Source organism: Caballeronia grimmiae (assembly GCF_000698555.1).
Taxonomy (GTDB): Bacteria; Pseudomonadota; Gammaproteobacteria; order Burkholderiales; family Burkholderiaceae; genus Caballeronia; species Caballeronia grimmiae.
In genome coordinates this window covers 114,928-172,061 of sequence record NZ_JFHE01000010.1, presented here as the reverse complement: position 1 = coordinate 172,061, position 57,134 = coordinate 114,928, and the positions used below count along the sequence as shown (strand labels likewise).

The 57,134-nt window shown below is 64.9% G+C and carries 53 protein-coding genes (2 of these 53 only partly in view); 32 read left to right on the top strand and 21 right to left on the bottom strand.

Annotated elements, in window-relative coordinates:
* The 6 genes from BG57_RS13700 to BG57_RS13675 all read left to right on the top strand — a co-directional run.
* Window positions 1-1,648, top strand: partial view of an FAD-dependent oxidoreductase gene (locus BG57_RS13700; RefSeq protein WP_035963878.1) — the 3' portion only. 122 nt of this gene lie to the left of the window's left edge; only the last 1,648 of its 1,770 coding nucleotides appear in the window; its start codon lies beyond the left edge, outside the window; it ends in the stop codon at window positions 1,646-1,648.
* Window positions 1,645-3,399: an FAD-dependent oxidoreductase gene (locus tag BG57_RS13695; protein WP_035963875.1), complete on the top strand. Its 1,755-nt coding sequence runs from the start codon at window positions 1,645-1,647 to the stop codon at window positions 3,397-3,399. The genes BG57_RS13700 and BG57_RS13695 overlap by 4 nt, the downstream gene beginning before the upstream one ends.
* Window positions 3,396-4,007, top strand: a complete 612-nt coding sequence (locus BG57_RS13690; protein ID WP_035963873.1) for an NIPSNAP family protein — start codon at window positions 3,396-3,398, stop codon at window positions 4,005-4,007. The genes BG57_RS13695 and BG57_RS13690 overlap by 4 nt, the downstream gene beginning before the upstream one ends.
* Window positions 4,008-4,017: 10 nt before the next feature.
* Window positions 4,018-4,842: a sugar phosphate isomerase/epimerase family protein gene (locus tag BG57_RS13685; RefSeq protein WP_035963872.1), complete on the top strand. Its 825-nt coding sequence runs from the start codon at window positions 4,018-4,020 to the stop codon at window positions 4,840-4,842.
* A gap of 57 nt (window positions 4,843-4,899) precedes the next feature.
* Window positions 4,900-5,748 carry an IclR family transcriptional regulator gene (locus BG57_RS13680; protein ID WP_035963871.1) on the top strand — a complete coding sequence of 283 codons (849 nt, stop codon included), beginning with the start codon at window positions 4,900-4,902 and terminating at the stop codon, window positions 5,746-5,748.
* Window positions 5,749-5,885: 137 nt separating this feature from the next.
* Window positions 5,886-6,743 (top strand): phytanoyl-CoA dioxygenase family protein, encoded by an 858-nt coding sequence (locus tag BG57_RS13675; RefSeq protein ID WP_035963870.1) that lies wholly within the window; start codon window positions 5,886-5,888, stop codon window positions 6,741-6,743.
* Here the strand turns inward: BG57_RS13675 and BG57_RS13670 are convergent.
* Complete coding sequence (locus BG57_RS13670) at window positions 6,737-7,351, bottom strand: helix-turn-helix domain-containing protein (RefSeq protein WP_035963869.1); 615 nt, start codon at window positions 7,349-7,351, stop codon at window positions 6,737-6,739. The genes BG57_RS13675 and BG57_RS13670 overlap by 7 nt on opposite strands.
* Before the next feature lie 187 nt (window positions 7,352-7,538).
* On the opposite strand from BG57_RS13670, the gene amaB reads away from it, so the two are divergent.
* The 4 genes from amaB (at window position 7,539) to BG57_RS13655 (ending at window position 11,318) form a co-directional block, all read left to right on the top strand.
* Window positions 7,539-9,038, top strand: coding sequence for an L-piperidine-6-carboxylate dehydrogenase (amaB, locus tag BG57_RS13665; protein ID WP_035963867.1), 1,500 nt, complete (start codon window positions 7,539-7,541; stop codon window positions 9,036-9,038).
* A 25-nt stretch (window positions 9,039-9,063) separates the two neighbouring features.
* Window positions 9,064-10,236 (top strand): NAD(P)/FAD-dependent oxidoreductase, encoded by a 1,173-nt coding sequence (locus BG57_RS13660; RefSeq protein ID WP_035963865.1) that lies wholly within the window; start codon window positions 9,064-9,066, stop codon window positions 10,234-10,236.
* Between the two features lie 228 nt (window positions 10,237-10,464).
* Window positions 10,465-10,671: a hypothetical protein gene (locus BG57_RS31590; RefSeq protein ID WP_075583136.1), complete on the top strand. Its 207-nt coding sequence runs from the start codon at window positions 10,465-10,467 to the stop codon at window positions 10,669-10,671.
* Between the two features lie 260 nt (window positions 10,672-10,931).
* Window positions 10,932-11,318 carry a PaaI family thioesterase gene (locus BG57_RS13655; RefSeq protein WP_035963863.1) on the top strand — a complete coding sequence of 129 codons (387 nt, stop codon included), beginning with the start codon at window positions 10,932-10,934 and terminating at the stop codon, window positions 11,316-11,318.
* A 67-nt stretch (window positions 11,319-11,385) separates the two neighbouring features.
* Here the strand turns inward: BG57_RS13655 and BG57_RS13650 are convergent, their stop codons facing one another.
* The 3 genes from BG57_RS13650 to BG57_RS13640 all read right to left on the bottom strand — a co-directional run bounded on the left by BG57_RS13650 (window position 11,386) and on the right by BG57_RS13640 (window position 16,327).
* Window positions 11,386-12,492: an acetate/propionate family kinase gene (locus tag BG57_RS13650; RefSeq protein WP_035963861.1), complete on the bottom strand. Its 1,107-nt coding sequence runs from the start codon at window positions 12,490-12,492 to the stop codon at window positions 11,386-11,388.
* Between the two features lie 4 nt (window positions 12,493-12,496).
* Entirely contained in the window at window positions 12,497-14,896 is a 2,400-nt protein-coding gene (locus BG57_RS13645) for a phosphoketolase family protein (protein WP_035964075.1), read from the bottom strand.
* Between the two features lie 132 nt (window positions 14,897-15,028).
* A complete protein-coding gene (locus BG57_RS13640; RefSeq protein ID WP_035963860.1) occupies window positions 15,029-16,327 on the bottom strand; it encodes a glycosyltransferase family protein in 1,299 nt (432 codons plus the stop codon).
* 142 nt (window positions 16,328-16,469) lie between these two features.
* On the opposite strand from BG57_RS13640, the gene BG57_RS13635 reads away from it, so the two are divergent.
* Window positions 16,470-20,879 (top strand): DEAD/DEAH box helicase, encoded by a 4,410-nt coding sequence (locus BG57_RS13635; RefSeq protein ID WP_035963859.1) that lies wholly within the window; start codon window positions 16,470-16,472, stop codon window positions 20,877-20,879.
* Between the two features lie 4 nt (window positions 20,880-20,883).
* Here the strand turns inward: BG57_RS13635 and BG57_RS13630 are convergent, their stop codons facing one another.
* From BG57_RS13630 to BG57_RS13620, 3 genes are all read right to left on the bottom strand, one after another.
* The gene (locus BG57_RS13630; protein WP_035964066.1) at window positions 20,884-21,099 is read right to left on the bottom strand and encodes a hypothetical protein; all 216 of its coding nucleotides are present in this window, start codon (window positions 21,097-21,099) and stop codon (window positions 20,884-20,886) included.
* Between the two features lie 194 nt (window positions 21,100-21,293).
* A complete protein-coding gene (locus tag BG57_RS13625; protein ID WP_035963858.1) occupies window positions 21,294-21,554 on the bottom strand; it encodes a hypothetical protein in 261 nt (86 codons plus the stop codon).
* 36 nt (window positions 21,555-21,590) lie between these two features.
* Window positions 21,591-21,875 carry a hypothetical protein gene (locus BG57_RS13620; protein WP_035963857.1) on the bottom strand — a complete coding sequence of 95 codons (285 nt, stop codon included), beginning with the start codon at window positions 21,873-21,875 and terminating at the stop codon, window positions 21,591-21,593.
* 369 nt (window positions 21,876-22,244) lie between these two features.
* On the opposite strand from BG57_RS13620, the gene BG57_RS13610 reads away from it, so the two are divergent.
* Complete coding sequence (locus BG57_RS13610) at window positions 22,245-24,398, top strand: serine/threonine protein kinase (protein WP_035963853.1); 2,154 nt, start codon at window positions 22,245-22,247, stop codon at window positions 24,396-24,398.
* A 1-nt stretch (window position 24,399) separates the two neighbouring features.
* Here the strand turns inward: BG57_RS13610 and BG57_RS13605 are convergent, their stop codons facing one another.
* On the bottom strand, window positions 24,400-24,825 hold the full coding sequence (locus BG57_RS13605; RefSeq protein ID WP_035963851.1) for a phasin family protein: 426 nt from the start codon (window positions 24,823-24,825) through the stop codon (window positions 24,400-24,402).
* 252 nt (window positions 24,826-25,077) lie between these two features.
* On the opposite strand from BG57_RS13605, the gene BG57_RS13600 reads away from it, so the two are divergent.
* A complete protein-coding gene (locus tag BG57_RS13600) occupies window positions 25,078-25,269 on the top strand; it encodes a DUF2964 family protein (protein ID WP_035963848.1) in 192 nt (63 codons plus the stop codon).
* A gap of 27 nt (window positions 25,270-25,296) precedes the next feature.
* Here BG57_RS13600 and BG57_RS13595 read toward each other — a convergent pair whose 3' ends face one another.
* From BG57_RS13595 to BG57_RS13575, 5 genes are all read right to left on the bottom strand, one after another.
* Window positions 25,297-25,680 carry a DUF3564 family protein gene (locus BG57_RS13595; RefSeq protein ID WP_035964058.1) on the bottom strand — a complete coding sequence of 128 codons (384 nt, stop codon included), beginning with the start codon at window positions 25,678-25,680 and terminating at the stop codon, window positions 25,297-25,299.
* Window positions 25,681-26,160: 480 nt separating this feature from the next.
* Complete coding sequence (locus BG57_RS13590) at window positions 26,161-26,862, bottom strand: helix-turn-helix domain-containing protein (RefSeq protein ID WP_035964054.1); 702 nt, start codon at window positions 26,860-26,862, stop codon at window positions 26,161-26,163.
* A 70-nt stretch (window positions 26,863-26,932) separates the two neighbouring features.
* Window positions 26,933-28,288, bottom strand: a complete 1,356-nt coding sequence (locus tag BG57_RS13585) for an ATP-binding protein (protein WP_035963846.1) — start codon at window positions 28,286-28,288, stop codon at window positions 26,933-26,935.
* A complete protein-coding gene (locus tag BG57_RS13580) occupies window positions 28,285-28,998 on the bottom strand; it encodes a response regulator (RefSeq protein ID WP_035963845.1) in 714 nt (237 codons plus the stop codon). The genes BG57_RS13585 and BG57_RS13580 overlap by 4 nt, the downstream gene beginning before the upstream one ends.
* A 20-nt stretch (window positions 28,999-29,018) precedes the next feature.
* Window positions 29,019-29,327: an EF-hand domain-containing protein gene (locus tag BG57_RS13575; RefSeq protein ID WP_035963844.1), complete on the bottom strand. Its 309-nt coding sequence runs from the start codon at window positions 29,325-29,327 to the stop codon at window positions 29,019-29,021.
* A 224-nt stretch (window positions 29,328-29,551) separates the two neighbouring features.
* On the opposite strand from BG57_RS13575, the gene BG57_RS13570 reads away from it, so the two are divergent.
* The 10 genes from BG57_RS13570 (at window position 29,552) to BG57_RS13525 (ending at window position 38,392) form a co-directional block, all read left to right on the top strand.
* Window positions 29,552-29,890 carry a hypothetical protein gene (locus tag BG57_RS13570; RefSeq protein WP_229753869.1) on the top strand — a complete coding sequence of 113 codons (339 nt, stop codon included), beginning with the start codon at window positions 29,552-29,554 and terminating at the stop codon, window positions 29,888-29,890.
* 147 nt (window positions 29,891-30,037) lie between these two features.
* Window positions 30,038-30,316, top strand: coding sequence for a DUF3303 domain-containing protein (locus BG57_RS13565; protein ID WP_035963843.1), 279 nt, complete (start codon window positions 30,038-30,040; stop codon window positions 30,314-30,316).
* Between the two features lie 42 nt (window positions 30,317-30,358).
* Window positions 30,359-31,195, top strand: coding sequence for a 3-oxoadipate:acetyl-CoA acetyltransferase (locus tag BG57_RS13560; RefSeq protein ID WP_035963842.1), 837 nt, complete (start codon window positions 30,359-30,361; stop codon window positions 31,193-31,195).
* Window positions 31,196-31,314: 119 nt separating this feature from the next.
* Entirely contained in the window at window positions 31,315-32,007 is a 693-nt protein-coding gene (locus tag BG57_RS13555) for a FadR/GntR family transcriptional regulator (RefSeq protein WP_035963840.1), read from the top strand.
* A 115-nt stretch (window positions 32,008-32,122) separates the two neighbouring features.
* Window positions 32,123-33,046, top strand: coding sequence for a dihydrodipicolinate synthase family protein (locus BG57_RS13550; protein ID WP_035963838.1), 924 nt, complete (start codon window positions 32,123-32,125; stop codon window positions 33,044-33,046).
* A gap of 305 nt (window positions 33,047-33,351) precedes the next feature.
* Window positions 33,352-34,524, top strand: coding sequence for an ABC transporter substrate-binding protein (locus tag BG57_RS13545; protein WP_035963836.1), 1,173 nt, complete (start codon window positions 33,352-33,354; stop codon window positions 34,522-34,524).
* A gap of 91 nt (window positions 34,525-34,615) precedes the next feature.
* Window positions 34,616-35,692, top strand: coding sequence for an ABC transporter ATP-binding protein (locus BG57_RS13540; protein ID WP_035963834.1), 1,077 nt, complete (start codon window positions 34,616-34,618; stop codon window positions 35,690-35,692).
* Window positions 35,689-36,555, top strand: a complete 867-nt coding sequence (locus BG57_RS13535; protein WP_035963832.1) for an ABC transporter permease — start codon at window positions 35,689-35,691, stop codon at window positions 36,553-36,555. Before BG57_RS13540 ends, BG57_RS13535 begins: the two co-directional genes overlap by 4 nt.
* Window positions 36,555-37,460 (top strand): ABC transporter permease, encoded by a 906-nt coding sequence (locus BG57_RS13530; protein ID WP_035963830.1) that lies wholly within the window; start codon window positions 36,555-36,557, stop codon window positions 37,458-37,460. The genes BG57_RS13535 and BG57_RS13530 overlap by 1 nt, the downstream gene beginning before the upstream one ends.
* Entirely contained in the window at window positions 37,460-38,392 is a 933-nt protein-coding gene (locus BG57_RS13525) for an aldose epimerase family protein (RefSeq protein WP_229753868.1), read from the top strand. Before BG57_RS13530 ends, BG57_RS13525 begins: the two co-directional genes overlap by 1 nt.
* A 45-nt stretch (window positions 38,393-38,437) precedes the next feature.
* Here the strand turns inward: BG57_RS13525 and BG57_RS13520 are convergent, their stop codons facing one another.
* The gene (locus tag BG57_RS13520; RefSeq protein ID WP_035964033.1) at window positions 38,438-38,890 is read right to left on the bottom strand and encodes a response regulator; all 453 of its coding nucleotides are present in this window, start codon (window positions 38,888-38,890) and stop codon (window positions 38,438-38,440) included.
* A gap of 175 nt (window positions 38,891-39,065) precedes the next feature.
* On the opposite strand from BG57_RS13520, the gene BG57_RS13515 reads away from it, so the two are divergent.
* The gene (locus BG57_RS13515) at window positions 39,066-39,761 is read left to right on the top strand and encodes a response regulator (RefSeq protein WP_035963828.1); all 696 of its coding nucleotides are present in this window, start codon (window positions 39,066-39,068) and stop codon (window positions 39,759-39,761) included.
* A 112-nt stretch (window positions 39,762-39,873) separates the two neighbouring features.
* Complete coding sequence (locus BG57_RS13510; RefSeq protein WP_052005798.1) at window positions 39,874-40,431, top strand: hypothetical protein; 558 nt, start codon at window positions 39,874-39,876, stop codon at window positions 40,429-40,431.
* 10 nt (window positions 40,432-40,441) lie between these two features.
* On the opposite strand, the gene BG57_RS13505 is transcribed toward BG57_RS13510, so the two are convergent.
* Window positions 40,442-40,789 carry a hypothetical protein gene (locus tag BG57_RS13505; protein ID WP_035963824.1) on the bottom strand — a complete coding sequence of 116 codons (348 nt, stop codon included), beginning with the start codon at window positions 40,787-40,789 and terminating at the stop codon, window positions 40,442-40,444.
* Window positions 40,790-41,091: 302 nt separating this feature from the next.
* Here BG57_RS13505 and mprF point away from each other — a divergent pair, with 302 nt between their 5' ends.
* Both mprF and BG57_RS13495 read left to right on the top strand, forming a co-directional pair.
* Entirely contained in the window at window positions 41,092-43,689 is a 2,598-nt protein-coding gene (gene mprF / locus BG57_RS13500; protein ID WP_035963823.1) for a bifunctional lysylphosphatidylglycerol flippase/synthetase MprF, read from the top strand.
* Window positions 43,686-44,966, top strand: coding sequence for a virulence factor family protein (locus BG57_RS13495; protein WP_035963822.1), 1,281 nt, complete (start codon window positions 43,686-43,688; stop codon window positions 44,964-44,966). The genes mprF and BG57_RS13495 overlap by 4 nt, the downstream gene beginning before the upstream one ends.
* Window positions 44,967-45,053: 87 nt before the next feature.
* Here BG57_RS13495 and BG57_RS13490 read toward each other — a convergent pair whose 3' ends face one another.
* A complete protein-coding gene (locus BG57_RS13490) occupies window positions 45,054-45,563 on the bottom strand; it encodes a DUF1993 domain-containing protein (RefSeq protein WP_035963821.1) in 510 nt (169 codons plus the stop codon).
* 98 nt (window positions 45,564-45,661) lie between these two features.
* Window positions 45,662-45,847 (bottom strand): oxidoreductase-like domain-containing protein, encoded by a 186-nt coding sequence (locus tag BG57_RS13485; RefSeq protein ID WP_035963814.1) that lies wholly within the window; start codon window positions 45,845-45,847, stop codon window positions 45,662-45,664.
* A 201-nt stretch (window positions 45,848-46,048) separates the two neighbouring features.
* On the opposite strand from BG57_RS13485, the gene BG57_RS13480 reads away from it, so the two are divergent.
* The 3 genes from BG57_RS13480 to BG57_RS13470 all read left to right on the top strand — a co-directional run bounded on the left by BG57_RS13480 (window position 46,049) and on the right by BG57_RS13470 (window position 51,384).
* Window positions 46,049-48,550, top strand: coding sequence for a penicillin acylase family protein (locus BG57_RS13480; protein ID WP_035963812.1), 2,502 nt, complete (start codon window positions 46,049-46,051; stop codon window positions 48,548-48,550).
* Window positions 48,551-48,640: 90 nt separating this feature from the next.
* Window positions 48,641-50,110, top strand: a complete 1,470-nt coding sequence (locus BG57_RS13475) for a M20 family metallopeptidase (RefSeq protein ID WP_035963810.1) — start codon at window positions 48,641-48,643, stop codon at window positions 50,108-50,110.
* A 179-nt stretch (window positions 50,111-50,289) separates the two neighbouring features.
* Window positions 50,290-51,384: a malate/lactate/ureidoglycolate dehydrogenase gene (locus tag BG57_RS13470; protein WP_035963808.1), complete on the top strand. Its 1,095-nt coding sequence runs from the start codon at window positions 50,290-50,292 to the stop codon at window positions 51,382-51,384.
* A 67-nt stretch (window positions 51,385-51,451) separates the two neighbouring features.
* Here BG57_RS13470 and BG57_RS13465 read toward each other — a convergent pair whose 3' ends face one another.
* Window positions 51,452-52,348, bottom strand: a complete 897-nt coding sequence (locus BG57_RS13465) for an NAD-dependent epimerase/dehydratase family protein (RefSeq protein WP_035963807.1) — start codon at window positions 52,346-52,348, stop codon at window positions 51,452-51,454.
* A 116-nt stretch (window positions 52,349-52,464) separates the two neighbouring features.
* Between BG57_RS13465 and BG57_RS13460 the strand changes: the two genes are divergently transcribed.
* Together BG57_RS13460 and BG57_RS13455 are read left to right on the top strand one after the other, a co-directional pair.
* Entirely contained in the window at window positions 52,465-53,352 is an 888-nt protein-coding gene (locus BG57_RS13460) for a LysR family transcriptional regulator (protein WP_035963805.1), read from the top strand.
* A 28-nt stretch (window positions 53,353-53,380) separates the two neighbouring features.
* Window positions 53,381-53,773 (top strand): RidA family protein, encoded by a 393-nt coding sequence (locus BG57_RS13455; protein ID WP_035963804.1) that lies wholly within the window; start codon window positions 53,381-53,383, stop codon window positions 53,771-53,773.
* Here the strand turns inward: BG57_RS13455 and BG57_RS13450 are convergent.
* From BG57_RS13450 to BG57_RS13440, 3 genes are all read right to left on the bottom strand, one after another.
* Window positions 53,770-55,452 (bottom strand): acid phosphatase, encoded by a 1,683-nt coding sequence (locus tag BG57_RS13450; protein ID WP_035963801.1) that lies wholly within the window; start codon window positions 55,450-55,452, stop codon window positions 53,770-53,772. The genes BG57_RS13455 and BG57_RS13450 overlap by 4 nt on opposite strands.
* A 276-nt stretch (window positions 55,453-55,728) precedes the next feature.
* Window positions 55,729-56,523: a sulfite exporter TauE/SafE family protein gene (locus BG57_RS13445; protein WP_035963799.1), complete on the bottom strand. Its 795-nt coding sequence runs from the start codon at window positions 56,521-56,523 to the stop codon at window positions 55,729-55,731.
* Between the two features lie 177 nt (window positions 56,524-56,700).
* On the bottom strand, window positions 56,701-57,134 hold the 3' end of the coding sequence (locus tag BG57_RS13440; protein WP_035963797.1) for a 4-hydroxybenzoate 3-monooxygenase. 748 nt of this gene lie beyond the right edge of the window; only the last 434 of its 1,182 coding nucleotides appear in the window; the start codon falls outside the window, past its right edge; its stop codon occupies window positions 56,701-56,703.

Here is a 57,134-nt window from a genome sequence, read left to right as displayed (position 1 = left end):
CGTCGAAAGCACGGAATACGTCGGCGGAACGACTGCTTATTCGGCGGGCACGACGTGGATTCCCGCGTCGATGCACATGGCGAGCGTCAATCGCGACGATTCGCAGGCCACGGCGGAAGCCTTTCTGAACCGCGCCGTCGGCGCACGCAGCAGCGCCGCGATGCGCCGTGCGTTTCTGGACGCCGGGCCGAAGGCGGTCGCGCATATCGAAGCAAACTCCGATGTGAAATACCGGGCGCGCCCGTTCCATCCCGACTACCTTTCGGAACTCGAAGGCTCGACGCTCTGCGGCCGGGCGCTGGAGCCGCTGCCTTTTGACGACCGCAAGCTGGGCCGCGCATTTGCGCTGATTCGTGCACCGATTCCCGAGTTCACCGTGCTGGGCGGGATGATGATCGACCGCGACGACATCGGGCATCTGCTCAACATGACGAAATCGCTCGCGTCGTTCAAACATGCGGCGAAACTGCTGGCGCGGCACGCGCGCGACCGGATCGGATCGCCACGCGGCACGCGGCTCGTGATGGGCAACGCGTTGATCGGCCGTCTGCTTTATTCGCTGATGCAGCGCGGCGTCACGGTGCTAACGCGCACGACGGTCGAAGCGCTGCATACGGGCAAGCGGGGCGTCGAAGGCTTAACGCTCGCTCAGGGCGGCGAGCGGCGGCGCGTTTCGGTGACGGGCGGCGTGATTCTCGCGAGCGGCGGCTTCAATCGTCATGCCGCGCGACGCGCCGACATGCTGCCCGGCGCCGATGCCGCATGGTGCCCGGGCGCGCCGGGCCATACCGGCAACGCGCAGGATCTCGCGCTTGCCGCAGGCGCGCGTTTTGGCGAGGGCGCGTTGTCGCACGCGTTCTGGGCGCCGGTCTCCGTGCGCAAGCGAGCCGACGGCACAACCGCCGTGTTCCCGCACTTTCTGATGGATCGCGGCAAGCCGGGCATGATCGTCGTCGATGCCAGCGGCAGACGCTTCCTGAACGAGAACACGTCGTATCACCTGTTCGGCATCGCGATGCAGGAAGCGCATCGTACGAGGGCGTCGGTTCCGGCGTACCTCGTTACGGATTCCGAAGGAATTCGCAAGTATGGGCTTGGCATGGTGCGTCCCGGGGGCAAAGGACTGCAACCCTTCATCGACGATGGCTATCTCACGCAGGCCAGCACGCTCGACGAACTCGCAGCGAAGCTCGGCATCGACAAGACAGGGCTCGCGGATAGCGTCGCGCGCATGAATCGTTATGCGGAAACGGGCGTCGATCCGGACTTTCAGCGCGGCACGACCGACTATCAGCGCGCGAACGGCGACGCCAACTGGACAGGCCCGAATCCTTGTCTTGGCCCGATTGCGCAGGCGCCGTTCTACGCGGTGCGGCTTTATCCCGGCGATATCGGCGCGGCGACGGGGCTCGTCACCGACACGAACGCCCGCGTGCTGAATCGCGACGATCAGCCGATCGGCGGCCTGTACGCCTGCGGCAACGACATGCAGTCGGTGATGGGCGGCGTCTATCCGGGGCCGGGCATCACGCTCGGGCCGGGGCTGGCTTTTGCGTATCTGGCAGGCCGGCATGCGGCGGCGAGGGCGGCATCGCCGGAAGCCGGTCATGCGGATGCGCGCGAGGAAACGCGAGCGCAGACATCATGAGCGCGCTGCAATGCGACGTCCTCGTGCTCGGATCGGGCGCAGGCGGCCTCTCGACCGCGGTCACTGCAGCTACGCTGGGTTTATCAGTCATCCTATGCGAAAAGGAAGACGTGTTCGGCGGCACGACCGCGTGGTCAGGCGGCTGGATGTGGCTTCCATGTAATCCGCTCGCGAGGCGCGCCGGTATCGTCGAAAATGCCGATGCCCCGCGCACCTATCTGCGCAACGAACTCGGCAAGCACTACGACGCCGGGAAAGTCGATGCGCTGATCGAGCACGGCCCGCGCATGATCGAGTTCTTCGAGCGGAACACGTCGATGCGTTTCATCGACGGCAATCGCATTCCGGACTTTCACACGACGCAAGGCGCGGGCAGCGGAGGCCGCTCCGTATGCGCGATGCCGTTCGATGGCCGCGCGCTCGGCCCGCTTATCGACACGCTTCGTCCGCCGCTCACGGACATGACGATCAGCGGCATGGCGATCGCATCGGGGCAAGATCTCGCGCACTTCTTCAACGCGACGCGCTCGGCGCGCTCCGCGTGGCACGTGACGAAGCGCTTCGCCGCCTTCGCGTTGCACAAGCTGCGCCATGGCCGCTCGATGCATCTCGTGAACGGCAACGCGTTGGTCGCGCGTCTGTTGAAGTCTGCCGCCGATCTCGGCGTGCGGCTGGAAACGCGTGCGAAGGCTGTCGATCTGATACGCGATGGCGCGCGCGTCATCGGCGCGTGCATCGAGATGAATGGCGTGCCGCGCGATGTGATCGCGCGGCGAGGCGTCGTGCTGGCGTGCGGCGGCTATCCGCACGACCGCGCCCGGCGCGCGCGCACCTTCGCGTACACGCCATCGGGCGATGAACACTGGTCCGCTGCGCCGCGCAGCAATACGGGCGACGGCGTGCGCATCGGCGAAGCGGCCGGCGCGCATTTCGACGCATCGCTGAAGGCGCCGGCGGCGTGGGCGCCCGTATCGCTGGTGCCGAAGCGCGAAGGCGATGCCGTCGCGTTCGCGCATCTCGTCGAGCGGGCAAAGCCGGGCGTGATCGCGGTGACGCGGGCGGGGCGGCGCTTCGTGAACGAGGCGTCGTCGTATTACGACTTCGTCTCGGCGATGATCGACGCCACGCCGCCTGGCGAGGAAGCATGCGCGTGGCTCGTCTGCGATCACCGGTTTCAACGGCGCTACGGGCTGGGCGCGGCGAAGCCGTTCCCGTTTCCGCTGCATCGCCATGAGCGCACCGGCTATCTGAAAACCGCGCCGACGATCGAGGCGCTCGCCCGCCAATGCGGCATCGACGCCCGCGCATTGAGCGAAACCATCGCGGCCTACAACGCGCATGCGAAAGACGGCGCCGATCCGCACTTCCACAAAGGCTCGACGCCCTACAACCGGATACAGGGCGATGCGTCGCACGAGCCGAATCCGTGCGTCGCGCCGATCGTCGATGGCCCGTTTCATGCGGTCAAGGTGCTGCCCGGCAGTCTGGGGACCTTCGCGGGCCTCGCCACCGATTCGCGCGCCCGCGTTCTCGATGCGACCCGCACGCCGATTCCCGGTCTCTACGCCGTGGGCAACGACGCGGCCAGCATGATGGGCGGCCACTATCCGGCGGGCGGCATCACGCTTGGACCGGCGATGACGTTCGGCTATCTCGCGGGCCACGACCTCGCTCGTCCCGCCGATACCGACGCCGATACCAATACTGATAACGCACTCTCTCTATCCAGTCACGCAAGGACGATCCCATGAATCTGTACGACACAGTCACGCTCACCGTGAAGATCGGCGCCAACGCGCAGGTGTTCGAGCACATTCAGGCAAGCGCCGCGCAGCCCGGTTCGACGCTGCTCGGCTGCTGGTATTCCGATATCGGCGCGCTCGGCAAGGTGATGGTGCTGCGCGGCTTCGAATCGGAAGCGGCCCTGATCGGCGAACGCAGACGGCTTCTTCTCGAAGGCAATCCGTTCGGCTGCGGCGAGTTCGTCACCGATGTCGAAGTGAACAGCTACGCGATGTTCCCGTTTCTCCCGCCGATCCAGCCGGCCGTGCACGGCGGCATCTACGAGATGCGCGTCTATGGCACGAAGCTCGCGAGCCTGCAGCACACCATCGACGCGTGGGAAAAGGCCGTCCCCGAGCGCACGAAGCGCTCGCCGCTGATCGGCGCGATGTTCGCACTCGACGGCGCGGTGCCGCGCTTCCTCAACATCTGGCCGTACAAGTCGGTGGACGAACGCTCGCGCATTCGCGCGGAGGCGGTGAAAGACGGCATCTGGCCGCCGAAGGGCGGGCCGGCGCATCTCACGACGATGGAATCGACCATCTACGTGCCCGCGCCGTTTTCGCCGCTGCGCTGAGGCCCGCGAAATGACGACGCCAACACGCAAGCTGTCGCTTTCCGCACTCACGGTGCTCGAACTGACGCCGCCGCAGATGGTCGAGTGCGCGGCGCGGGCGGGTTACGATTTCGTCGGCCTGCGGCTCTTGCCCGCGACGGACACGGAGGTTCGGCACGAGATCATCGGCGCGACGCGGCTCAAGCGCGAAACGCTCGCGGCGCTGCGCGACACCGGCATCCGCGTGCTCGATGCCGAAATTCTGCGGCTCCGGCCCGATACCGATGTGACCGCGTACGAGCCGATGCTCGAAACCGCCGCCGAACTGGGCGCGCACTTCGTGCTGGTCGCGGGCAACGATCGCGATGAGGCGCGCACCGTCGACCGGCTTGCGCAACTGTGCGATATCGCCAGGACCTACGGTCTCGCGCCGAGCCTGGAGCCGATGCCCTGGACCGACGTGAAGGACATCGAGCAAGGCGCACGCATCGTGAAAGCGACGGGGCGCGCAAACACCGGGCTGATCGTCGATCCGATCCACTTCGACCGCGCGGAGTCGTCCGTCGATGCGTTGCGTGCGCTGCCGCGTGAGTATTTCGGCTATCTCCAGTTCTGCGACGCGCCCGCCGAGCGCCCGGCCGATCTCGCGACGCTGCTGCATCAGGCTCGCTGCGCGCGGATGATTCCGGGCGAAGGCGCCATCGACCTTGCTGGCATTCTTCGCGCGCTGCCGGACGATTTGCCAATTTCCATCGAAGCGCCGATGGACGAATGGGCCAAGACCACGACGGCGCTCGAACGCGCAAAGCGTCTGCGCGAAGCGACGATAACGGTGCTCGACGCGACGTACGGTTGAATTCCGTGGTGGAATCGTGTTCTCATTCCGAACAGGACATTTCGAACGAGAAACTAAATGGCAGGAAACCTCGAGCGCGCGTTGTCGATCATCGAATTGCTCGCGAAGAACGGCGGGCGCATGCCGCTCGCGACCATCGCGGATACGCTCAACATTCCGCGCAGCGGCACGCATCGGCTGCTCGCGATGCTGATCGACGAAGGCTACGTGCGTCAGGACAAAGATCACGGCGAGTACATGCTCGCGCTGAAGCTCGTGTCGCTGGCGCTCATCTATCTGTCGACGGGCGGCGTGCTCGATGTCTCGCAGCCGGTGCTGGACCGTCTCGCGGCGGCATCGGGGGAACTGGCGCGGCTCGGCGTCGTCGAGGACGATCAGATTACGTTTGTCGGCAAGGCGCAGGGCGCGAAGTCCGGCCTGCGCTACGACCCCGACATGGGCAGCCAGCCGCCGTTGCATTGCACCGCGAGCGGGCAGGCGTGGCTTTCGTCGTTGTCGGATGAAGAGGCGCTCGCGCTCGTGTCGAAGCAGGGCGGGCTAGGCAAGCCGGGACAAGGCGGCCCGAAGGCGCCCAAGACCATTCAGCAATTTCTCGCGGATCTGCACGCGGCGCGAAAGCGCGGCTATGGCATCGCGAGCGAGACGTACGAGGCCGGCATGACGTCGATGGCCGCGCCGATTCATCATCCGGTGACGGGCGCGGTCGTCGGCGTCGTGAGTCTCGCGGGACCGACGAGCCGCCTGCCCGACGCGCGTCTGAAGGAACTTGCGCCTGCGTTGCTGGAGGCGGCGTCGGATATGGGAGCCGCGACGTTGAGCTCGCCGTACTTCAAGCGTTCCGCGACGAAGCCCGATGCTCCCGAACCGGCGCGCACGGAAGGAAAGAAGCGCAAGACGGCGGTTTGACGGCGTTCGATTGGCCGAACGGTCGTCGACCGTGCAGTATCATGGTTTGCGTGACTCGAAGTCACCACGTCGCGCACGCGCGCCAGCGTTACATGTTCGACTGAAGCGCTCCACAGAAACGCATCCAGGAGACCTCCGTGCAACGAGTCGATCCCGCAGCCTTCACTCCCGAACTCGCCGTCGATGCCCTCCTGAACGGTCCCGGCGCCATCTGCGTGCGAGGCTTGTTCAGCGCGGCGCAGATCGACGAGGCGCGGCGGATCGTCATGGCGCAGTCCGATGATCGCGCGCAGACGGTCACGCATTTTCAGGGGCAGGCCGCGCAAGACGACACGCTGCACTTGCAGCGCCGCGTATGGAACCTGCTCGCGAAAGGCGACGTGTTCTCGCAGATGGCCGAGCAGGAAAGCATCGTCGCGGCGATGCGGCGCTTTCTCGGCGACGACTTCATCATGGGCTCCATCGCGGCAAACCGCATTCTGCCGGGCGGGCCGGGACAGGAGCCGCACATCGACTATCCGTACTGGGACTATCACATGCCCGCTACGTTTCCAGCCGGGATCAACGCGAGCTTTCCGCTCAACGCGCAAGTGACCATTCCGCTCGATCCGTTCACCGCCGAAACCGGCGCAACGGCGTTCGTGCCGCATACGCAGCATACGCTTCGGTATCCGAACGAAAATGATCGATTCTACGAGCGGGCGGCACGCATGGAGGCGGAACCGGGCGACGCCATCGTGTTCTTCGGCGCAACCTGGCATTGCGCGATGCCCAATCACAGCACGCGCGACCGCAGCGCCGTCCTGATCCAATACCTGCCGAAATTCGTGAAGCCGATGGAAGACCTGCGCGCGATGGTCGGCGAAGCGTTCGTGAAGCGCGCAAGCAAGACGATGCGCCAGTTGCTCGGACTGAACTACCCGTATCCGCAAAACCTCGAAGCGATCGAACGGGCCACGAACGCCGAAGGCCGAACGAACGCGAAACGCTACTGAGCGGCGGGCGGCACGCCGCCGCCGGTCGCCATCCAGAGCACTTCCGCGTCTTCCTCGCTGGTTGAAATCGCGGCGTGACCCGTGCGGCTGTCGAAGTAGAGACTGTCGCCGGCGTTCAGATGCGTCGGCGCGTACAGTTCCGAATAAAGACACACGCTGCCGCTGATCACATAGAGAAATTCCTCGCCTTCGTGACGGCCCCAGTCGTCGAACGCGTCGAGCGTGTGCGCCGAGATGCGAATGCGAAACGGCAGCATCGCCTTGTGCGCGAGATCGGTGGCGAGCAATTCCATCTGATAGCCGCGATACGCATGGCGCTGGCCTTCGTTACGGCGCGTGAGCGCGCGGCGGCCGCTCGCGGTGGGCGCGCTTGCGCTGCCGAACAGTTCGCCCAGATCGATCCGCAAGCCGCGCACGATCTTCTGCAATACGTCGAAAGTCGGCGACATCAGCCCGTTTTCGATCTTCGACAAGGCGGAGCGCGACACGCCGCATAGCCGGCTCGCGGTTTCGAGCGTCATGTTCTGAGCGACGCGCGCCTGTCTCACTCTGCGCCCGAGATCGGCGAGAGACGGTTCGGGCGAGTGGTTCATGGGGACGGTGTTCATGGAGGCGAGGCGCATTTTGTTTCCGATAATACATCAGCGCACGGTCAGCCGTCCGGACTGGAGAAAACCCGAATATTGGCTGCATTGTGAGCGCGGACAACGGCGAGTATAGTCTCCGGACAGCGAAAAGTTTCTGATCAGAAACACGCGGCGCCTCTCAACGCATCGGCTTCAAAAGGACTTCATCGTGGACGCTCAATCGATTCTTTCCGACCTCGGCATTGGCAGTCTCGTCGCTGACGGCGACATCGCCGTGACTTCACCGATCACGGGCGAAGTCATCGGACGCGTGAAGCGTCACACGTCCGCGCAGGTCGACAGCACACTCGCGAACGCGCGCACCGCCTTTACCGCGTGGCGCAATGTGCCCGCGCCGCGCCGTGGGGAACTCGTGCGATTGCTCGGCAATCGCCTGCGCGAGAAGAAGGCGGCGCTCGGGCGGCTGGTGTCGCTCGAAGCGGGCAAGATTCTTCAGGAAGGCCTCGGCGAAGTGCAGGAGATGATCGATATCTGCGACTTCGCCGTCGGCCTGTCGCGGCAGCTGTACGGGCTCACGATCGCGTCCGAGCGTCCGGGGCACCGGATGGCGGAGACGTGGCATCCGCTGGGCGTCTGCACCGTCATTTCGGCGTTCAATTTTCCGGTCGCAGTGTGGTCGTGGAACGCGGCGCTCGCGCTCGTCTGCGGCAACGCGGTCGTGTGGAAGCCGTCCGAGAAGACGCCGCTTACCGCGCTCGCCGTCGATCGCATTTTGCGCGACGCCATCGAGGAATTCGGCAGCGCGCCTGAGGGCCTGGCGTCGGTCGTCATCGGCGATCGCGACATCGGCGCGCAACTGGTCGCGGACAAGCGTTCGGACATCGTCAGCGCGACGGGCAGCACGGAGATGGGCCGCGCGGTGGGTGTCGAAGTGGCGCGGCGCTTCGGACGCCCGATTCTCGAACTCGGCGGCAACAACGCGGGCATCGTCTCGCAGACGGCGAATCGCGATCTCGCGCTGCGCGGCATCCTCTTTTCGGCGGTCGGCACGGCGGGGCAGCGCTGCACATCGCTGCGGCGTCTGTTCGTGCATGACAGCATCTACGATGAAACCGTCGCGCGCCTCAAGGACCTCTACGCGAAAGTGCCGGTCGGCAATCCGCTCGAAGCGGGTGTGCTGATGGGGCCGCTCATCGACGTGCAGGCGTTCGCTCGCATGCAAGATGCAATCGAGCAGGCCAAGGGCGAGGGCGGCAAGGTCTCCGGCGGCGAGCGCGTGGCGGTTGACGGTTGCGAAGGCGGCTATTACGTGCGTCCGGCGCTCGTCGAAATGCCGGCGCAAAGCGAAATCGTGTTGAAGGAAACGTTCGCGCCGATTCTCTACGTGATGCGCTACACCGATTTCGACGAAGCCATCGCCGCGAATAATGCCGCCGTGCATGGCTTGTCGTCGTGCGTCTTCACCACCGACTTGCGCGAGGCCGAACGCTTCCTGGCGGCGTCGGGGAGCGATTGCGGCATCGCCAACGTGAACATCGGGCCGAGCGGCGCGGAAATCGGCGGCGCATTCGGCGGCGAAAAGGAAACCGGCGGCGGACGCGAATCCGGCTCCGACGCATGGAAGGCGTACATGCGGCGCGCGACGAACACGATCAATTACTCGTCGGAATTGCCGCTGGCGCAGGGCATCGACTTCAATCTCGGCTGAAGCATTCACTCGCGACGGGGGCGGTGTGGCATCTCATGTGGTGATCGTCGGTGGCGGGGTGATCGGCAGTTCGGCGGCGTATTTCCTGCGCGCATCGGACCCGAGCGTGCAAGTGACGGTGATCGAGCGCGATCCGACTTACGCGCGCTCGTCGTCGGCGTTGTCGGCGGCGTCGATCCGGCAGCAGTTTTCCACGCCGCTTTCGGTGCGGATGTCGCTTTACGGTATCGAGTTCCTGCGTGCGGTCGGCGAGCGGCTCGAAGTGAATAGCGAGCGTCCTTGCATCGATCTGCACGAGGGCGGCTATCTGTTTCTCGCGACGCCTCCCGGCGAAGCGACGCTGCGCGAGAACCATGCGATGCAGCGCGAACGCGGCGCGGATATCACGTTGCTCGATCCCGCTGGCCTGCGCGCGCGCTTTCCGTGGCTGAACACCGACGATCTCGCAGCGGGCGCGTTCGGTGAAAGCGGCGAGGGCTGGTTTGACGGCTACGGGCTCGTGCAGGCGCTGCGACGAAAGGCGCTATCGCTCGGTGCGCGCTACGTCGCGGCGGAAGTGACTGGCATCGAACGCGAAGGCCGGCGCGCCACGCGCGTGCGTGCATCCAACGGCGATGCGTATGCCTGCGATGCCGTCGTCAACGCGGCGGGCGCATGGTCGCGTTCGCTGGCGGCGATGCTCGACATCGACATTCCCGTGCGTGCCCGGCGACGCAGCATCTTCAATGTATCGTCGCCCGCAAAGCTCGAGGGCAGTCCGCTGTTGATCGATCCGACCGGCGTGTATTTTCGGCCCGAGGGACGCACCTACATTTGCGGCGCTTCGCCCGCCGCCGATAACGACCCCGACGACCTTCCGCTCGACGAAGTGGATCACGCGCTTTTCGACGACGTCATCTGGCCCGCGCTCGCGCATCGCGTGCCGCAATTCGAGGCCTTGCGCGTCGAGCATTGCTGGTCCGGCTATTACGAGTACAACGTCCTCGATCAGAACGCGATTATCGGCGCGCATCCGGGCATCGATAATTGCATCTTTGCAAGCGGATTTAGCGGACACGGTCTTCAGCACGGTCCGGCGACGGGGCGCGGCATTAGCGAACTGATTTTGCACGGCCGCTATACGACGCTCGACTTGTCGCCGCTTGGCTGGGCGCGCATTATCGAAGGAAGGCCGATCGTCGAGAAAAACGTGGTGTAAAAGCGATCGTTTAAGACGCCGTCGCCGCGAACGGCCAGGCATCATTTTAGCTGGCTTGAAGACAGGCGGAATCGTTATCGAGGTCAGGCAATTGAGAAGCGTCCGCCAGGCGCGCATTCTTTAAATCATCCGCACAGTTGCGGACTGCGTCCATCAATGAAATCCACTAGGGCCACTTGGCCCGTAGAGGCGCATTCTGGAACTGTTAAGGAAAAAAGGAGGCGAAAGATGGATGTTCGATCAAATATGTCCAACACGCGTTTTGCAGAATGGATGGAAGACTCCGAAGCCCCGGGCGACACGACGGCTCATGCATCGCATCGTTCTAGCCAGGTCAGTGGCGAGCCGGAATATGTTGCCGAGATTTGCGGCCGTTTTGCCGGCGAAAAAGCAGACGAGGAACAAAAGTCTTGCGTGGTTCGGGGATATAACTAATCGTTTTACGATGTAATGACTTGCGCGCGCTATCGCTATTTAGCGGGGCGCGCAAGGGCGGTGCCCCTAGTCCATATCAATTTGCGCTTTGACGCGAAGTTTCTCTACTTCCCCGACCCCGAATCTCGCCAAGCTGCCGTCGCACATAACCCAGCGTACGACAGGCACGGCGACACGATGGCACAATCCCTTGCATCGGATCATTGAGACGACCACGCATCTCGTCGTCCATGACAATTACGACGCAGGGAGACTGTAGCTTGGCGAATCTGGATCTCGACAATCCTTTCCTCGAAGCACTCGGCGCGACGCTAACCGAATGGCGCGCCGGCTACGCCGAATTCACGATGCCCATTCACGCGGGCCATCTGAACCGTCAGCGCATCCTTCAGGGTGGCGCAATCGCAACGCTGCTGGATGTCGCCTGTGGTTACACCGGCCTCTTCACGACCGGCTCGACACCCATACACGGCTTCACGTTGTCGCTGACGGTGAACTATCTCGATCGCGGCATCGGCGACAAGGTCGTGGCGAAGGGCTTTCTCGAACGGCAGGGCCGGTCGGTGTACTTCGCACGTGGCGAAGCGTGGGTCGATGGCCGGCTCATGATTGCGAGCGCGCAGGGTACCTTCAAGTACGCGCGGTGAACAAACAGGGATGCGGCGAATTGCATGCGGCATGCAATGCGCTGCATGCCGCATGCAAAATGCCAACTCAGTGAGCCAGCATCCGCCGGCAATGCCGCGCAATCTGCCGCTCTTCGTCCGTTGCTACGACACGATGTTCGGCATGCAAAAAACCAAGACCATCGAGTATTTGCGTGCGGATCGCCTCGGCATGCTCGCCGATTCCGCCGCTGAACACGATCAGATCGACGCCGCCCAGCAGCGCCGCATATGCGCCGATGTGTTTGCGGACCGCCGTGCAGAACACGTCGATCGCAAGCGCGGCGTCCGCATCGCCCTGGTCGCGTCGCGCGAGCAGCCCTTCCATGTCGTCGTCGGAACCAGATAGCCCCTTCATGCCGCTTGCGCGATTGACGAGCGTTTCGAGCGCGTCCGCATCGCGCGCTTCGTGGCGCAGAAGGTGAATGAGCACGCCCGGATCGAGATCGCCGCTGCGCGTGGCCATCGGGATGCCGCCGGTCGGCGTCATGCCCATCGACGTATCGACGGAGCGGCCATCTTTCACGGCGCACAGGCTCGCGCCGGAGCCCAGATGCGCGATCACCACCCGCGAAGGCAAGCGCGCGCCGAGCGTGTTCACGATCGACTCGTACGACAGCCCGTGAAAGCCGTATCGCACGACCCCGCGCTCCGCGTACTCGCGCGGTAGAGCAAAACGCTGCGCACGCTCGGGCATCGTGCGATGAAACGCGGTGTCGAAGCATGCAAAATGCGGCACGTTCGAAAAGATGCGCTGCGCCTCGTCGACGAGCGCGAGCGATTGCGGCAGATGCAGCGGCGCAAATGGAATCGCTTCACGCAACGCATCCTTCACGCTCGCTGTGATTTCGCCGTGCATCCGCAGATGCGGGCCGCCGTGCACGATGCGATGCCCGACGCCCGCCAGCGGCTCGCGCAAATGGCTCGCAAGCGCATCGGCGACGCGCTGCAACGCATCGTGCTGCGACTCCATCAAGTGATCTTGCGCGATATCGATGGCGCCATCGGACGAGCGCATCGACAGCGAACCGCTCGCGCGTCCGATGCCTTTTGCGCTGCCCGAGAGCCACGCCGCTTCATCGCCATCGCGCGCGATGAATACGCCGAACTTGAGCGACGACGAGCCGCTGTTGAGGACCAGGATGCCTTGTGTCATGGCGTCAGCCCTTCCAGGTCCAGTCGCGGATTTCCTCGCGATCGATGCCTTCGTCGTGCGCATAACGCACGCTTTCGATGATGCGGTTCTTGAGCAGTTCCTTCGTATGCGCGGCGGTGCTCGAAAGACCCGGCACGCGATCGATCACGTCGATTGCAAGCGTATAGCGGTCCACGCCGTTGATGATCGCAAGCTCGAAGGGCGTGTTGATATTGCCGCGCTCACGATAGCCATGCACGTGCATGTTTGTGTGATTAGTGCGGTTATACGTGAGCTTATGCACGAGCGATGCATACGAGTGAAAGTTGAAAATCACCGGCTTGTCGCGCGTGAAGATGGAATCGAAGTCGCGATTCGACAGGCCATGCGGATGGTCTGTGTCGGGCATCAGCCTGAACAGATCGACGACGTTGACGAAGCGAATCTTCAGATTCGGGCATTCCGCCTTGAGTATTTCGACGGCGGCGAGCGCTTCCATCGTGGCGATATCGCCGGCGCATGCGATCACCACATCTGGCTCATGCCCCTGATCCGTCGATGCCCAGTCCCAGATGCCGATGCCCTTCGCGCAATGGACGATCGCCTCCTGCATGTTCAGATACTGCAAATGCGGCTGCTTGTCCGCGACGATCACGTTCACGTAGTCATGCGAGCGCAGGCAATGATCCGCGACGCTCAGCAGGCAGTTCGCATCCGGCGGCAGATAAATACGCACGACGCCCGGGCTCTTGTTCGTAACGACATCGAGAAAGCCGGGGTCCTGATGCGTGAAGCCGTTGTGATCCTGTCGCCAGACGAGCGACGTGATCAGCAGGTTGATCGATGGCACCGGCGCACGCCACGCCAGTTCGTTCTTCGCCTTTTCGAGCCACTTGGCGTGCTGGTTGAACATCGAATCGATCACATGCACGAACGCTTCGTAGGTCGCGAAAAGGCCGTGGCGGCCGGTCAGCACGTAGCCTTCGAACCAGCCTTCGAGCGTGTGCTCCGAGAGCATCTCCATCACGCGGCCATCGGGCGAGAGCGCGCCGCCGTCGGCGTCCTCCGGCTTCGTTTCCGCAAGCCACCGCTTGCCGGATGCTTCGTAGACGCCATCGAGCTTGTTGCTCGCGGTTTCATCGGGACCGAAGAGGCGGAACGTCTTCATGTTGCGGCGGATCACGTCGCGCAGGAACGTGGCGAGCACGACGGTCGGCGATTGATAGACCGCGCCCGGCTTCTCCACATCGAACGCATACTCGCGAATGTCGGGCATATCGAGCGATTCGCGCAACACGCCGCCATTCGCATGCGGATTCGCGCTGATGCGCCGCGTGCCCTCCGGCGCGAGTTCCCGCAGGCTTTCGACGAGCCGGCCGTCGTCATCGAAGAGTTCTTCGGGCTTGTAGCTTCGCATCCACTCTTCGAGCACCGCGAGACTCTTCGGATTGGTGGCCGGATCGGGCACCGGTACCTGATGCGAGCGCCAGAAATTCTCCACCTTGTGCCCTGCGAATTCCTTGGGGCCGGTCCATCCTTTCGGTGTACGAAGCATGATCATTGGCCACCGCGGGCGCGTAAGATCGCCAGGATTCGCGCGTGCGCGTTGCTGGATGACCTTGATGTCGCCGATACAGCGTTCGAGCGTCGCGGCCATCGACTGATGCATGAGCTCGGGCTCGTCGCCTTCGACGAAATGCGGCTCGTAGCCGTAGCCTTTGAACAGCGCTTCGAGCTCGTCGTGCGGAATGCGCGCGAGGATCGTCGGATTGGCGATCTTGTAGCCGTTGAGATGCAGGATCGGCAGCACGGCGCCATCGGTCGCGGGATTGAGGAACTTGTTCGAATGCCACGATGTGGCGAGCGGTCCCGTTTCCGCTTCGCCATCGCCGACTACGGTTGCGACGATCAACTGCGGATTGTCGAACGCCGCACCGAATGCATGCGACAGGCTATAGCCCAATTCCCCGCCTTCGTGGATGGAACCCGGCGTTTCCGGCGTGCAATGCGAACCGATGCCGCCCGGCGATGAAAACGCGCGAAAGAGCCTGAGCATGCCGCGTTCATCGTAACTGCGGTCGGGATAAATCTCGGAGTAGTGGCCTTCGAGGTACGAATTGGCGAGCGTCGCGGGCGCGCCGTGACCGGGGCCCGACACGAACAGCACATTCAGGTCGTCGCGCTTGATGAGCCGGTTCAGATGCACCCAGACGAACGATTGACCGGGGTCCGAGCCCCAGTGCCCGAGCAGGCGGCGTTTGATGTGTTCCGGCTGGAGCGGCTCGCGCAGCAACGGATTGGCGCGCAGATAGATCATGCCGACGGAGAGGTAATTGCACGCGCGCCAATAGGCGTCGATGTTGCGCAACAGGTCGGCGGAAAGCGGTGCGGGGGTTGCGGTTTTGCCCTGGACGTCGTCGTTCACTTGCTTCTCCTTGCGGTCAGCGTTGCGTGGAGCGTCGGTCTTGCGGCTTCGTACCCGGGAAGGATGCGGAAGCGTCGCGCTGATCATACTTTGGATCGCGCGACGCGTTGTTGACAGAAACGGAGGGCGCGCTCACTCCATGGCAGATTGCGTGATGTCGTAATCCATCAGCAAGGCTTTGTTGTCTTGCCACGCACCGATGTAGTGAACCATGAAGCTATCCGGGAGACGGTAGGACCACGGCGTATTCCATTCGATGAACGACGAGAGGTGCGCCGCATCGAAGCCCGCATGCTCCCTGAACTCGCGGTTGAAGTAATGCTGATCGCCGTGATTCACGTAGATGGTGGACTTGTCCTGAAGTTGCCCGCATGCATCGATAATGCGCTGGAACGCATCGTAGTTCTGCTGTGTGCGCTTGTAGCCCATGATGCCGGAATTGAAGGTCCAGGTGCCGACATCGCGGGCGAAAATCGTATCGTGCCCCTGCATGATCGATTCGAGCTTGCGGCTCATGTCGTTGAAGAGCACATCGGCGTCGACCCAGAAGACCCATTTGTGATGCGGCAGGTACTCACGCAGGAGCGCGGCCTTCAGCCAGTTGCCGGCGGTTTTGCCATCGTTCAGATGCGACGGAATCTCGCGATGCACATGGAGCGTATAGCCATGCCCCTCGCAATAGCGTTTGAAGTTCGCCTCGGCGATGCATCCATAACGCGCGATGTTCGGCGTGTAAAGCGTGACGACAGCGATGGGCTGGCCCGGCTGATAGACGCTATGCGGCTCCGTGTCGCAAGCCTCGGCGCCGGGGAACGAGAGCAGCGGCATGTTGCGCGTCAATCGTTCGTTGATGTGCGCGAAGAGCGCCGCGCGAAACCGCCGATGATGCTTGTCGTCGTCGATGCTGACCGAGAACGTGCTCCACGTGCCCCAGACGCTTTCAAGATTCGCCGCGGCCGGAACGACCACATGGGCATCGGCGATCTTGTGCCGCGAGGGCAGCGCTTCGAAGTCGCGTAGCAACTCGCCTTCGTCGGGGGGAAGTTCGACGCCGAACCGGCAATGCGTGACGACTTCTAGCAGCTTGCGACGAACCCGCTCGGTATTGCGCCAGAGTTGGATATCCGTCTGAGGAAGCGGCGATTCGGCGCAACTGAGCAGCCAGTCGCGGCCGTCGAGCAGCGTGGGAAGCGGCGTCGAGCCGAGGATCACGGCGTTCTCGCTGAGCAGCAACACGATCTCGCCCGGCTCGATCCGTTTCAGCTCGTGCAGCAGCACCTCGTATTTGTACGTCCACCGCTTTTCCGACGGGCTGCCGGATTGCTGCGACATGTCAATCTGCACGTGCCGGTAATCATGTCTGCGTGCGTAGCGGCGATGATTGGCGAGCGCGCCCGGTGCGTGGTCGAAGAAAAGGCTGATGACGAGCATGGAAGGCCTGGAGTGAGCGATAAGAAACCCCCTAGCATCGCCGCAAAAGCGGTGCGTTCCGATGGGACGTGTCCTAAAACAGCGCCAGATCGCGTACATGCACCGTTGCGCGCCTTGTCGCAAGCGCCCCTAAAATGTTCCGATGACCGCCGAATCCGAATCCTTTTCACCCGATACCGCGCTCGACGGCTTTCATCCCGCCGTCGCCAACTGGTTTCGCGCGCATTTCGCCGCGCCGACGTCCGCGCAGGCGCGCGCCTGGCCGCTCATCCATGCACGCCGCTCGACGCTCGTCGCCGCGCCGACGGGCTCGGGAAAGACGCTGACCGCGTTCCTCGCCGCGCTGGATGAACTGGTGCGCGACGGCGTCGCGGGCGGCGGCGTTCTGCCGGACGAAACGCGCGTCGTGTATGTGTCGCCGCTGAAGGCGCTGTCGAACGATATCCGCGTCAACTTGCAGGAGCCGCTTGCCGGCATCGCGCAGCAGTTGCGGGAGATGGGCGCGGCTGCGCCGGAAATCCGGGCGGCGGTGCGCACCGGCGACACCACTCAGCAGGAGCGCAACGCGGTGCGAAAGCGTCCGCCGCATATCCTCGTGACGACGCCCGAATCGCTCTACGTGCTGCTGTCGTCGGATTCCGGCCGGGCGATGCTGTCCACCACGCGCACGGTGATCATCGACGAAATCCACGCCGTCGCGGGAAGCAAGCGCGGCTCGCACCTGAGCCTCAGCCTCGAACGGCTCGATGCGCTCTGCGAGGCGCGCGGCGCGGCGCGTCCGGTGCGCGTCGGCTTGTCGGCGACGCAAAAGCCGATCGAACGCGTCGCGCAGTTTCTGGCGGGCGAGGGCCGACCGTGCGAGATCGTCGATGTCGGGCACGTGCGCGCGCGCGATCTCGCGCTCGAACTTCCGCCGATGCCGCTCGAAGCGATCATGTCGAACGACATGTGGGAGCGCGTCTACGACAGGCTCGCGGAACTGTCGGCGCAACATCGGACGACGCTCGTGTTCGTCAACACGCGCCGCATGGCCGAGCGCGCGGCGCGGCACCTGACGGACCGGCTCGGCAAGGAGGCGGTCGCGGCGCACCACGGCAGCCTGGCGCGCGAGCATCGGCTAGACGCGGAGCAGCGGCTCAAGCGCGGAGACCTGCGCGTGCTGATCGCGACGGCGTCGCTGGAACTGGGTATCGATATCGGCGATGTCGATCTCGTCTGCCAGATCGGCTCGCCGGGATCGATCGGCGCGTTCCTGCAGCGCGTGGGGCGCTCCGGGCATCACGTCGGCGGGCTGCCGAAAGGGCGGCTTTTTCCGACTTCGCGCGACGATCTGATCGAATGCGCGGCGCTGCTCGATTGCGTCCGCCGTGGCGAACTCGACGCGCTGACGATTCCCCGCGCGCCGCTCGACGTGCTCGCGCAGCAGATCACCGCCGAGGTGGCGTGCCGCGAGTGGGGCGAGGACGAACTGTTCGGGCGCATTCGGCGCGCGCATCCCTATGCGACGCTCGACCGCCCGCACTTCGACGCGGTGCTCAGGACGCTCGCGGAAGGCTATACGGGGCGGCAGGGCGTGCGCGGCGCTTACGTGCATCGCGATGCGGTGAGCGGCACGCTGCGGGGCCGGCGCGGCGGCAAGCTGACGGCGGTGACATCGGGCGGCGCCATTCCCGACAACGCGGATTTCGCGGTGCTGCTCGAGCCCCAGGGCTTGCAGATCGGCACGGTGAACGAAGACTTCGCCGTCGAAAGTCTCGCCGGAGATATCTTTCAGCTTGGAAACACGTCGTACCGGATCGTGCGGGTGGAAGGCGGCCGCGTGCGCGTCGAGAATGCGAACGGACAGCCGCCGAATATCCCGTTCTGGCTCGGGGAAGCGCCGGGACGCAGCGATGAGCTGTCGTTCGCGATTGCGCGGCTGCGGGCGGAAGTCGATGCCCGGCTTAGCGAGGGCGATGGCGCGCAGGCCGCAGGAAGCAGTAACGTCGACGCCGCCACCGCCTGGCTCGCCGGCGAAGCCGGCATCGGCATGGAAGCCGCGCGTCAGATCGTCGACTACTTGGCCCGCTCACGCGCCGCGCTCTCTGTGCTGCCGACGCAGGATACGCTCGTCATGGAGCGCTTCTTCGACGAATCCGGCGGCACGCAGCTCGTCATTCACGCGCCGTTCGGCAGCCGCGTGAACCGGGCATGGGGCCTCGCGCTGCGCAAGCGCTTTTGCCGCACCTTCAACTTCGAACTGCAGGCGGCGGCGACCGAGGACGCCATCGTGCTCTCGCTGACGGGCGGCCACAGTTTCGCGCTCGATGAAGTCTGGCGTTATCTGAAACCGGCGACGGCCGAGCACGTGCTGATTCAGGCGCTGCTCGACGCCCCGCTCTTCGGCGTGCGCTGGCGCTGGAACGCGACGAACGCGCTCGCGCTGCCGCGTTATGCGGGCGGACGCAAGGTTGCGCCGCAATTGCAGCGGATGAAAAGCGAAGACCTGCTCGCCGCCGTGTTTCCCGATCAGGTCGCGTGCGCGGAGAACATCGCCGGGGAGCGCGAGGTGCCGGCGCATCCGCTCGTCGAACAGACGATCGACGATTGCCTGCACGACGCGATGGACAGCGACGCGTGGCTTGCGCTGCTACGGCGCATCGACGCGGGCGCGGTGCGGCTCGTGACGCGCGACTTGCCCGCGCCTTCACCGCTGGCCGCCGAAATTCTGTCGGCACGGCCTTACGCGTTTCTGGACGATGCCCCGCTCGAAGAGCGCCGCACGCAGGCCGTGCTCGCGCGCCGCTGGACCGATCCGCAATCGACCGACGATCTCGGCGCGCTCGACGCCGAAGCCATCGCGAGCGTGCGTGCCGAAGCGTGGCCGTCGGTGACGAGCGCCGACGAAATGCACGAAGCCCTGACGACACTCTCCTGCATCACCGATGCCGAAGCCGCCGCCAGCGATGGCTGGCCCGCCTGGCTCGATGGCCTGGCCTGCGCCGGCCGCGCGACGCGCCTCAGGATCTCCGATGACGACGCGCTGTGGACGCCGGTCGAGCGCCTCGCGTGCGTGCGCGCCGTCTACCCGCATGCGCCGATGCATCCGCGTCTCACGCCGCCGCCCGGTTTCGACGATGCCTGGAGCGAAGACGACGCGCTCGTCGAAATCGTGCGGGCGCGGATGTCGGGTTTCGGGCCGCTGACCGTGGCGGAGATCGCGCGGCCGCTGGCGCTGCCGGCATCGGCCGTCGCGGTTGCGTTGACGCGGCTCGAAAGCGAAGGCTCCGTGATGCGCGGCCATTTCACGCCGCACACGCCAGGCGCGCCGGGCATGGACGAACAGTGGTGCGAGCGGCATTTGCTCGCGCGGATTCATCGATACACCGTGCGCCGGCTGCGTCGCGAAATCGAGCCGGTCGAGCGGCAGGACTTCATGCGCTTCCTCTTTGAATGGCAGCGCGTGGCCCCCGATGCCCGCGGCGAGGGCCGCGACGCGCTGCTCGCCGTGCTCGAACAGCTCGAAGGTTTCGAAGCGCCCGCCGTCGCATGGGAGGACGAGATTCTGCCCGCGCGCATCGCCGATTATTCGGGCATCTGGCTCGATGAAATCTGCCGCGCGGGAAAGATCGTCTGGTCGCGGCCGGCGGGGCGCGCTCGTGCGACGGGCGGCCCGGTGCGCGGCACGCCGATCGTCCTGTTGCCGCGTCGTCAACTTGCGGCGTGGAACGCGCTGATGGCCGCGGATGAGTCGCCGCAACAGTCGTCGCGGGCGCAACGGGTCTTCGACGCGCTAAGCGCGCACGGCGCGATGTTCTTCGACGAACTGCTCGCGGACACGCGGCTCCTGCGCACCGAACTCGAAGACGCGCTCGGCGAGCTTGTCGCGCTCGGACTCGTCAACGCCGACAGTTTCGCGGGTCTGCGCGCGCTGCTCGCTCCCGCCGCGAAGCGCAATGCGTTGTCGCGCCGATCGCGCGGGCGAACGGGCGGCCTGTTCATCGGCGGAATGGACGATGCAGGGCGCTGGGCGTTACTGCGAAAAGCAAGCGCAGGCGAAGAGCATGGTCGAGACGGCGACATCGAGCACGTCGCGCGGACGCTGTTGCGGCGTTACGGCGTCGTGTTCTGGCGGCTGCTGGAGCGCGAGGCGCAATGGCTGCCGCCGTGGCGCGATCTGCTGCGCGTCTATCACCGGCTGGAAGCGCGCGGCGAGATTCGCGGCGGGCGCTTCGTCGCGGGGCTGGCGGGCGAACAGTTCGCGTTGCCCGAAGCGGTGCCGGTGCTGCGCGAAATGCGAAGGCGGCCGAAGGAAGGCGTGTTCATCGCATTGAGCGCGGTGGACCCGCTCAATCTCGTCGGCACGCTGCTGCCCGGCGAGAAGGTGCCGGCGCTGGCCGGCAATCGCGTGCTGTATCTGGATGGCGTGCCGGCCGGCGCGGTCGTCGCGGGCAAGACGCGCTATTTCGGCGGCTCCGGCGACGCGGACGGGGAGACGCGCGAACGCATGCGTCTCGCGCTCGTCAGGCGCACGGCGCGCTCGTTGAGTCCGGGCGCCATCGTGCAAGGTTGATGCATCACTTCGAAACGATCTTGTTGCGGAACGGCCCCGGCTGCTGCACCTGCACGTCCTTCACCGGCACGCCCGGATAATCGACGACCCGCCCGGGATTCGAAGCGCGTATGCGAAACAGCGGACGCGCCGTATCGCGTGCGCCGCCGGCGATCGTCGTCATTGCCTGCCGGTCTAGCTCGACGCTGTCCGCGAGATCCCTGATTTTGATGACGGCCATGACTGCTTCCTCCTTCGTGATGGAGCCGTGCTGCGGGGCATCGTTTCGAGTATAGGCAATCCCGGCCGGCTCCTTGCCGGGATCGCATCGAGGCGACGCCATCCACGTGAAAGCGACGAAAGGCGGCGAAAAGCCGTAGCTTCTCGCCGCAAACGCCGCGTTCGATGTTCGATGCTTCTACTCCGGCGCGCGCGTCAGAACGACGCCGATGCGTTCAGCTTGCCGATCTGCATCGGGTTGATGTCGAAGTGCGGCGAGACGCCCGCGCCGACATAGCCGATGTTGCTCAGCGCCGTGACATCGACCTTCTGAATCTGCGTGAGGTTCTGAAGGATGCCGACGTTCACTTCGACGTTGGCATACGGCCCGTAGCCTTGCCCGCCGGATACGGCGGACATCGCGCGGCAGTCGAGTTCCTTGCTGTGGGACAGGTCCCTGACGATGATGGACGACATGGTGGTGCTCCTCGCGAAGGGTGTCGTTGTTCCGGCTCAGGCCCAGGCGAGCCCGCCGCCGATGTTGATGTTGCTCGTGTTGCGCGCCTTCTGATCCGGCTGGACCTTCGAGTGAATGTCGTCGGCGAACGCGACGTTGACGCCGTTCTCGTTGAACGTCTTCTGGTCCTGTTGCACCATTTGCTGCGTGTTGAACGACAGCGAAACCTTCGAGATGTCGAAGACCGGCACGAAATAGCTCGAGCCGCCTCGCACGGCCGACATTGCGCGGCGATCGAGTTGTTCGGTGACGGGCAGGTCCTTGATGGTCAGCGTCTTCATTGCGGTTCTCCTGATTGCGCATGGCGCGTTCGGTGGTGGATTGAGCAACATGTCTGCTCGGGCCACTTCAATGCATCAGCCATGCCATGCGTGATGCTGCAAAGCGCCAGACGCCGCGATTCCTTGCAGGACGGGCGTGTGCGGTGGACGAAGCCGCGCGCCGCGAAAGCGTCGATCGCATTGAATGCCTTCGCCCGACCGACAGCCGTCGCGTTGTGTCGGTATCCGAACGACATGTGCGCGATGCCGCTCTTCGCTGAAAACGCCATTTGCCTAAGCCGCATGCGAGGGCTAGTATCGAACGAGCATGGGTTGTTTGGTACGACAAGTGAGTTTGTCGGTCGATTGGCGCCGCAACGAGTCGCACAGATGACTAGCTTCCGAGAAGCGCTTCGCACATATCGGGGCGATGGCGGTTCGCGCGACGCGTTTTTTGCAGGGGTCGATGGCGCGTTGGCCGCCGATCGCACGCCGGGCGCGCGGCTCATCGAGATCCTCGACGAGGAGAACGCGGCGAATCCGTTGCCGCGCGATCTCTACTCGGCCATACGCCGCCGCATCGAACATACGGCGCGCATGCGCCCGACGCCGGACCCCGGCACGACCTATCAGCCAGGTCGCGACGAAACACGCCTGCACGTCACGCCCAGTGCGCCGCCGCCGCTACCGCCGCGCGCATCGGACGGCGCAGGCGCGAGCGCGGGCGCCGACGCGACCGGCGGGACCGGCGCGACATCGGGACAAGCAACGCAGGTGCTTCCCGAAGTCGATCAGGTCAAGGGCGTGGGCGATACGCTCAATAATCGCTTCGTGCTCGAAGAATGTCTCGGCATCGGCGGGATGGGCACCGTTTATAAGGCGCTCGATCTGCGCAAGCTCGAGGCGTCGGACCGTCGGCCTTATGTGGCGATCAAGGTGCTGAATCTGCAGTTTCGTGGCAATCCCAATTCGCTGATCGCGTTGCAACGCGAGGCGCGCAAGGCGCAGCAGCTTGCGCATCGCAACATCGTCACCGTGTACGACTTCGACCGTGACGGCGCCATTGTTTATCTCACGATGGAATATCTGTCCGGCCAGCCGCTATCGAAAATACTTCGGATGCCGAACTTCCGGGGCATGCCATTCCACGAGATGTTCCGCATTTTTAAGGGCATGGCGACGGCGCTCGCGTATGCGCACGAGCGCGGCTTCGTGCATTGCGATTTCAAGCCGGCCAATGTGTTCGTCACCGATGCGTCGGAAGTGAAGGTCATCGACTTCGGTATCGCGCGGGTGATTCAGCGGCCCGAAGAAGACACCGAGGCGACCGTCTTCGATCCCGGCAGCCTCGGCGCGCTGACGCCCGCGTATGCGAGCCCGGAGATGCTCGCGCATCGCGAGCCCGATCCGCGCGACGATATCTATGCGCTCGGCTGCATCGCGTACGAGCTGTTGACCGGAAAACATCCGTTCGACCGCGTGCCCGCGTTGCAGGCGAAGAGTGCGGGCATGAAGCCGCAACGTCCCGAGAATCTCGGCAACAAGCAATGGAAGGCGCTGAAAGCCGCGCTCGCTTTCGAGCGGGAAGAGCGGACGCCGACCGTCGCACAGTTTCTCGACGAGTTCGGCGAGGAACAGCCGGTTGCATCGGCGCAACCGAAGACGAAGCGCGTTGCAGCGCCGAAGCTCGCTATCGGAGCGATGGCGCTGGTGTTGATCGCCGGCGCGGGGTACGTGTTCTTCGCGCATCAGAAGGGCCGCAATTCGACCGCGACGACTGCGACGACCGCGACGACGGCCGCGCCAGTGACCATGCCCACGCCCGAACGACCCGCGATCACGCCGGCGTTGCCCGCCGCGCCCGCGCCGACGCTCACGATTGCCGCGGTCACGCCGGTGCTCGCGAGTGTGCCGTGCTCGGCGCTCGTGGCGTCGGTGCACGATCAGACGGTGGACGTGCAAGGCTTCGTGTCGGAGAAATACGGGCTCGCGCGGCTGAAGGAATCGCTCGGCCGCGTGCCGGGCGTTCGTGCGACGAACTTCGGCGTGCAGCAGGTCACCGACGACAAGTGCGACATGCTGACGACGTTCGCGCCGTACTGGACGGCCAATCGTCAGGCGGGGCGTCCCGCGTCGGTGCATACGCGATCGAGCCAGACGCGGCTTACGGAAGGCGATCCGCTGATCGTCGAGCTCATGACGCCCGCGTTCGATTCCTACGTGAACGTCGACTACTTCATGCTGGACGGCAGCGTGGTTCATCTGCTGCCGAACGGGCGTTCGCGCGACAACCAGGCGCCGCCGAGCTATAGCGCGACCATCGGAGCGATGGGCGACTGGGTGGTCGGCAAGCCTTTCGGCGCGGAGATGATCGTGTTGACGGTGGCGCCCGCGCCGCTCTTCGACGCTCCACGTCCCGACAGTGAAGCAAAGCCGGAATATCTGCGTGCAGTGGACAAACGCCTGAAGGCGCTCGCGGCCCGTTTCGGACGCGAGCGCGTGCTGGTCGATATCTTTCAGATCACGACGCAGCCAAAGAAATAACCTAGCTTTGCGGCTTCTCGATGGCCGCCTTCAGTTCGTGCAGTGCCTCTTCGACGCGTTGAGTCACGAGCGCATAGGCCTCGGCCTGCGTTTGCTGCGTGGTGCGCGCGATGTCCTGCATGTCGGCGAGCGCATTGTGGAGGGTGCGCTGCACGACTTCGTTCGCATTGAACGGCGGTTTCGCCGACGACGAAGCGAACTGCTTCGCAATGTCTTCGAGTTCGCCGAGCGTGCGGCGCAGGATTTCGACTTGCTTGTCGCGCAACGCTTCCATGCCGCCGAACGCCACACGATTGGTCGCGGCGAGCGCTTCGACGTCCTTGCGCCGCGATTCCATGATCGCGGTGACATCAAAGCCCGGCAATTGATACTGCTGGAACATGGCGGCAAACTGGCTGAACGGATCGCTGAATTTTGATTGATTCATCTTGCCTCCCAGGTTCTTCCCGTATGACCGCGAGCGAGACCGAAGAGACCAGCGTCGTCGCGCGGCAATGTGCGGTCGCGGCAAGTGCAAAGAAGCCGCATCCCGACCCCGATACTACCAATATAAGCACCCGAAATGGGGCAAGGGAAAACACCAGAACGGCGGGGCCGCCTTGACTCAGGTCAATACGGATACCGCAGCAGCGCCGACGATAACAAATGAAGGCGCCGTGCGGTGCAAAAGGGGAAAGAGATGATAAGCAGCGAAGCGCGGATCGTCGCGGCGGCGATCGCGGTCTTCACGGCGCTGGCGGGAATCGTCGTCGCGCTGCACGGCCTTGTCTTCGACAAGGTGAGCGTGCTCAACTATGGCGTGCTGACCATCCTCGTCGGGGTTGCGTCTTTCGCCGTCATGCTGATGCCGATGCCGGAAGACCAACCCTGACTGGCCATCGTGCGGCGAGTTGGCGGGCTAGACCCGCCAGGCGTCCTCCTCGCCAGCGAATACGCTGTGCTCCGCCTTGATTTGCGCCCGGTCGATGCACTGCACGTGCCACCGGCCCGCGCATTCCTGACGCGCCGCATCCACATACCAGACGACGCGCCCGGCGAGACCTTCGCTCGGTCCGTCGGGCGCGTCGACGTCGAGTTGCTCCAGCACGCATATGGGCTGCTGCGTGTGCTGATCGCAGATCAGCGTTCCGTTCGAACCCGAGCGCAGTCCGCCCCAGTCCGGCACGTCGATCGCCTGATGGCCCTCACGCGACCAGCGGCGGGATTCCTTGTCGAGCCACAGGATGGCGTAGGCGGCGTCCTGAGCGCCTTCGAACCCATCCAGCTTGACGGTGATACGCATGACATCCTCCATGAACATCGAGTTCAGCGAATGCGACGCTCCGGCGCGATCGCGCTGGCCATGAGCGTTCGGTCTGTATGCGGCATTTCACCCGGACTTCGAAGTGTCTCGCGCCGCTCGTCGTGCGTCGATTGAATCGCGTGCATGCCCTGGATTTGACACGTCGACATGATTGCACGCGCACCCGGTTCGATTGTTTGAATGGCTTTCAGTTCGCTCTTCGTGATGCGAAAGATTTTGTGCGGCGCATCAGTGCGGCACGGTCTGTCAAAGCAAGTCCGGTGCCGGGCGCTTGATCCTAGCTTTTTCGTTCAGCTTAGCTGCGTATTTTGACGGCGATGCGACAAGCGTCATGAGCGCGATGAATTGTCCGCATTGCTCGCGCGCTCTGTTCGTGCATGCGTGCACGGATCGCAAGCGCGACGCCCAAGGATGCGGCGCGAATCATTAAGGCATGCGTTGCATTGCACCATGAACCGGTCAGCCGATGCGTTCAAGCCGCGTGCGATCCACGATACGCAATTGCCGTCCGTGAAGCGAAATGGCGCCCTCGCGCTGCAGCTTCGACAGCATGCGGCTCACGGTTTCGAGTTCGAGGCCGAGATAGCTGCCGATATCGGCGCGCGTCATCGGGAGGATCACATCGTCGAAGGTATCAGGCCGCGCGCCGCTCGCATCGAATCGCATCGACAAGTCCAGCAAGAAGGCGGCGACGCGTACGAGCGCGGGCATCGTGCCGAGCATCAACGCGAGCCGCGCCGCGCGCACGATCTCGGCACTCATGATCGCGAGCAACGCGTGCTGCATCGGCGCATATTCGCGGCAAAGCGGTTCGAGAATGCCGACCGGCATGATGCGGACGACGCTGTCTTCGAGCGCGATCGCGTCGCTTTCGTGATGACCCGTGCAGATGCCATCGAGTCCGAGCGTCTCATCGATCAGATGGAACGCGGTGACCTGCGCATGCGGAACGGCGTCGTCGTTGGCGCTCGGGTACGCGGCCACGCTCTTGAAGCAGCCGGACTGCACTGTATAGAGACTTCGCAACGGCTCGCCTGCGCAATACAGCGCATCGCCGCGAGCGATTGAGCGCGTGGGGAACGGAAGCGCATCCGTGTCCGTGAAGTGAACGTGCAGGGCAGGGACGTGATGCCGCGCACCGGGACCCGCTGGTGTGGCCATGCTCTTCCCTCCTGCCGGTTCCACCGCTTTTAGTATGGGCGATGGCGGCGGGATTGGTACTCCGTTCGATTCACGGCTGCGTTTCGTTTGGCGATGCCGGCATCGGCAAGACGATGACCGCTTCGACGCCGCCGCCTTCCCGCGCGCGCAAGTCGAGCCGGCCGCCATGCAACCGCGCGATGCGTTCGACGATCGCAAGCCCGAGGCCCGTGCCTTTCGGCTGACCTTCGCCGCCGCCGCGCTTGAACGGCTGCTTGAGCGATTCCGGGTCCTGCGTGCCGAGGCCCTTGCCGCGATCCGCCACGACGATGCACGCCGCGTTCGCCTGTTCATCGGTCCATGTACGCACTTCGAGCCCGCTGACGCCATAGAGCACTGCGTTCTGCATGACGTTCATCAGCATGCGCATCACGCTGATCGGACGAAACGCGAACGTTCGGATGCTGCCGAGCGATAGCGAAAACTCATGCCCGAGCCCCGCGAAATCCGCCGCGAGACTGGCGACGAGCGCATTGAGATCGCCGGCGACCGCCGTTTCCTTCGCGCCGCTGCCCGCGTAATCCATGAACTGCTGAAGAATGCTGTCGATCTGATCGAGATAACCTTCCGCCGATGACGCGAACACCGCATCCGTCGATGGCACAGCGGACATCGCCATGGCGAGCCGCAGCTTGGTCATCGGCGTGCGAATGTCGTGCGAGATGCCCGCGAGCATCAGCGCGCGCGTGGCTTCGGCTTCCGCGAGCGCCGCCGTCATGCGGTTGAACGCGTCGCTGACCTGCGCGATTTCGGTCGGGCCGTCGGTCGGCAGCACGCCCGGGTCATCGCCGCTGGACACGCGGCGCGCGGCATCGGCGAGATGTTCGAGCGGGCGATTCAGATGCCGCTGGATCGCATACGCCGTCGCGACAGCGAGCGCGCCCAGTCCGAGCGAGAGCAGCAGCGCCGTCGCGAGGCCATCGTCGTGCGCGGCTTCGGGAACGGGCAACGCCATCCAGCGCGGCTCGCCGGACAGATGCACGCGAATCCATAGCCGCTGCTGTCCATCGTCGGACGTATCGGCGCTTTGCCAGCGCACGGGCATATCGGCGGGCAGATGACGGCGCAGGCTTTCGACGAACGTCTCGCGCTGATACGTCCGGTAGAACCGCAAACGCGATTCGTCGACGCTCGCGCTGGCGGCGGCAGGAAGATTGCGGCGCACGTCGAGATGCGCAGTGACGTCGCGCGCCGTGCCGGGTGCGGTCGAGCGCAGCACCGTATCGAGCGTCTGGATATAGCTTGCGAAGGTGGCCGCGGCGCGTTCGATGCGCGGCGTCTGGATGAAATGCAGCAGCACCGCGAGCGCGCATACCTGACTCACGGCGACCAGCGCGACGAGCAGCAGTACATTGCGCGCGAACAGCGAGCGCGGCGCCACCCTCACGATTCGACATCCGCGAGCAGCATGTAGCCCACACCCCACACGGTCTTGATGAAGCGCGGCTTGCCGGGATCGTCTTCGATCAACTGACGCAGCCGCAACACCTGCACGTCGATGCTGCGGTCGAGCGCGTCGTGATCGCGGCCACGCGTTCGCGCGATGAGGTTGTCGCGGCTGACCGCGCGGTTCGGTGACGACCCGAGCGCGTGCAGCAACTGCATTTGCGCGGAATGCATCTCGAACGGTTCGCCGCCGCGCGAAAGCCGTTGCTTGGCGAGATCGAGCCGGAAATCGCCGAAGCGGATGACTTGCGAAGTCAGCGTCGGATCGCCCGCGGCGATCTTCTGGCGGCGCAGCAACGCGCGCACGCGAGCGACGAGTTCTTGCGGAAGGAAGGGCTTGGCGAGGTAATCGTCGGCGCCGGTTTCGAGGCCCACGACCTTGTCGACCGGATCACCCTTCGCCGTGAGCATCAGGATCGGCAGCGTGTGGCCCTCGGTGCGCAACCGGCGGCAGACGGAGAGGCCGTCTTCCGGCTCCATCATCCAGTCCAGCACGAGCAGATCGTACGGTTCGCGCTGGAGATAGCGGTCGAGCCGCTTGCCGTTCTCGACGACGCGCACGTCGAAACCATGCGATGTCAGGAAACGCTGAAGCATGTTGCGCAACTCGGCTTCGTCGTCGAGCACGATGATCTTCGGCAGGGCTTCCATGCAGCGGCCTCCGTGGGCTTTCAGCGTTGCGTCGCGTGTTCGCGCAGGAAGGCTTCGATCTGCGGCAGTGTGACGTAGCCGTTCTTTTGCGCGTCGATTTCGTCGAAGTGTTTCGCGACCATCGGCATGCCGGTAGAGGCCTGATCGCGGGTGAGCTTGCCGTCGTGCGTGGTGTTGGCCTGCGCGAAGCGCGTCTGCAGCTTCGGCATGGCTTGCGCAGCCTGTCCGATGTGCGGGCTCGCGCCCATCGGCTGCGTCGCGGTTTGCGCGTATGCCCCGCCCGACGCGAGCGCGGCGCAGCAGGCGAGCACGGCGGCGATCTTGTGCATCTCTTTCTCCTCGATTGGAACGCAACGTCGATGTGATTCTATTGAGCCGCACGCCGATGGCAATGTCAGGGATGCTACCGGGCGTGTCGCCATATTTCACGGCGTTGCGGCGCGTGATCGCCGACATTCGGCGACACATCTTTGCGCTCACCCTTTGCGCAGTCCTTCGCTATCGTTCTGCTGGCCGGCTAAGCCGCCACTTCTTTCGATGATCGAGGACATTCATGATGAACATCCGTCTCTTCAGTGCTACTGCCGTCGCCGCAATCGGTCTGACGTGTGCGCAAGGCGCATCGGCGGGAACGACCGTCAGCGTCGCGTACGTTGCGCCCGCCGTCGTTTATGCGCCGCCGCGCCCGGTGTACTACTACGCGCCGCGTTACTACGTGCCGGCGCGCACTGTCGTCGTCGCGCCTGCCGTCGCGCCGGTGGCCGTGCTTCCGCCGCCGCCGCCGATGCCCGCGCCCGTCCCCGTGTATGCGCCCGTTCCCGTCTATGCGCCCGCCGTGCGCGTCACGTACGCGCAGCCGGTGCTCGTCGCGCCTGTCGTCGTGATGCATTGAGGATAGTGCATCGCATGCTCAGCGATGTCCATGCGGGACCGCTCCTTGCGCATCGCTTGCGATGGCGCCGTCGCCGGCTCCTATACTGGATGAGACCGCATCGGGCAGACGCGTCCGATGCGGGATCGCCGGAAGGAGGGCCGAGCCATGTTATTCATCGTGAACTGGACCGCGCTGCCCGAAGTGCAGAAAACGGCAGCCGAACGCTTCTTGCAAAGCGGCGGTGCGCCGCCCGATGGCGTGCGCTTGCTGGGGCGCTGGCACGGGATCGGATCGATACGCGGCTTCGCCGTGTGCGAATGCAGCGAGGTGGAACCGATCGCGCGATGGGCGCTTGGCTGGGCCGACCTGTTCTCGCTCGACATCGTGCCCGCGATGACCGACGAACAAGTCGGCAAGCTGCTCACGGAAGCGGCCGCGCAGTAGCTTTCTCGAAGACGGGCATCGGTCATTCAAAAGGAGACAAGCGTGACGCAAGCCACCACCACCGAACCGTGCATCATATCCGTCGCCATTACCGGGTCCGTGCCGCGCAAGAAGGACAATCCGGCGGTGCCGATCACGATCCCCGAGCAGATCGAAAGCACACACGAGGCTTACGAAGCGGGCGCGACGCTCGTTCATCTCCACGTGCGCGACGAGGACGAGAAGTCGAGTTCGGACCGGCATCGCTTCGCGGAGCTGCAAGAGGGCATCCGCAAGCATTGCCCCGATATCATCATCCAGTTCTCGACGGGCGGACGCGGACGATCGTTCGAACAACGCGGCGCGATGCTCGACCTGAAGCCGGACATGGCGTCGCTGGCGACGGGATCGGTCAATTTCCCGACGATCGTTTATGAGAACCCGCCCGACTTCGTGCGCTCGCTCGCGCAACTCATGCTCGATCACAACGTGAAGCCCGAAATCGAAATCTTCGATCTCGCGATGCTTTACAGCACGGTCGATCTCGTCAATCAGGGCTTGCTGAAGCCGCCCGTCCACGTGCAATTCGTGCTGGGCGTGAAGAACGCACTGCCGGCGCGCCGGGAGATTCTCGAATTCGAAGTGGCGCAACTCAAGAACCTGCTGCCCGATGCGACATGGACGGCTGCGGGCATCGGACGTCATCAGCTCGAAGTGAATCACTGGACGCTGCAGATGGGCGGCCATTGCCGAACGGGCCTCGAAGACAACGTGCGCTGGGACAAGGACACGCTCGCGAAAAGCAACGCGCAACTAGTCGAGCGGGTGGCGTCGTTGTGCGCGGAGTACGGACGGCCGGTGGCGACTGCGAAGGAGGCGCGGCAGTTGTTGGCGCTTTGAGCGTGATGGCGAGGCAAGTGGCGAAGCAGGACCGCGATTGAGACGGTCGATTCAGGTCGACAAGTCCAGAATCTGTCTTACAATCGACTCCCACCTGACAAGCACGCCACGGCGCGAACATGAACGAGCGTAAGTCGCACGGCCTCGCCGACCGCATCTACAGCGATATCCTCAGCAGCATTATCGAAGGCGAGTTCAAGGAGGGCGACCGGCTCATGACCGAACACGCGCTCGCTGAACGCTTCGCCACTTCGCGGCCGACTGTCCGCGAGGCGTTGGCGCGTTTGCGTGCGGACGGGATCATCGTCACGCGACGCGGTTCGGGAACCACGGTCGGTCGCCGGCCCGATCCCAATGTGCGCCGCTTTGCACCGCTCGAAACGCTGTCGGACATCCGGCGCTGCTACGAATTCCGTATCGTCACGGAAGCGGGCGCCGCGGAACTGGCCGCGTCGAAGGCGGACGAAGACGACATTTCCGCCATCCAGGACGCGTGGGATCGGCTGGAGCGTGTGGTGGAAGCACAGCAGGGCATCGGCGCGAAAGATGATTTCGCGTTCCACCTCGCGGTGGCGCGCGCGTCGAAGAACCAGTTCTTCATCACGGCGTTGTCGTGCATCGAAGAGCAGGTCGTGTTCAGCATGAACCTGTCGCGCAATCTGTCGCTCGTGAAGACGCTGGAACGGCAGCGGCTGGTCCAGCGCGAGCATCTCGACGTGCTCGATGCCATCCGCGCCAGGGATTCCGCAAGCGCCGCCGACGCAATGAAAACGCACCTCGAAAACGCGCTCGACCGGATGTTCGGCGACTAGTTGTCATACGACTGTCTTTCGATTTCTCACGATTTCCGATCTGGCTTCAAGTTGTTTGACAACTTGAAGCGGACTTGTTACTTTCTGCGCACATCCAGTCACCACGCGAGGCGCAATGAAAGTCGATCCGATAGCAGTCAGCGAACTCTCCGAGAGTGTGATGGCCGTGCCGCCATTGGCACGACGCGCAGATTTCACGCGAGAACCCGCCCAGAACCGCGCGCTGATTCGTCACATTAACGCAGGCGGCGTTCGCACGCTCCTTTATGGGGGCAATGCGAATCTCTACCACGTCGCCGTGAGCGAGTATCGCGAGTTGCTTGACATGTTGGCCGAGAGCGCGGATTCGCAGACGCGGGTGATCCCTGCTATTGGTCCGGACTACGGGAAGATGCTCGACCAGGCGGCCATCCTCGCGCAGACGCAATACCGCACCGCCATGGTCCTTCCGCTCGCCGGCTTCACCACGCCGCAGGGCGTGGCGACAGGCCTGAGACGCCTCACCGACAAAGCCGGGATGCCGTTCACGCTCTATATCAAGAGCGAGGACTATATCGACGTCGACACGCTCGCGGCGCTCGTCGCGGACGGCACGCTGCTCGCGGTGAAATACGCGATCGTCCGCGCCGATCCGTCCAGCGATCCTTACCTGCGCCGCCTGCTCCAGAGCGTGCCCGCATCGCAGGTCGTATCGGGGATGGGCGAGCGTCCGGCGCTGATCCACACGCGCGACTTCGGGCTCGCCGCGTGGACCACCGGCTCCGGCTGCATTGCGCCGCACGCGGTGATGGCGCTGCTGCGCGCCGCGAAGTCCGGCGATACCGCCGCCGCCGAGCCGCTCTACGATCGCTTCCTCCCGCTCGAAACCCTGCGCGACGATATCTCGCTGATCCGCGTGCTCCACGATGCCGTGACGCTGTCGGGCATCGCCGACATGGGGCCGATCCTGCCGCTCCTCAGCAACACGCCCGATCACGCGCTGCCCGCCGTCGAACAAGAGGCGCGGGCGCTGCTCGCGTTTGACCGCTCGTTAGCGTGATAACAAAGGAAAACGCCGGTTAAAAGCGGTTAAACAAGTCGGGTAACAAGCGCTTCGGGTATATCCCGACCGTCTCACGGAGCGCCAATCCGCGCGTGGATCAGGCACCTTTCAGCGCGCTTGGGAAACACGCAAAGGCGCTTGCAATTTGCTTGACATACGACGAGTGGGTTGGCTATTTTTCAGCTTCGTGAGCTAATGACGGATCGCGAGGACGCAAACCGACACAATAAAGTCCGCGCGGCCCGGGGCAAACAACCAGAACGAAGTTCCAACAGCGGTTGCGAGAGAAGTGAGGAGACAACATGGCTTTCAAGGCAGGACTGTCAGTGAAACTGGCGGCGTTGTGCGTCGCTGCGAGCGCGGCGTTCGCGACTAGCGCGGCCCGTGCGGCCGATCCCGTGGCGATCAATATCGTCGACGTCGCGGGCAATCTTCAACTGACGCAGAAGGGTTTCGAGGCGTTCAAGGCCAAGTACCCGAACCTGGTTTCCAGCATCACGTTCACGAACGCGCCCGCACCGCAATTGCCGGGCAAGATCAAGGCGATGCAGGGCGCTGGCCGCTCCGACATCGACCTCGTCGTGACCGGCACCGATGCGCTCGCCGCCGGCATCCAGCAAGGCCTGTGGGAAAAGCTGCTGCCCGAGCAAGCGGCCGTGTTCCCCGGCGTGCTCGACAAGTACGCGCCGGGTCCGCGCAAGATGCAGGACATCGCGCAGGGCTACGGGCTCGAAGTCACCTACATGCCCGCCGGTCCGCTGCTCGAATACAACCCGGCGAAGGTCAGCGATCCGCCGAAGACGCCTGAACAACTGCTCGCATGGTGCAAGGCGCATCCGAACAAGCTGATCTACGCGCGCCCGGCCAACTCCGGTCCCGGCCGCACCTTCCTGATGGGCCTGCCCTACGTACTCGGCGACAAGAACCCGACCGATCCGATCAACGGCTGGGACAAGACGTGGGCGTTCCTCAAAGAGCTGAACGAATGCATTCCTTACTATCCGGGCGGCACGTCGGCGGTGATGAAGGAACTCGGCGAAGGCACGCGCGACATGACCGTGACCGTCACCGGATGGGACATCAACCCGCGTGCGCTCGGCATCGTGCCGGCGGAATTCAAGGTGCAGGCGTTCGACAACATGACGTGGGTGAACGACGCCCACTACATGGTGATCCCGAAGGGCGTGCCGAAAGAAAAGCTCGACGTGCTCTACAAGCTGATGAACTTCATGCTCGAGCCTGCGCAGCAGGCGCTGACCTATGACGACGGTTACTTCTATCCCGGCCCGGCCGTGAAGGACGTGCCGCTGTCCGCCGCGCCTGCGAAGAGCCAGGAAGTGATCCAGAAGTTCGGCCGTCCCGAGTACGCGAAGCTGCTGGCTGACCGTCCGCACGTGGTGCCGCTGAACGCGCAGGCGATGGTCGCCGCGTTCCAGAAATGGGACCGCGAAATCGGCGCGCAGAAGACCAAGTAATCGGCTGTTCATTGCCATGAGACGGCGGCGCTCCTCGCGAGGGGCGTCGCCGCTTGCACAAAGAGCGCGGGAAAGAGCGCGGGAAATCGTCATGAAGCACACTTTTGAGCAGTTGCGCCTGGACTCGGTCTCGCGCAGCTTCACCAACGCGGAAGGGCATCAGCTCGCCGCGCTGAAGGGCCTCGATCTCAACATCCAGCGGGGCGAATTCATCGCGCTGCTGGGACCATCGGGTTGCGGCAAGTCCACCGCGCTGAACTGCATCGCCGGCTTGCAGCCGTTGACGGGCGGGGGCATCTGGCTGGATGACACGCGCATCGACATCCTGCCGCCCGAGAAACGCGGATTCGGCATGGTGTTTCAGAACTACGCGCTGTTTCCGCATATGTCGGTGCTGGATAACGTCGGCTTCGGCTTGAAGATGCGCGGCGTGCCGAAGGCCGAGGCGGTCAAGCGCGCGAAGGCCGCGCTGCAGCTCGTGCAACTGATCGGCCACGACGCCAAGCTGCCCGGTCAGCTGTCGGGCGGCCAGCAGCAGCGCGTGGCGATCGCCCGCGCGATCGTCATCGAACCGCCGCTGGTGTTGATGGACGAGCCGCTGTCCAACCTCGATACGAAGCTGCGCATCGAAATGCGCGCCGAGATCCGGCGCATCCACGGCAAGCTCGAACGCGCGACCATCTACGTGACGCACGATCAGGACGAGGCGCTGTCGATGGCCGACCGCATCGTCGTGATGAGAGAGGGCGTCGTGCAGCAAGTGGCGTCGCCGAAGGAAGTCTATTCGCGGCCGAAGAACCTGCACGTCGCGCGCTTCATGGGCTTTCGCAATGTCGTGCCGTTCACGCTCGAAGGCTCGCAAGGCGAGTCCGTCGCGGTGAGTGCGAACGGCGTGCGCCTGCTCGGTACGCCGATGGAAGGCTTCGACAGCAAGCAGGTCAGCGTCGCGCTGCGTCCGGATGACATGGAACGCGCGTCGCCCGGCGATCAGAACGCATTCGACGCGCACGTCGAAACGGTCGAATACGGCGGGCGCGATTCGCTCATCATCGTGAACACGGCGTTCGGCAAGCTGTGGGCGCGCATCGCGGGCGAATGCAGCGAAGGCGAGCGCATCGCGTTGCGCGTCGCGCCGTCGAAGGCGCTCGTGTATGGAGAAGAAAAATGATCGCGCTTCCCGCGCAGCCGCGCGATCCGAAGGGCTGGCTGGTGACGCCGGCGCTGGTCTTCATCGTCGCGCTGTTCATCTATCCGTTCGCGTATGGACTCATGCTGTCGTTCAATCCGATGAACGGCGGCGGCGTCCTGGCCAACTACGTCACGTTCTTCACCGATACGTCGATGTGGCCGACCATCATCGTCACGCTGAAGCTCGCCGTGCCCGCGACGATCATCAACGTGGGCGTCTCGGTGCCGGTGGCCTTCGCGCTCAGGCGCTCGTCGCCGTATCAGAAGTTCGCGACGACGCTGCTCGTGATTCCGGTCACGCTCGGCACCGTGCTGATCGCCGACGGCATGCTCACGTACTTCAGCCCGAACGGCTGGTTTCCGCAGGCGGTTCAGGCGCTGCATCTCTACGGCGACGAAGTGCGGCTCACGCATAACTACTGGGGCGTGCTGATCTCGCTGATCGTGTCGGGCTTTCCGTTCGCGTTTCTGCTGACGCTGTCGTACGTGACGGGCATCGACCCGACGCTCGCGCGCGCAGCGGCCACGCTCGGCGCAAGCCCGTGGCAACAGTTTCGCCAGATCTATCTGCCGCTCCTGCTGCCGGGCCTCACAATGACCGCCTGCCTTTCGTTCGTGCAGGCGTTCTCGGTGTTTCCGTCGGCGGTGCTGCTCGGCGCGCCGGCCGGCCCGACGCGCGTCATTTCGATCGCCGCATCGGAAGCCGCGTTCGAGAGTTACGACTACTCGCTGGCATCGACGATTGCGATCGTCATGGGCTTCGTGCAACTGCTCGTCGTGGCGGGCATGCTCGGCGCACGGCGCTTCTTCTACACCGGTCCGGTGACGGGAGGCAAGGGATAATGGCTACCGACAATCGTGCGGCTTCCGCCTGGCAAGCCCCGGCTCCGACTCAACGATCCGGCAAGAACATGAAACAGCATGCGAGCCTGCGCGACAGGCTGTGGAAGTTCTTCGTCTGGACGACGATGGGCTTCTTTCTCGTCAACGTGCTGCTGCTGATCGCGACTGTCGCGGTCAACTCGGTCGCGACGCGGTGGTTCGGCACGCTCTTGCCGCAAGGCTTCACGCTGCACTGGTATGCGCAGGCGTGGAGCGACTTCCAGTTGTCGAGCGTGCTCCTCGTGACGCTGGAAGTAGTGGGCGCGGTGGTGCTGCTGTCCATCGTGCTCGGCGTGCCGGCCGCGTATGCGCTCGCGCGGGTGCAGTTTCCCGGCAAGCGCCTCGCCATGCTGATCTTTCTGCTGCCCCTGATGGTGCCGCCCGTGACTTACGGCATCCCGATGGCGACGGTCATGTACAAGTTCCATCTGGCCGGCACGCTGACTGGCGTGATCCTCGCGAATCTCGTGCCGGCGCTGCCGTTCGTGATTCTCGTGATGACGCCGTTCATCGAGCAGATCGATCCGAATCTCGAATCCGCTGCGCGCATCTTCGGCGCGAACACGGCCCGTTATTTCCGCTATGTGCTGTTGCCGCTGCTCGTCCCTGGCATGCTGGCGGCGGGATTGCTGGTGCTGGTGCGGACCATCGGCATGTTCGAGCTGACGTTCTTTACCGCCGGGCCGACGACCCAGACGCTCGTCGTCGCGCTGTACTACGCGGTCTTTTCGACGGGCGTGCGCGCGCCGCAATCCATCGACGCCATGGCGATGATCTATATGGCCATCACGCTGATCTGGGTGCTGATCGCGTTGCAGTTCGTGAGCCCGACGCAACTCGTCTCGCGCGTGAAGGAGCAGCGATAGTGACGCGCGCGGTCATCGACCTGAAGGCCGAGCCGCTTCTGCGGATCGCGAAAGGCGCGCATAGCGTGTACGTCGCGCCAGCGGCGGGCGGGCGCATCACGCGTTTCACGACCGATGACGCGCACGGCACGCACGACTGGCTCGTGCCGATCACGGCGTCGGCGTGGCCGTGCGACGCGTGGCCAAAAGGCGGCAGCTATCCGCTGGTGCCGTTTTCGAATCGCGTGCGCGACGCGCAGTTTCCCGCGCCCGATGGCGCGCGTATCGAACTGGCCACGTTTCCCGGCATGGCGCACGCGCTGCACGGCTTCGGCCAGTACGCCGCGTGGAGCGTCGAGCGTCATGATGCGGATTGCATCGCGATGCGCTATGTGCATCGCGAGGGCGAGCATGGCTGGCCCTGGGCCTTCGAAGCGATGCAGACCATCGAAGCCACCGCCGATGGCGCGCGCCTGTCGATGCGCGTCCTCAATCGTTCCCCGCACCCGATGCCCGCGGGCTTCGGTTTTCATCCGTATTTCGCAGCGCAGGAAGCCGAACTGGACGCCACGACGCTCTGGCGTCACGAAGCGGAAATCGCGGTCGGTGTGTCGGACGAAGCGCCGCCGCACCATCACGCGAGAGAGGACGACGGTTACACGCGTTATCTCAGCGGCTGGAACGGCCGCGCGACGCTGCGTTACGCCGATGGCCGCACGCTCGCGCTCGTCGCCGATGGCCCGCTCGATCACGTCGTCGTGCATTGTCCGGCGGGCGCGGGGTATTTGTGTGTCGAGCCGGTTTCGCACGTGAGCGACGGTTTCAACCTCCATGCGCAGGGCATGGCGGGGACGGGTGTGGTCGCGGTGCCGCCAGGTAGTGAAGTATCGGCGTCGCTCGTGATGGCAACCGGCGCAGGCCCGCGCGCGAACCGCGCCGCCGGCGCCGCCTGACGCGCGCTTCGACGCAGCGCCTTGTGTTGGTCGAGTGCATCGCGTTCACCGGGAAACGGCGGTGGAAAAGAACGCATCGACCATATCGACGATGCGCCATGTCGAACACGGCCGGCGGCAATGCGCGTCGAAGCCGGCGTCTTTCAGCGATTCGATGGAATCGGCGGGCCATACGTTGCTCATCGCGACGAGCAGACGCCCGGTGACATCCGCGTCCATGCGCAGCGTGCGGATGAAGACATAGCCGGATTCGCTGTCGAGACTCGTATCGAGCGCGAGCGCCTGCGGGCGCCAGTTGTGCACGAGCGAGCGCACCGAGCCGAGGTCCTGCGAATGAATGACCTGCAGGCCTTTGTCCCGCAGTTGCAGCGCGAGCGAATCGCAGATGGACTTGTCCCTGTGCGCAATCAGCACGCGGCGCGCCGAAGCGCCGGCGGGTGCGCGCTTGATGCGCCACAACGCGAATTCGCTTTCGTGATCGGCTGATCGGGGCGACATGGCATCCTCCTCTTCGTCATGCGCCCAGTGTCGGCGTTGCGCGCCGCGCGCCCAACCCGGCACGGGCGGGGAGTCGCGGAGTTTTTAGGAGACCCGCGAAGGTATCCCTGCGAAAGGAGGGATGGGAAGCCGTTCGAGCCGCGCGTAACATCGGAAGCGTTCTCGGGGACTCGCAATGGAAAACGGTTATTTCAAAACAGTATTGCTGGTAGAGGACGAAGGGCTCACCAGGAGCGCGATGAAAAGCCTGATCCTGGCGAATGAGCCTCTACTCGATATCGACGAGGCGGACGGCTTCGAGCAGGCGAAAGCCAAGCTCGCGACGAACTCGTACGACCTGATGTTCCTCGACTACAACCTGCGCGGCGAGGCCACGGGCATCGACCTGCTCAACTGGATACGCGAGGAAGAGCGCGAGGTTCAGACCATCATGCTGTCCGCGCAGGACGACCGCGATACCGTCCTCGAATGCATCCGCCAGGGCGCGTGCGGTTTTATCTCAAAGGGCAGCGAGCAGGGCGCAAGCGTATTCCGCGAGGCGCTCAAGACCATTCTGAACGGACGCGTCTACTTGCCCAACACCGTGCTCGGCAAAGGCGGCCATAGTCCGAAGCCCGTTTCGACGCATTCCGCCGTGACGGTCGAATCGCTCGACCTGCCGCCGCGTCTCACCGAAACGTTGCGCTATCTGCTGCAAGGGCTGTCGAACAAGGCCATCGCGCGCAAGATGAACATCAGCGAAAACACCGCTAAGGAATATTCAAGCGACTTGCTCGCGCGTTTTCATGTGACGCGACGAACGTTTCTGATCGTCGAAATGGCGCGGCGCGGAATTGAAATGCCGATGGGCAACACGTCGTCGGCTTCATAGTTTCAGACGGCGTCTCCCCGATTCTCAAAAATCCGAGCATTACACGCCGGGATGGTAAGGTAACGCTAGGACTATTTCTAAGACGGGATGAGTGCAGGTGAATAGCAGGTCGATGGTCAACAGAATGAAAGGCGCCGGCAAGGCCTTCGCGTGTGTAGCGGCAATTTCAACGGCGTTCGCACTCGGCGCGTGTGCGCCGCTCCCCGAGCAGCAGGCCAGCGCCGACGCGGCCGCCGCCGCTTCCGCCGCATCGGCGGCACGGGCCGCGAGCGCCGCCGCAGCGGCATCGAAAGCCGCCGCGCCCGCGCCGGGGCCGACGGAACAGCGCATCGTCGTCGGCGGGGCGAGCGGGTATCGCATGACGGTCAAGGTGACGCCGCCCGCTCAGGTCTGCGACAACGCGGCTTTTGCCGATGGCGTCCGCTATGGCTACGCGCTGACCTGGAACCGGCTCGTCGGCGAGGAAATGCGCAACAGCGGCGGCAAGCCGCCCAAGCGCAAGCTCGTCAAGTTCGACGCCTCCGCCGTCCACTCTCAAGACGACGACTACAAAATCCAGTGGAACGGCAAGGAGCGCACGAACGCGTGTGCTTCCGACGGCTATCTGATCGGGCGCATCGTCGGCACGCATCTGGCGGGCGAAGACCTGCGCAACGGCAAGTCCTCGTAAGCGCGACGCTTCAGTCGCACAGGTGAGTGGCCGTCACGTACCGGCTCGCCGCGATTTCGCCGTAGATCGTATAGCCGGTGCCTCGCGCGGCGGGTTGCGCGACGACGAGCACCATCGACGCGCCGCCCGCGCCTTTCACCGACACGGCCTGGCTATCCGTGCCGAGCGCGTATTCACGCACCGGGCCGCCGAGCGGCGTCCATCTGTCCTTCACGCAGCGCACGAAATCGAAGGTCGCCTGAGTCGACGTGCCCGAGCCGATCGGCACGGTCTTGAGCAGGGCGTCGTCCGTGGTCGCGCATCCGGCGAGACCAAGCGTGAAACAAGCCATCAACGCATTTGCGACAGTTTTTCTCATTTATCCGATCCCTCAGTGAGCGGTATCCGCTTAGTCTTTGCGCCGATGGTTCGCGACGCGGCTTTTTCGATGAGCAGCCATCGCTCCCGGCAGCGACGGTTTCGTCGATAGCAGTCAAGTCGGGTCAACCGTAGCCGTTATACAGACGTTTCTCAGTTCACAACGTTTCGCATGGCGCGAGCGCAACGGTCGAAAGCCCAAGCCTCGCCCACTGTGCATCACACGCGGCCCCACTACAACGATTCGCGCGGCAGCCGGCGGTTTCATCGTCAGGCTGCGGCGCCAGCAAGATCACATAACGCATGTCTCGCAGAAAGTTGTTCGCCCGGCTTCGCGCCCACTCCACGCCCGGAGATTCCCAAGGCGCCTTTCCCGATTTGCAGCGCTTCGCGGCGCCCGCGCTGACGGTCGTCGTGTGCGCGCTGCTGCTCGTCGTGTTCCAGCATCTGTCGCATTCGGTCGATTACAAGTCCGTCGTCCGTTCCCTGCGCCTGCTCACGCCGCAAGCGTGGGGCGGGGCGCTGTTCGCGACGGCGCTCAGTTTCGCCGCGCTTGTCGGGCGCGACGCGATCGGCTTGCGTCATATCGGCGTGACCGTGCCGCGCTCGCTGCTGTGGGTCGGCGCGACGGTCGGTTCCGCGCTCGGCAACGTCACCGGCTTCGGCGCGCTGACGGGCGGTGCGGTGCGCTGCCGCGTGTACGGCGCCGCGGACGTCACTGCGGCGCAAGTGGGCCGCCTGTCGATTTTCACGGGCGTGACGCTCGCGCTGTCGCTGGCGTTCATGACGGCCGTCGGCATGGTCGCTTCGGCGGGCACGCTCGCCGGCATGATGCACCTTTCCCCGGCGATACTGCGCGCGATCGGCGCGGCGCTTCTCGCCGTATTCGTCGCGATGCTCGTCTTCTGCGGACGCGAGCAGCGCACGCTGCGTTCGCGCTGGAAGTGGCTCGCGTTCAACGTGCCGACGCGCCGCGATTTCATCGCCCAGACGGCGCTCGCCATCGTCGATGTCTTCGGCGCGGGCCTCGCGCTCTGGGCGATGCTGCCCGGCGCGCACGTCGGCCTCGCCGAGTTCATGACGGTGTTCTCGGCGGCGATGCTGCTCGGCATGATCGGCCACACGCCGGGCGGCGTCGGCGTATTCGAGGCGGCGATGGTCTTCGCGCTGGGCCGCGAGGTCGCGACGCCCGACGTGCTCGCCGCGCTGCTCGCGTATCGCGCGATCTACTTCGGCCTGCCGCTGATTCTCTCCGCCGGCGTGATGGCCGCGTTCGAGGGCCGCGCGCTCAAGGGCCGCTTCGCGTTTCTGCGCCCGCATCGCGTGTCGCAGCTTGCGCCGCTGTTCCTGGCGATCGTCACGTTCGCAGCCGGCTCGATGCTCGTCATCTCCGGCGCGACGCCCGCCTTCAAGATGCGTATCGCGTTGCTCCAGACCGTCGTGCCGCTGTGGGTGCTGGAAGGCTCGCAATTGCTCGGCAGCGTGCTCGGCGTGCTGCTGTTGTTCGTCGCGCGTGGCCTGATGCGCCGGCTGGACGCCGCGTGGTGGCTCGCGTTGATTCTCGCGGTGGCGAACTTCGCGCTGTCGCTCGCGAAAGGCCTGGCGTTCATCGAAGCGGGCGTGCTCGCGTTCCTGATCGTGCTGCTCGTCGCGACGCGCGAGCGGTTCAATCGCCGGGCCTCGCTTTTTGCGGAGCGCTTCACGCTGACGTGGCTGTTCTCGGTCGGCATGGTGATGGCGGTGGCCGTGTGGATCATGTTCTTCGCGTTCCGCGACGTCCCCTACGACACCGACCTCTGGTGGCAATTCGCCTTCGACGAGCGCGCCCCGCGGGCGTTGCGCGCGACGCTGGCCGCCGGCGTGTTCGCCTCGGCGTTCGCGGTGTGGCAACTGCTGCGTCCGGCGGCGGGCCGCTTCGTGAAGCCCGCGCCGCAGGATCTCGCCAACGCCGCGCGCATTTTCCGCGCACAGGAGCGTAGCGACGCCGGCCTCGCGATGATGGGCGACAAGAGTTTCCTGTTCTCCGAATCGCGCGAAGCCTTCCTGATGTACGCGAAACATGGCCGCACGTGGGCCGCATTGCACGATCCGGTCGGCCCGCGCAGCGAGTGGGCGGGGCTGATTCGCGAGTTCGTCGCGCTGGCGCACAAGCACAACGGCCGCGCCGCGTTTTATCAGGTGCGCGCCGATGCCCTGCCGCTCTATCTGGACGCCGGTCTCACGCTGATGAAACTGGGCGAGGAAGCGCACGTCGCGCTGGCGGATTTCGATCTGAAGGGCTCGCACCGCGCCCATCTGCGCTACGCGCTCAAGCGCGGCGAACGCGATGGTTTCGACACCGAACTGATCGGCCCGGACCGTATCGCCGAATGCATGCCGATGCTGCGCGAGATTTCCGACGACTGGCTCGACAGCCGCTCCGCGCGTGAGAAAAGCTTCTCGGTCGCCGCGTTCAATGAAGACTATCTGGCGGCGCAATCGGTGCTGCTCGTGCGTCAGGCGGGCGCGCCGGTCGCGTTCGTCACCTTCATGACGACGGACCTCAACACCGAAGCGACCGTCGGCGTGATGCGCCATGTCGCGAATGCGTCGTCGTATGCGATGGAGTATCTCTTCACGAAGCTCGCGCTGCATCTGAAGGAAGCGGGATTCCGCTCGCTGTCGCTCGGTATCGCGCCGCTTTCGGGGATGGAGCCGACGCCGCTTGCCTCGCACTGGCACCGGCTCGCCGGACTGGTGTGGCGCTTCGGCGGGCGTTTCTACAACTTCCGCGGTTTGCGCGGCTTCAAGAGCAAGTTCCAGCCGCACTGGGAGCCGCGCTATCTGGCGGCGTCCGGTTCGGTCGGCGTATTTTTCACTTTGGCGGACCTTTCGCTGCTGGCGGGAGGCTGGCGTTCATGATTCACTTTGGCAAGAAACTGGCGGCGCTCGCCGTTCTGGGCGTATCGATCCTCGGCGCGGCCCACGCCTCCACCATTTCCGGCGGCCGCTACGGGCAGGTGACGCTGACCAAGCCCGCAGGCGAAATGACGGGCTTCGTCGTCCTGTTCTCCGATAAGTCCGGCTGGAGCCCCGCCGATGCCCAGGCCGCCGATGCGCTTGCGGCGAAAGGCGCGATGGTCGTCGGCGTCGATACGCCGCGTTATGCCGCGCGCCTCGCGACGGAAAAGAAGGAGACATGCCACAACCTCGTCGGCGATGCGGAAGACATGAGCCATCAGCTCGAACGCACCGTGCAGACAAGCCGCTATTTCTCGCCGATTTTCGCGGGCTCCGGGCAAGGCGCGATGGTCAGCGAGCAGGCTTTGACGCAGGCTCCTGACAACACGGTGGCGGGCGCGGTGTCGCTGGCGGCGGATGCACAACTCGACGCGCGCTTCAAGCCGTGTCCGCCCGACCCGACGATCATCCACATGAAGGGCTTGCCCGGTTTCCTGGAGCGCGCCGCGTTGCAGCCGGGCCGCTCCCGGGCCGATGCGATCGTCGCGATGACGGCGCCGCATCTGAAGAAGGCGGAAGCGCCCGTCGATAACGATGTCTCGGATCTGCCACTCATCGAACTGCGCGCCGCGAAGCCGACCGACCTGCTCGCCATCGTCATTTCCGGCGACGGCGGCTGGCGCGATCTCGACAAGACGATGGCGCTCGCGCTGCAACGCGATGGCGTATCGGTGATCGGTATCGATTCGCTGCGCTACTTCTGGAGCGAGAAGTCGCCGGAGCGCACGGCAACGGACATCGCGCGAGTGATTCGCACTTACAACGCGCGCTGGCATACGAACCACGTTGCGCTCGTCGGCTACTCGTTCGGCGCGGACGTGATGCCGTTCGCGTACAACCGCTTGCCGGATGCGGTACGCGCGCAAGTGTCCTATGTCTCGCTGATGGGTTTCGCGCCCGAGGCGGATTTTCAGATTCGCGTGACGGGCTGGCTCGGCATGAAGGCGAGCGAGAAGGCGCTGAAGGTCAAGCCCGAACTGACGAAGCTGCCGCCCGCGATGGTTCAGTGCATCTACGGCGAAAAGGAAGACGACACGCTGTGCCCGACGCTTACCAAGACGGGCATCGAAGTCGTGAAGCTGCCGGGCGATCACCACTTCGGCGGCGATTACGATGCGCTCGCGCGGCGCATTCTGACCGGCTGGCGCAAGCAGATCGCGGCGCGGGCGGGAGCCTGAGTCCGCCCGACGTCAAGCCAGGCTTTGCTTCGTGCTGGCAGCGCCGCCCGATGGTCTCATCGAGCGGCTTGCACTCGGTTCAAATGCTCACTTGAGCGCGCCGAGATAGTCGCGCTTGCCGATCGGCGCGCCGAGATGGCGCAGGATGTCGTGCGTCGTGACGACGTGAAAATAGAAATTCGGCAGCCCGAAGCCGAGCAAATAATCGACGCCTGAAAACGACGGCGAAAAGTCCGGAAACTTGAGCGTGACCGTGCGCGATTCGCTATCGGCGAGCGCGGCCCGATCGATGCTCTTCAGATACGCAATCGTCTTCGCGATGCGCTCCTGCAGCTTTGCAAAGCTGTCCTCGTCGTCCTCGAAGCGCGGCGCTTCGACGCCCGACAGGCGTTGCGCGGAAAGCTTCGCCGTATCGCTGGCGCGCTGGATTTGCGCGGCCAGCGGCAACATGTCGGGCGCGAGGCGTGCGCCGATCACATCGGCGTGGGCGAGGCCTTTCTCATCGGCGAAGGCTGCGCCTTTCTCCAGCAGGGACGAGCACACTTCCAGCCCGCGAATAAAAACCGGAATCGACGCGCGATACATCGAGAGGGACATGTTCTTGCGCTCCTTGATTGTGCGGACCTTCGCGGTCCTCTTGTCGAAAGGACGACAAGGATAGCGCCGTGCGCTATCGGGCGCTCGAATGACCGCGGCTACCCCTGCAAGCCCGGCGCATGCCGCGCTTCCCACGCACGCAATTGCTGCTCGTAGCGGTCGAGCGCGTCCTGATAGAGATCGAAGACGCACGGATGGCAGCCGCTGTGGCAGCACTCGTCCGGCGATGGGCGTTCGGGCGGCGTCGGGCGCGGGTCGCCGGGTGTTTGCTCGGATGAGGTCATCGAAACTCTTTATTCTCGTGCGCGGACTCAGTCTCCCATTGTGCAACCCGCCGATGCTTTGCCGCTGACGCTGCAAGCGACGCCGCGACGCGCCATGAGCCGGAGCTAACTTTTGGCGGTGCCCGCGCGCCGCACGGTGCGATACTGGCCGACATTCCGCCCGGGCTTCCGCCCAATCGAGTGATCGGAGGACCGTGACCGATGAATCAGACCGTCAGTCGTGCGATGCTCGGCGCGCTCGCCATCGCGATGCTCGCCGGCTGCGCCGCGTCGCAACAGGCGTCGCAGAGTGCCGACGCGGCGCCGTATCGCGCGGAGATTCGCCGCACGCAGTCGGGCATCCCGCATATCCGCGCCGCCGACTGGGGCAGCCTCGGCTACGGTTACGGCTACGCGCAGGCGCAGGACAATCTGTGTTCGCTCGCCGATGGTTTCGTGACCTGGCGCGGCGAGCGATCCGAGCATTTCGGTGCGGACGCGCGTCCTCCGAATCCGTCGATCTTCGGCCAGCCGCGCAATCTGGACTCTGACTTCTTCTCCCGCCTCGTCGATGACCAGGCCGCCGTCGACCGCTATCGCGCCGCGCAATCGCCGGATTTACGCAGTCTTATCGACGGCTTCGCTGCTGGTTACGACCGTTATCTCGCCGATCTCGACGCCGGCAACTTTCCCGGCGCTCATGCGGCCTGCCGTGGCGAGCCGTGGGTCGGCCAGATCGAGCCGGACGATATCTACCGGCGGCTGATCGCGGCGAATCTGGCGGGCGGATCGGCAAGATTCGTTGAGGCAATCGCGGCGGCGCATCCACCGAAGGCGGGAGCCGTGTCGGGCGGGCCGGATGCCGTGCGTGGTGCACCGGGCGTCGGCAGCGCGCTCGATGCGAGTGTCGATCAGCCGCCCGAGCTAGTTCCGTCTGCGCAGCGCGTCGCAGGCAACGCGCTCGCGTCGAACGTCCGCGCGAGCGATCTCCGTTATCCCGTAGGCGAATTGCCCGGCATCGGCAGCAATGCGCTCGCCTTCGGCGCGCCGATCACGCGCGACAAGCGCAGCATCCTGTTCGGCAATCCGCACTGGTTCTGGCGCGGTCCGGATCGTTTCTATCAGGCGCAACTGACGATTCCCGGCCGGCTCGACGCAGCGGGCGTGTCGTTTCTCGGCGTGCCACTGATCGTGCTCGGCTTCAACGAAAACATCGCGTGGACGCATACGGTGTCGACCGCGCGCCGCTTCGGCCTCTTCGAACTGACGCTCGATCCCGCCGATCCCACGCGCTACCGCTTCGATGGCGCGACCGAACCGATGACGCCCGTCCCGCTCTCCGTGCGCGTACGCCGCGCCGACGGCTCGATCGAACCGGTGGCGCGCACGCTGTATCGGACGCGCTTCGGCCCGGTCGTCGATCTGTCGACGCTCAACGCCGCGCTCGGCTGGAACGCGCAGCGCGCCTACGCACTCGCCGACCCGAACGCGGACAACGTGCGCAGCTTCGAGAATTTTTTCGCGTGGAACCAGGCGCGGTCGCTCGACGATTTCATCGGCATCCAGAAGCGCTATGCGGCGATTCCGTGGGCCAACACGTTCGCGATCGGCCGTGGCGATCCGCGCGCGTGGTTCGCGGACATCGGCGTGATGCCCGGCGTATCCGACGCGCTCGCCGATGCCTGCACGCCGCCCGCCGGCCGTGCGCTCGCGAGCCGCATGCCCGGCGTGCCGTTCCTCGACGGCTCGAAAAGCGCGTGCGCGTGGACGCAGCGGGGAACGCTGCCCGTCGATCAGATGCCGAGCACGGCGCGCGGCGATTACGTCGGCAACTTCAACGACAGTTACTGGCTCACGAACGCGAACGCGCCGCTTTCGGGCTATCCGCGCATCGCGGGGGCGACGCGCTACGAGCAGTCGCTGCGCACGCGCTACGGGCATCTGCTTGCCGCGCGGCTGCAGCGGGAAAGCGCCGGGGTCACGCGCGAGGCGGTGGAATCGGCGGTGCTGGAGGCGAAATCGATGTCGGAGGCGCTTTATCGGCAGCCGCTGCTCGACGCCGTCTGCACGCCGGGCGACGCGGCCAGCGCGCTCAACGACGCCTGCGACGTGCTGCGCAACTGGAACGGCACAGCGGATATCGATGCGCGCGGCGCGAATCTCTGGGACGAACTGTGGCAGCGTCTGATGCGCATCCCGCCCGAGCGTCTTTTCGCGACGCGCTTCGATCCATCGCGTCCGCTGACGACGCCGAGCGGCCTGAACACCAGCAATCCCGCCGTCGTGCAGGAGATCCGGCAGGCGCTGGGCGGAGCCGCGCTGTCGCTGCGGTTGAACGGCTTCGCGCTCGATTCGCGCCGTGGCGATCTGCTCTATACGACGCGCGACGGCGCACGCGTCCCGCTGTTCGGCGGTTGCGACGAAGCGGGCTATTTCGCGGTCGTGTGCGCGGGGCGTCCGCTGGACGCGAAGGGGTATCCGATGGACGCGAACGGCGAGGGCGACAGCTACCTGCAAGTCGTGACCTTCACCGGAAACGGGCCGCAAGGCGTCGAAGCGGACACGCTGCTCGCGCCCGCCGAATCGGACGATCCTGCCTCGCCGCATTTCGGCGACGCCACGCGCCTTTTCTCGGCGAAACAATGGCGGCGGTTTCCGTTCGCGGATGAGGCGATCAATGCGGAGTCGTCCGCCGCGCCGTTCGTCGTCACGGGTCCGCGCTAGAAAACGGGCCATTGTTCATACGGCAGAACATCACGCGAATCGTAAAGATTCCCGTCTATCATGGTGGTTTGTCCGCGTGGAACCACCGTCATGAACTCTGGCGACAGCACACAACACGAAGAAGCGGTACGGCTCGATCCGGCCGCATTGCAGCAGTTCGTTAATCAGAAGTGGGACGACGAGATCGTTCCCGCGCTGACCGACTACATCGCGGTGCCCGCGAAAAGCCCGATGTTCGACGTCGACTGGGCGCGCCACGGTTTTATCGAACGCGTGGTGACGGACGCCGCCGACTGGGCCAAGAGGCAGCCCGTGAAGGGCCTGAAGGTTGAGATCGTCCGGCTCACCGGCCGCACGCCGGTCATCTTCTTCGAAGCACCCGCGACACGCTCGGGCAGCACCGAGACTGTCGTCCTCTATGGACACCTCGACAAGCAGCCTGAATTCGAAGGCTGGCGCAGCGATCTCGGCCCGTGGACACCCAAGCTCGAGGACGGCAAGCTCTACGGCCGTGGCGGCGCCGACGATGGCTACGCGACTTACGCGAGCATCACCGCACTCGCCGCGCTGGATGCGCAGGGCGTGGAGCGGCCGCGTTGCGTCGGCATCATCGAGACGTGTGAGGAATCGGGCAGTTACGACTTGCTGCCGTACATCGACGCGCTGCGCGACAGGCTCGGCGACGTCGGCCTCGTCATCTGTCTCGATTCCGGCGCGGGCAATTACGATCAACTATGGCTCACCACGTCGCTGCGCGGCCTCGTCGCCGGCGACCTCGAAGTGCAGGTGCTCGAAGAAGGGCTGCATTCGGGCGGCTACGGCGGCATCGCGCCGTCGACATTCCGCATCATGCGGCAATTGTTCGAGCGGCTCGAGGATGCCGCGACCGGGAATCTGCTGCCGAAGAATTTCCACTGCGCGATTCCCGGCCAGCGCATGAGAGAGGCCGAAGCGACCGCGCACATCCTCGGCGACGATGTCTGGAAGAAGTTGCCCTGGAGCTGCGGTCAGGACGGCGGCAGCGTGCTGCCGACCACGACCGATCCGAAAGAAGCGCTGCTCAACTCGACGTGGCGTCCGTCGCTGACGGTGACGGGCGCGGCCGGCCTGCCGCCGCTCGCGGACGCCGGCAACGTGCTCGCGCCGCGCACGGCTTTCAAGCTGTCGCTGCGGCTGCCGCCGCTCGTCGAAGCGACCGAAGCGGTTGCGCAATTGAAGTCGCTGCTCGAACTCGATCCGCCGTACAACGCGAAGGTCACGTTCAAGCCCGAAGCCGGCGCGGCGACCGGCTGGAGCGCGCCGGAGCTTGCGCCGTGGCTGGCGTCGTCGCTGAACGATGCGTCGCGTCGTCATTTCGGCGCGGATGTCGCGTATATCGGGCAGGGCGGCACGATTCCGCTGATGAACACGCTCAAAGAGGGTTTCCCGCGCTCGCAGTTCATGGTGTGCGGCGTGCTCGGGCCGAAGTCCAACGCGCACGGGCCGAACGAATTCCTGCACGTGCCCTACGCCAGGAAGCTGACGGCGGCCGTGGCCGAAGTGATCGCCGCAGCGCCCTGAGCGGTTCCCGGCAATTCCGGAACAGCAACGCCCGCCACGAGCGGGCGTTTTTTCGCCGTTTTCAGTGTTTTCTGAAAAACAAACTGGTCAGGCCAGTTGAACGTCTGTAAAGTAACAGGCACGCGCGCTTCTTCAGAAAGCGCCGCACCAGTCATCGATCAAAGGAGACGAGAGTCGCAATGAACGAAACCAGCAAACCCGAACAACGCATTGCCGCCGATACGCTGCACGCCTACGTCCGCGCCATCTGGGAACGCGCCGGAAGCGCGCCGCGCGAAGCGGAACTGGTCGCCGATCACCTCGTGATGTCGAACCTGTCGGGCCACGATTCGCACGGCGTCGGGATGATTCCGCGCTATGTGTCGTCGCTCGGAGACGGCCAGTTGCAACTGAACACGCACGCGGAAATCGTCCGCGACGCCGGCGCGGTGCTGACCGTCGACGGCCGCAAGGGCTTCGGGCAAGTCGTCGCCTACGAGGCGATGGAGCACGGCATCGAGCGCGCGAAGAAGTTCGGCGTGTGCGCGGTCGGCCTGCGCAACGCGCATCACATCGGGCGCATCGGACACTGGGCCGAGCAGTGCGCGAACGCAGGGCTCGTGTCGTTCCACTTCGTGAACGTGGCGGGCGATCCGCTCGTCGCGCCGTTCGGCGGGATCGACCGGCGCTTCGGCACGAACCCGTTCTGCGCGGCGTATCCGCGCGACGGCAAGAGCCCGCTCGTGCTCGATTTCGCGACAGCGGGCATCGCCTACGGCAAGACGCGCGTGGCGTACAACAAGGGCGTCCAGGTCGCGCCGGGCATGCTGCTCGACCACGAAGGCCGGCCGACGGTCGAACCGAAGGTCATGCACGAGCAGCCGTTCGGTTCGCTGACGGCGTTCGGTCTGCACAAGGGTTCCGGCCTCGCCGCGCTGTGCGAGATCTTCGGCGGGGCGCTCTCGGGCGGTTACACGACGCACGAAAGCACGCTCGAAAAGACCAGCGCGATCATGAACTGCATGACCTCGGTGATTCTCGATCCGAACGCCTTCGACGCTCCCGCCGCTCAGGCCGAAGCCGAAGCGTTCCTCGAATGGATGAAGGCGTCGCCGCGCGCCGAGGGCATCGACGCGATCTACGCGCCCGGCGAGCCGGAAGAGGCGCGCCGCGCGGAACGCCGTGCGAATGGCGTGCCGATCGATCCGACCACGTGGAAGCAGATTCGTGAATCGGCGCAGAAGTCGGGCATGGCCGAAGCGGACATCGAAAAGTTCGCGAGCGCGCTGAAGTAAGCGGCTCAGATGTGAAACGCGGCTAAATTGGTCAAGCCAATTTAGCCGCGTTTTCGTTGGTCGCCGATCAGCGCACCATTTCCTTCTCGATCCACTCGACCACCGACTTACGCTCCGGCGCCCAGCCCAGCAGCGTCCGCGCGCGCTCGCCCCGCACCCGGCTATTCGACCCGAGTCCGTAGGACGCCATCTCGTAGCCCCATTCCTCGATCGCCTGTTCCAGCGGCCAGTCTTCCGGTCCCCGCAGGTCGAGCGTCTTCGCCATTGCGACGGTCATGTCGCGGAACTGCGCTTCCCCGCTTTCGATGAAATAGAACGTGCCCGCCGGCGTCTTGTCGAGCGCGCGGCGATAGGCGTCGACCACATCGTCGATATGCACGTTCGACCAGATGTTCAGTCCGCGTCCCACATGCCGCACGACGCCGCTCTTTTTCGCCTGCCGCTCCAGACGCGGCAACTGCACGCTGGCGGTATCGGGAATCGCGCCGTGGCCGTAAATCAGCGTGTTGCAGAGCACGGCCGAGCGCACGCCGCGCTTCGCGGCATCCAGCACCAGATTGTCGATGGCGACGCGCGGCGCCTTGTCGGCAGTCGGCTCCGGCAGCGTGGTTTCGGTGTAGACCGAATCCGATGCCTCGCCGCCCGACGCATCACCGACGATGCTCGATCCGCTCGTATGCAGAAACGGCTTGTTCGAGCCTTCGAGCGCGCCGATCAGCGCTTCAACCGCGCCGCGATGATCGCTGCTCGCCGCGTTGATGACGGCATCGGCCGCGCGGGCTTCCGTGGCGAGCAGGGCGGCGTCGTCGAGGCTGCCGACGACCGGCTCGATGCCCGCTTGCTTCAGCGCCGCGCCTTGCTCGGCGCGGCGAATGAGGCCCCGCACCTGATGGCCGTCGCGCACCAGCCCCGCCGCAATCGATCCGCCGATGAAACCGCCTGCGCCCGTAACGAAAACCTTCATGTGCTTGCTCCTGAGAATTGAATCGGTACGGACAGTATCGGCGGCTTCGACTTTCGCAAAAAGAGTGGTAGTCTCAAATCAACCTTGACTACAAATCAACAATCACGCGTATCACCATGAAAACGAATACCGACGAACTGCTCGTATTCGTCACCGTGATCGACAGCGGTTCGATGACGGCTGCAGCCGAAACCCTGCAGCAGACGGTTTCCGGTGTCAGCCGCACGCTCACGCGGCTCGAAAAGAAGCTCGATGCGACGCTTGTTCGCCGCACCACGCGCCGCCTGCAACTGACGGAGGAGGGCGAACTGTTTCTCGCCCGCGCGCGCGCCATTCTCGCCGCGATGGACGACGCGGAAGAGGCCATCTCGCGACGGCGCGAGCGTCCAGCCGGGCGGCTGCGCGTGGACGCGGCGTCGCCGTTCATGCTTCATTGCGTGGTGCCGCACGTGAAGGCGTTCGCAGCGCTGTATCCGGAGATTTCGCTCGAGCTGACGAGCAACGAACGTATCGTGGATTTGCTGGAGCAGCGCGTGGATATCGCGATAAGAATCGGCGCGCTGCAGGATTCCACGCTGCACGCGCGCACGCTCGGCAGCAGCCGGCTGCGCGTGCTTGCGAGCCCGGCTTATCTCGCGGAGCACGGCGAGCCGCGCGATGTCGAAGAGTTGATGCGCGCCCGGCTCATCGGTTTTACCGCGCCCGAAAGCCTCAACGACTGGCCGCTGCGTGATGGCCGCGCCGCGTTCGTGACGATCAAGCCGGCCGTGTCCGCGTCGAGCGGCGAAACCATCCGGCAACTCGCGATCGACGGCGGCGGCATCGCGTGTCTCGCCGATTTCATGACCGCCGCCGATGTCGAAACCGGCCGCCTTCGCACGATTCTCGACGACGCACTCGAAGACGTTCGGCAGCCGATCAGCGCGGTGTACTACCAGAGCGAATCGCTGGCGGCCCGCGCTCGTGCGTTCCTCGATTTCCTCGCGAGCAGACTCGCGCTCTGACCCATCGACTTTCAACTAATCAACGACGATGCCACCGATAGAAACCATCAACGCTCCCGGCCTGCCGATTCCCGCAGGCCACTACAGCCACGCGACGCGCGCCGGCAATCTGGTCTGCGTCTCCGGCCAGTTGCCGATGCGCCCGGACGGCACGCATACCGGCGACCGCCCATTCGAAGAGCAGGCCGAGCAGACCTTGCTCAATCTCCGAACCGTGCTCGAAGCGGCGGGCGGCGGCCTGACGGACTGCATCGAAGTGACGGTTTATCTCGTCGGCGTCGAGCACTGGAAGGCGTTCAACGAGATTTACGCGCAGCACTTCGGCGCGTGGAAGCCGGCGCGCGCCGTCGTGCCCGTCGGCGCGCTGCACTACGGCTATCTGCTGGAGATATCGGCGCGTGCGTGGATCGAGCGCGTCTAGGCCAGATCCAGCGAGGCGGTGAGGTCGCCAAGCGGCGCTTCGCCGTTCGCCGCGAACGCCCGGTCCCGCGCCACGACGCCATCGAGCGGCGCTAGATCGTGCACGCGCGAGATGAAGCGCAGGATCGAATTCGTGTCGTAGACCGTATGATCGACGTAACCCTTCCTGGCGAACGGCGACACGACGAGCGCCGGAATGCGCGAACCCGGTCCCCAGCGATCGCCCTTTGGCGGCGCGACGTGATCCCACCAGCCGCCGTTTTCGTCGACGGATACGATCACGACCGTGTTCTCCCACTGCGGCCCGCGCCGGATGTGCTCGATCACGTTCGAGATATGCCGGTCGCCCGATGCGACGTCCGCATAGCCCGCGTGCATGTTCAGGTTGCCTTGCGGCTTGTAGAACGTGACGGACGGCAGGCGGCCCGCGTCGATGTCCGCGAGGAGCTTGTTCGTCGAAGGATCGTCGCCGAGACCCGCGTCACGCAGATACCGCTCGCGCGCTGACGTGCCCGGCGCGAAGTTGCGGAAGTAATTGAACGGCTGATGGTGATACTGGAAGTCGGGCACAGCGCCGGTGTCGCGATGCTCGAGCGCGTATTGCCACGCGCCGCTGTACCACGCCCAGTCGACGCCCTTCTCGGACAGGCGGTCGCCAATGGTCGCGTACGTCTGCGGCGGCAGCACGAATGCGTTCGCGGTATCCGCGAAACGCGGGTCGCTGTCGGGCGCGGGCTTGACGTTGCTCGGCTGATACGGCGGCGCCATCGTGTTGACCGCGTAACCGTCGGCGGTGAGCGAACTGTCGCGCACGAACTTAGGCGGACCCTCGAGCGCGGACTTCGGTGAATCGGGCGCGAGCTTCAGGCGCGAGCCAGTGGGATCGTCGCCCTCGACCGCCGAGATCAGCTTCGCCGCCGGGCTGTTGTGCGCGTCGGGATAATACGGCGCCTGCGCCGAAATCAGGAAGATGTGATTGAGCCAGGAACCGCCGAACGCCGACATGAAGAAGTTGTCGCAGAGCGTGTATTGCTGCGCGAGGCTCCAGAGCTTGAAAGTGTCCGGCGAGTTCCGGTAATGGCCCATCACGAGGCCGCCCGAGTCGCCCCATGCCGCAAACTGGTTGTTGCGCCCGGCGTTGATCTGCATCTGGTTCTGATAGAAGCGATGCACGAGATCGCGTGTGATGACGCCGGTCGGCAACGGATCGCCTTGTGCATCGGCGAGGCGGAACGGGCCGTTGCGCAAACCGGCTATCTGCTTCTCCGCGATGGCGTAACGCTTGCCGTCGAACTCCTGCGCTTGCGGCACGAGTCCGCCCCAGATTGCGGGCAGCGTGGGCAACGGCGTGACGCCATCACGGTCGAGCTGCGTGTATTGCGAGGCCGGCACCGCCGACAGCGGATATTGCACGCCCGGGAAGTCGCCGTACAGATTCGTGAAGCTGCGGTTCTCCGCGTAGATCACGACGATCTGCCGCACCTTGGCGGCGAGCGTGCGGTCGAGCGAAAGATCGGCTGCGGTCTTGGGCGTCGACGGCTTGTGCTCGAAGAGATTGCATCCGCCGAGAGACAGGCCGGCAAGCCCGACGCCTGCCGCGATCAGCCGCCGCCGCGCCGGATCGGCGGGCGCGTCGTGGTCAGCCGGAAGGTCCTGATGCGGATGCTCGTTCTCTTTCATTGCCTGACTCCTCGTGAACGTTCAGGCTGCCGCCGGTTTGCCTCGCAACGTCGACGGCAGAAGACGGCGCACGCATCGCGATGACCTCAACACCGCGCCGCGCCGCCGGACTGGCCGCGCGCATCGCAATAGCGGCGCGTCAGCCGATTGACTGCGCATGATGCCGCATCGGCCGCTCGTGTGAAACCCGGTCAAACGGCTAGGCCGAACGACGGGCCATGCGATTTGGCCTATGCCGTCCGGCCGGCTGTGCATCGGCGGGCGGCTCGACTAACATCAGCTCAACACGAGTTTTAAGCCAACGAGGACGAGCGTTGCGGCGAGGACGTGGCGCAGCAGCGCTTCGGGCGCTTTGGACGACAGCGCACTGCCGGCGGCGATGCCCGGAATAGAACCGACGAGCAGGGAAAGGAGCAGCGACCAGTCGACCGAGCCGACCATCCAGTGTCCCGCGCCGGCAATCAGCGTGAGCGGCACCGCATGGGCCACGTCGGAACCGACGATGCGCGCCGTCGCAAGACGCGGGTAGAGCAAAAGCAGCACGGTGACGCCGATCGCGCCCGCGCCGACCGAAGTGATCGACACGAGCAAGCCTAGGATTGCGCCCGTGAGTATCGTCCAGGCGGCGGTGCGCGCAGGGTTTTCAGGGCGGCTGCGGCCCTTTTCATAGGCGAGGCGTGCAAGCTGCGTGCGGAAGACGAGCGACACGGCGGTGATCAGCAGCGCGGTGCCTAGGATCAACTGAATGAGCCGAGCCGTGTCGGGCGAGGCCATGCCATGCCGATGGAGAAAATAGAGCGTCACGGCGGCGGCGGGCACGCTGCCCGCCGCAAGCCGCCCGGTGATGCGCCAGTCGACCGAGCCTTTCAGGCCATGCACGAGCGTTCCGGCGGTTTTGGTCGCGGCGGCGTAGAGAAGGTCGGTGCCGACCGCCGTCGCCGGATGGATGCCGAACAGCAGGACGAGGAGCGGCGTCATCAGCGAACCGCCGCCTACGCCCGTCAGTCCGACGAGGAAACCGACCGCGAGCCCGGAGGCGGAATAGAGGAAATCGATATGCGGAAAGGACATCGCGCGGAAGAGGACCCGTCAGGCAAGGTGGAGTCGAAAAACCGTCGATGATAGCCGGTAAGACGTTCCGTTGCTGCGCGTTGGCCGCGGGCGGAAGCTTCGGGCGTGCCGGAGCGGTCGGGAAAAAGGCGCAGTCCCCGCGCAGCCGGGCGTTCCCGCCCGGCGCGCGGAAGCGCATCAAACAGCCACGCTTCCCACGTAATTTTCCGCCAGCGCCGTAGCCGCCGCCCGCGAAGTCGTCACGTGCTCCAGTTCCGCCACCTGCAACCGTTGCTCGAATGGCGAGGTGTCTTCGAGCTTGTGCAGCATGCGCGTCATCCACCACGAGAAATGCTCGGCGCGCCAGATGCGCTTGAGCGCCGTGTCGGTGTATCGCGCGAGCTTGTCGGCGTTGCCGTCGTGATAGAAGCCGACCAGCCCGGCGGTCAGCACGCGTACGTCCGACACCGCCAGATTCAGCCCCTTCGCGCCCGTCGGCGGCACGATATGCGCGGCGTCGCCCGCGAGGAAGAGCTTGCCCGACTGCATCGGCGTGGAAACGAAGCTGCGCATGCCGACAATGTTCTTCTGGAAAATCTTCCCTTCCGTGATCTGCCAGCCGTCAGCCGTAT

Bases quoted from the DNA above. Each gene is read 5' to 3' on its own strand.
- BG57_RS13470 (WP_035963808.1), top strand. From the start codon at position 50,290: ATGAACGAAACCAGCAAACCCGAACAACGCATTGCCGCCGATACGCTG.
- BG57_RS13445 (WP_035963799.1), bottom strand. From the start codon at position 56,523: ATGTCCTTTCCGCATATCGATTTCCTCTATTCCGCCTCCGGGCTCGCG.
- mprF (WP_035963823.1), top strand. From the start codon at position 41,092: ATGTCTCGCAGAAAGTTGTTCGCCCGGCTTCGCGCCCACTCCACGCCC.
- BG57_RS13650 (WP_035963861.1), bottom strand. From the start codon at position 12,492: ATGACACAAGGCATCCTGGTCCTCAACAGCGGCTCGTCGTCGCTCAAG.
- BG57_RS13605 (WP_035963851.1), bottom strand. From the start codon at position 24,825: ATGAATCAATCAAAATTCAGCGATCCGTTCAGCCAGTTTGCCGCCATG.
- BG57_RS13630 (WP_035964066.1), bottom strand. From the start codon at position 21,099: ATGGCCGTCATCAAAATCAGGGATCTCGCGGACAGCGTCGAGCTAGAC.
- BG57_RS13555 (WP_035963840.1), top strand. From the start codon at position 31,315: ATGAACGAGCGTAAGTCGCACGGCCTCGCCGACCGCATCTACAGCGAT.
- BG57_RS13515 (WP_035963828.1), top strand. From the start codon at position 39,066: ATGGAAAACGGTTATTTCAAAACAGTATTGCTGGTAGAGGACGAAGGG.
- BG57_RS13550 (WP_035963838.1), top strand. From the start codon at position 32,123: ATGAAAGTCGATCCGATAGCAGTCAGCGAACTCTCCGAGAGTGTGATG.
- BG57_RS13460 (WP_035963805.1), top strand. From the start codon at position 52,465: ATGAAAACGAATACCGACGAACTGCTCGTATTCGTCACCGTGATCGAC.
- BG57_RS13670 (WP_035963869.1), bottom strand. From the start codon at position 7,351: ATGAACACCGTCCCCATGAACCACTCGCCCGAACCGTCTCTCGCCGAT.
- BG57_RS13680 (WP_035963871.1), top strand. From the start codon at position 4,900: ATGGCAGGAAACCTCGAGCGCGCGTTGTCGATCATCGAATTGCTCGCG.
- BG57_RS13480 (WP_035963812.1), top strand. From the start codon at position 46,049: ATGAATCAGACCGTCAGTCGTGCGATGCTCGGCGCGCTCGCCATCGCG.
- BG57_RS13685 (WP_035963872.1), top strand. From the start codon at position 4,018: ATGACGACGCCAACACGCAAGCTGTCGCTTTCCGCACTCACGGTGCTC.
- BG57_RS13565 (WP_035963843.1), top strand. From the start codon at position 30,038: ATGTTATTCATCGTGAACTGGACCGCGCTGCCCGAAGTGCAGAAAACG.
- BG57_RS13575 (WP_035963844.1), bottom strand. From the start codon at position 29,327: ATGCACAAGATCGCCGCCGTGCTCGCCTGCTGCGCCGCGCTCGCGTCG.
- BG57_RS13465 (WP_035963807.1), bottom strand. From the start codon at position 52,348: ATGAAGGTTTTCGTTACGGGCGCAGGCGGTTTCATCGGCGGATCGATT.
- BG57_RS13610 (WP_035963853.1), top strand. From the start codon at position 22,245: ATGACTAGCTTCCGAGAAGCGCTTCGCACATATCGGGGCGATGGCGGT.
- BG57_RS13640 (WP_035963860.1), bottom strand. From the start codon at position 16,327: ATGCTCGTCATCAGCCTTTTCTTCGACCACGCACCGGGCGCGCTCGCC.
- BG57_RS13690 (WP_035963873.1), top strand. From the start codon at position 3,396: ATGAATCTGTACGACACAGTCACGCTCACCGTGAAGATCGGCGCCAAC.
- BG57_RS13545 (WP_035963836.1), top strand. From the start codon at position 33,352: ATGGCTTTCAAGGCAGGACTGTCAGTGAAACTGGCGGCGTTGTGCGTC.
- BG57_RS13510 (WP_052005798.1), top strand. From the start codon at position 39,874: ATGGTCAACAGAATGAAAGGCGCCGGCAAGGCCTTCGCGTGTGTAGCG.
- BG57_RS13695 (WP_035963875.1), top strand. From the start codon at position 1,645: ATGAGCGCGCTGCAATGCGACGTCCTCGTGCTCGGATCGGGCGCAGGC.
- BG57_RS13535 (WP_035963832.1), top strand. From the start codon at position 35,689: ATGATCGCGCTTCCCGCGCAGCCGCGCGATCCGAAGGGCTGGCTGGTG.
- BG57_RS13505 (WP_035963824.1), bottom strand. From the start codon at position 40,789: ATGAGAAAAACTGTCGCAAATGCGTTGATGGCTTGTTTCACGCTTGGT.
- BG57_RS13595 (WP_035964058.1), bottom strand. From the start codon at position 25,680: ATGCGTATCACCGTCAAGCTGGATGGGTTCGAAGGCGCTCAGGACGCC.
- BG57_RS13590 (WP_035964054.1), bottom strand. From the start codon at position 26,862: ATGGCCACACCAGCGGGTCCCGGTGCGCGGCATCACGTCCCTGCCCTG.
- BG57_RS13490 (WP_035963821.1), bottom strand. From the start codon at position 45,563: ATGTCCCTCTCGATGTATCGCGCGTCGATTCCGGTTTTTATTCGCGGG.
- BG57_RS13485 (WP_035963814.1), bottom strand. From the start codon at position 45,847: ATGACCTCATCCGAGCAAACACCCGGCGACCCGCGCCCGACGCCGCCC.
- BG57_RS13635 (WP_035963859.1), top strand. From the start codon at position 16,470: ATGACCGCCGAATCCGAATCCTTTTCACCCGATACCGCGCTCGACGGC.
- BG57_RS13540 (WP_035963834.1), top strand. From the start codon at position 34,616: ATGAAGCACACTTTTGAGCAGTTGCGCCTGGACTCGGTCTCGCGCAGC.
- BG57_RS13455 (WP_035963804.1), top strand. From the start codon at position 53,381: ATGCCACCGATAGAAACCATCAACGCTCCCGGCCTGCCGATTCCCGCA.
- BG57_RS13600 (WP_035963848.1), top strand. From the start codon at position 25,078: ATGATAAGCAGCGAAGCGCGGATCGTCGCGGCGGCGATCGCGGTCTTC.
- BG57_RS13450 (WP_035963801.1), bottom strand. From the start codon at position 55,452: ATGAAAGAGAACGAGCATCCGCATCAGGACCTTCCGGCTGACCACGAC.
- BG57_RS13580 (WP_035963845.1), bottom strand. From the start codon at position 28,998: ATGGAAGCCCTGCCGAAGATCATCGTGCTCGACGACGAAGCCGAGTTG.
- BG57_RS13495 (WP_035963822.1), top strand. From the start codon at position 43,686: ATGATTCACTTTGGCAAGAAACTGGCGGCGCTCGCCGTTCTGGGCGTA.
- BG57_RS31590 (WP_075583136.1), top strand. From the start codon at position 10,465: ATGGATGTTCGATCAAATATGTCCAACACGCGTTTTGCAGAATGGATG.
- BG57_RS13625 (WP_035963858.1), bottom strand. From the start codon at position 21,554: ATGTCGTCCATCATCGTCAGGGACCTGTCCCACAGCAAGGAACTCGAC.
- BG57_RS13570 (WP_229753869.1), top strand. From the start codon at position 29,552: ATGATGAACATCCGTCTCTTCAGTGCTACTGCCGTCGCCGCAATCGGT.
- BG57_RS13620 (WP_035963857.1), bottom strand. From the start codon at position 21,875: ATGAAGACGCTGACCATCAAGGACCTGCCCGTCACCGAACAACTCGAT.
- BG57_RS13520 (WP_035964033.1), bottom strand. From the start codon at position 38,890: ATGTCGCCCCGATCAGCCGATCACGAAAGCGAATTCGCGTTGTGGCGC.
- BG57_RS13475 (WP_035963810.1), top strand. From the start codon at position 48,641: ATGAACTCTGGCGACAGCACACAACACGAAGAAGCGGTACGGCTCGAT.
- BG57_RS13530 (WP_035963830.1), top strand. From the start codon at position 36,555: ATGGCTACCGACAATCGTGCGGCTTCCGCCTGGCAAGCCCCGGCTCCG.